The 55,901-nt window shown below is 69.3% G+C and carries 54 protein-coding genes, 2 tRNA genes and 3 pseudogenes (2 of these 59 only partly in view); 25 read left to right on the top strand and 34 right to left on the bottom strand.

The features are described from left to right. The 3 genes in view from L0U85_RS07570 to L0U85_RS07560 are tightly spaced (at most 13 nt apart) and all read right to left on the bottom strand, a layout consistent with a single transcriptional unit that may run on beyond the window. Positions 1-1,935 carry the 5' portion of an FtsK/SpoIIIE domain-containing protein gene (locus tag L0U85_RS07570; protein WP_241377144.1) on the bottom strand. Its footprint begins 675 nt before the window's first position, so only the first 1,935 of its 2,610 coding nucleotides appear in the window; the start codon lies at positions 1,933-1,935; the stop codon falls past the left edge of the window. After that, the gene (locus tag L0U85_RS07565; protein WP_241377143.1) at positions 1,932-2,717 is read right to left on the bottom strand and encodes a hypothetical protein; all 786 of its coding nucleotides are present in this window, start codon (positions 2,715-2,717) and stop codon (positions 1,932-1,934) included. Before L0U85_RS07565 ends, L0U85_RS07570 begins: the two co-directional genes overlap by 4 nt. 13 nt (positions 2,718-2,730) lie before the next feature. Continuing rightward, on the bottom strand, positions 2,731-2,997 hold the full coding sequence (locus L0U85_RS07560; protein ID WP_241377142.1) for a hypothetical protein: 267 nt from the start codon (positions 2,995-2,997) through the stop codon (positions 2,731-2,733). A 237-nt stretch (positions 2,998-3,234) separates the two neighbouring features. Between L0U85_RS07560 and L0U85_RS07555 the strand changes: the two genes are divergently transcribed. From L0U85_RS07555 to L0U85_RS07545, 3 genes are all read left to right on the top strand, one after another. Further along, positions 3,235-4,518: a PhoH family protein gene (locus tag L0U85_RS07555; protein ID WP_241377141.1), complete on the top strand. Its 1,284-nt coding sequence runs from the start codon at positions 3,235-3,237 to the stop codon at positions 4,516-4,518. A gap of 70 nt (positions 4,519-4,588) precedes the next feature. Then, entirely contained in the window at positions 4,589-5,278 is a 690-nt protein-coding gene (locus tag L0U85_RS07550; RefSeq protein WP_241377140.1) for a lytic transglycosylase domain-containing protein, read from the top strand. A gap of 51 nt (positions 5,279-5,329) precedes the next feature. Beyond that, positions 5,330-5,734: a DUF2784 domain-containing protein gene (locus L0U85_RS07545; protein WP_241377139.1), complete on the top strand. Its 405-nt coding sequence runs from the start codon at positions 5,330-5,332 to the stop codon at positions 5,732-5,734. Here L0U85_RS07545 and L0U85_RS07540 read toward each other — a convergent pair. Further along, positions 5,702-6,412, bottom strand: coding sequence for a DUF998 domain-containing protein (locus L0U85_RS07540; RefSeq protein ID WP_241377138.1), 711 nt, complete (start codon positions 6,410-6,412; stop codon positions 5,702-5,704). The genes L0U85_RS07545 and L0U85_RS07540 overlap by 33 nt on opposite strands. A gap of 232 nt (positions 6,413-6,644) precedes the next feature. Between L0U85_RS07540 and L0U85_RS21205 the strand changes: the two are divergent. The 5 genes and pseudogenes from L0U85_RS21205 to L0U85_RS07520 all read left to right on the top strand — a co-directional run. Continuing rightward, positions 6,645-6,797: pseudogene (locus tag L0U85_RS21205) on the top strand (DUF255 domain-containing protein); the annotation flags it as partial. Between the two features lie 60 nt (positions 6,798-6,857). Further along, positions 6,858-7,982 (top strand): hypothetical protein, encoded by a 1,125-nt coding sequence (locus tag L0U85_RS07535; protein WP_241377137.1) that lies wholly within the window; start codon positions 6,858-6,860, stop codon positions 7,980-7,982. A gap of 337 nt (positions 7,983-8,319) precedes the next feature. Beyond that, the gene (locus L0U85_RS07530) at positions 8,320-8,670 is read left to right on the top strand and encodes a hypothetical protein (protein ID WP_241377136.1); all 351 of its coding nucleotides are present in this window, start codon (positions 8,320-8,322) and stop codon (positions 8,668-8,670) included. 20 nt (positions 8,671-8,690) lie between these two features. Further along, the gene (locus L0U85_RS07525; protein ID WP_241377135.1) at positions 8,691-10,460 is read left to right on the top strand and encodes a thioredoxin domain-containing protein; all 1,770 of its coding nucleotides are present in this window, start codon (positions 8,691-8,693) and stop codon (positions 10,458-10,460) included. A gap of 254 nt (positions 10,461-10,714) precedes the next feature. Continuing rightward, complete coding sequence (locus L0U85_RS07520) at positions 10,715-11,158, top strand: universal stress protein (protein WP_241377134.1); 444 nt, start codon at positions 10,715-10,717, stop codon at positions 11,156-11,158. Positions 11,159-11,488: 330 nt separating this feature from the next. Here the strand turns inward: L0U85_RS07520 and L0U85_RS07515 are convergent, their stop codons facing one another. From L0U85_RS07515 to L0U85_RS07500, 4 genes are all read right to left on the bottom strand, one after another. Then, positions 11,489-12,508, bottom strand: a complete 1,020-nt coding sequence (locus L0U85_RS07515; protein ID WP_241377133.1) for a hemolysin family protein — start codon at positions 12,506-12,508, stop codon at positions 11,489-11,491. Beyond that, the gene (locus L0U85_RS07510) at positions 12,505-13,878 is read right to left on the bottom strand and encodes a hemolysin family protein (RefSeq protein ID WP_241377132.1); all 1,374 of its coding nucleotides are present in this window, start codon (positions 13,876-13,878) and stop codon (positions 12,505-12,507) included. The genes L0U85_RS07515 and L0U85_RS07510 overlap by 4 nt, the downstream gene beginning before the upstream one ends. A gap of 136 nt (positions 13,879-14,014) precedes the next feature. After that, positions 14,015-15,139, bottom strand: coding sequence for an LCP family protein (locus L0U85_RS07505; RefSeq protein ID WP_241377131.1), 1,125 nt, complete (start codon positions 15,137-15,139; stop codon positions 14,015-14,017). 153 nt (positions 15,140-15,292) lie between these two features. After that, positions 15,293-16,237 carry an EamA family transporter gene (locus tag L0U85_RS07500; protein ID WP_241377130.1) on the bottom strand — a complete coding sequence of 315 codons (945 nt, stop codon included), beginning with the start codon at positions 16,235-16,237 and terminating at the stop codon, positions 15,293-15,295. A gap of 71 nt (positions 16,238-16,308) precedes the next feature. Here L0U85_RS07500 and L0U85_RS07495 point away from each other — a divergent pair, with 71 nt between their 5' ends. Both L0U85_RS07495 and L0U85_RS07490 read left to right on the top strand, forming a co-directional pair. Then, positions 16,309-17,226: a LysR family transcriptional regulator gene (locus L0U85_RS07495; protein ID WP_241377129.1), complete on the top strand. Its 918-nt coding sequence runs from the start codon at positions 16,309-16,311 to the stop codon at positions 17,224-17,226. Between the two features lie 173 nt (positions 17,227-17,399). After that, positions 17,400-17,705: a hypothetical protein gene (locus tag L0U85_RS07490; protein ID WP_241377128.1), complete on the top strand. Its 306-nt coding sequence runs from the start codon at positions 17,400-17,402 to the stop codon at positions 17,703-17,705. A 96-nt stretch (positions 17,706-17,801) separates the two neighbouring features. Here the strand turns inward: L0U85_RS07490 and L0U85_RS07485 are convergent, their stop codons facing one another. The 6 genes from L0U85_RS07485 to L0U85_RS07460 form a co-directional block, all read right to left on the bottom strand. Beyond that, positions 17,802-18,449 (bottom strand): hypothetical protein, encoded by a 648-nt coding sequence (locus L0U85_RS07485; protein ID WP_241377127.1) that lies wholly within the window; start codon positions 18,447-18,449, stop codon positions 17,802-17,804. Between the two features lie 252 nt (positions 18,450-18,701). Then, positions 18,702-18,920 (bottom strand): hypothetical protein, encoded by a 219-nt coding sequence (locus L0U85_RS07480; RefSeq protein ID WP_241377126.1) that lies wholly within the window; start codon positions 18,918-18,920, stop codon positions 18,702-18,704. A 156-nt stretch (positions 18,921-19,076) separates the two neighbouring features. Beyond that, positions 19,077-19,149 (bottom strand) — tRNA-Ala (locus L0U85_RS07475). Between the two features lie 79 nt (positions 19,150-19,228). Next, positions 19,229-20,779, bottom strand: a complete 1,551-nt coding sequence (locus L0U85_RS07470; protein ID WP_241377125.1) for a phospholipid carrier-dependent glycosyltransferase — start codon at positions 20,777-20,779, stop codon at positions 19,229-19,231. A 10-nt stretch (positions 20,780-20,789) separates the two neighbouring features. Continuing rightward, positions 20,790-22,952: a transglycosylase domain-containing protein gene (locus tag L0U85_RS07465; RefSeq protein ID WP_241377124.1), complete on the bottom strand. Its 2,163-nt coding sequence runs from the start codon at positions 22,950-22,952 to the stop codon at positions 20,790-20,792. 170 nt (positions 22,953-23,122) lie between these two features. Then, a complete protein-coding gene (locus L0U85_RS07460; protein ID WP_241377123.1) occupies positions 23,123-23,758 on the bottom strand; it encodes a hypothetical protein in 636 nt (211 codons plus the stop codon). Between the two features lie 114 nt (positions 23,759-23,872). Between L0U85_RS07460 and metG the strand changes: the two genes are divergently transcribed. Beyond that, entirely contained in the window at positions 23,873-25,672 is a 1,800-nt protein-coding gene (gene metG / locus L0U85_RS07455) for a methionine--tRNA ligase (protein WP_347177380.1), read from the top strand. A 66-nt stretch (positions 25,673-25,738) separates the two neighbouring features. Here the strand turns inward: metG and L0U85_RS07450 are convergent, their stop codons facing one another. Beyond that, positions 25,739-26,860 (bottom strand): hypothetical protein, encoded by a 1,122-nt coding sequence (locus tag L0U85_RS07450; RefSeq protein WP_241377121.1) that lies wholly within the window; start codon positions 26,858-26,860, stop codon positions 25,739-25,741. A 239-nt stretch (positions 26,861-27,099) separates the two neighbouring features. Here L0U85_RS07450 and L0U85_RS07445 point away from each other — a divergent pair, with 239 nt between their 5' ends. Beyond that, positions 27,100-27,933, top strand: coding sequence for a TatD family hydrolase (locus tag L0U85_RS07445; protein WP_241377149.1), 834 nt, complete (start codon positions 27,100-27,102; stop codon positions 27,931-27,933). A 384-nt stretch (positions 27,934-28,317) separates the two neighbouring features. Here the strand turns inward: L0U85_RS07445 and L0U85_RS07440 are convergent. Beyond that, positions 28,318-29,553, bottom strand: a pseudogene (locus L0U85_RS07440) (copper resistance protein CopC); the annotation flags it as partial. A gap of 65 nt (positions 29,554-29,618) precedes the next feature. Here L0U85_RS07440 and L0U85_RS07435 point away from each other — a divergent pair. Further along, on the top strand, positions 29,619-30,344 hold the full coding sequence (locus tag L0U85_RS07435) for a thioredoxin domain-containing protein (RefSeq protein WP_241377120.1): 726 nt from the start codon (positions 29,619-29,621) through the stop codon (positions 30,342-30,344). Between the two features lies 1 nt (position 30,345). On the opposite strand, the gene L0U85_RS07430 is transcribed toward L0U85_RS07435, so the two are convergent. From L0U85_RS07430 to L0U85_RS07415, 4 genes are read right to left on the bottom strand one after another with little or no spacing between them, the layout of a single operon-like run. Then, entirely contained in the window at positions 30,346-31,095 is a 750-nt protein-coding gene (locus L0U85_RS07430) for an ABC transporter ATP-binding protein (protein ID WP_241377119.1), read from the bottom strand. Further along, positions 31,092-31,853, bottom strand: coding sequence for a cobalt ECF transporter T component CbiQ (gene cbiQ / locus L0U85_RS07425; RefSeq protein WP_241377118.1), 762 nt, complete (start codon positions 31,851-31,853; stop codon positions 31,092-31,094). The genes L0U85_RS07430 and cbiQ overlap by 4 nt, the downstream gene beginning before the upstream one ends. Further along, positions 31,850-32,197: a PDGLE domain-containing protein gene (locus tag L0U85_RS07420; protein WP_241377117.1), complete on the bottom strand. Its 348-nt coding sequence runs from the start codon at positions 32,195-32,197 to the stop codon at positions 31,850-31,852. Before L0U85_RS07420 ends, cbiQ begins: the two co-directional genes overlap by 4 nt. Positions 32,198-32,200: 3 nt before the next feature. Continuing rightward, positions 32,201-32,902, bottom strand: coding sequence for an energy-coupling factor ABC transporter permease (locus L0U85_RS07415; RefSeq protein ID WP_241377116.1), 702 nt, complete (start codon positions 32,900-32,902; stop codon positions 32,201-32,203). A 201-nt stretch (positions 32,903-33,103) separates the two neighbouring features. Between L0U85_RS07415 and bcp the strand changes: the two genes are divergently transcribed. Further along, positions 33,104-33,574 carry a thioredoxin-dependent thiol peroxidase gene (bcp, locus tag L0U85_RS07410; protein ID WP_347177379.1) on the top strand — a complete coding sequence of 157 codons (471 nt, stop codon included), beginning with the start codon at positions 33,104-33,106 and terminating at the stop codon, positions 33,572-33,574. A 138-nt stretch (positions 33,575-33,712) separates the two neighbouring features. Continuing rightward, positions 33,713-34,933 (top strand): annotated as a pseudogene (locus L0U85_RS21200) (SpoIIE family protein phosphatase); the annotation flags it as partial. Positions 34,934-34,975: 42 nt separating this feature from the next. On the opposite strand, the gene L0U85_RS07400 reads toward L0U85_RS21200, so the two are convergent. Beyond that, entirely contained in the window at positions 34,976-35,989 is a 1,014-nt protein-coding gene (locus tag L0U85_RS07400) for an NADP-dependent oxidoreductase (protein ID WP_241377113.1), read from the bottom strand. 60 nt (positions 35,990-36,049) lie between these two features. Continuing rightward, positions 36,050-36,436: a DUF1304 domain-containing protein gene (locus tag L0U85_RS07395; protein ID WP_241377112.1), complete on the bottom strand. Its 387-nt coding sequence runs from the start codon at positions 36,434-36,436 to the stop codon at positions 36,050-36,052. Positions 36,437-36,550: 114 nt separating this feature from the next. Between L0U85_RS07395 and L0U85_RS07390 the strand changes: the two genes are divergently transcribed. Continuing rightward, positions 36,551-37,135: a TetR/AcrR family transcriptional regulator gene (locus tag L0U85_RS07390; RefSeq protein WP_241377111.1), complete on the top strand. Its 585-nt coding sequence runs from the start codon at positions 36,551-36,553 to the stop codon at positions 37,133-37,135. Positions 37,136-37,215: 80 nt separating this feature from the next. Here the strand turns inward: L0U85_RS07390 and L0U85_RS07385 are convergent, their stop codons facing one another. After that, complete coding sequence (locus L0U85_RS07385) at positions 37,216-39,267, bottom strand: beta-galactosidase (protein ID WP_241377110.1); 2,052 nt, start codon at positions 39,265-39,267, stop codon at positions 37,216-37,218. A 130-nt stretch (positions 39,268-39,397) separates the two neighbouring features. Here L0U85_RS07385 and L0U85_RS20575 point away from each other — a divergent pair, with 130 nt between their 5' ends. Then, positions 39,398-39,520, top strand: coding sequence for a hypothetical protein (locus tag L0U85_RS20575; protein ID WP_277605507.1), 123 nt, complete (start codon positions 39,398-39,400; stop codon positions 39,518-39,520). Positions 39,521-39,590: 70 nt separating this feature from the next. On the opposite strand, the gene L0U85_RS07380 is transcribed toward L0U85_RS20575, so the two are convergent. Next, entirely contained in the window at positions 39,591-40,055 is a 465-nt protein-coding gene (locus L0U85_RS07380) for a helix-turn-helix domain-containing protein (protein WP_241377109.1), read from the bottom strand. A 274-nt stretch (positions 40,056-40,329) separates the two neighbouring features. On the opposite strand from L0U85_RS07380, the gene L0U85_RS07375 reads away from it, so the two are divergent. After that, the gene (locus tag L0U85_RS07375) at positions 40,330-40,857 is read left to right on the top strand and encodes a hypothetical protein (RefSeq protein ID WP_241377108.1); all 528 of its coding nucleotides are present in this window, start codon (positions 40,330-40,332) and stop codon (positions 40,855-40,857) included. A 193-nt stretch (positions 40,858-41,050) separates the two neighbouring features. On the opposite strand, the gene L0U85_RS07370 is transcribed toward L0U85_RS07375, so the two are convergent. After that, a tRNA-Leu gene (locus L0U85_RS07370) sits at positions 41,051-41,132 on the bottom strand. A 128-nt stretch (positions 41,133-41,260) separates the two neighbouring features. Between L0U85_RS07370 and rph the strand changes: the two genes are divergently transcribed. The 3 genes from rph to L0U85_RS07355 all read left to right on the top strand — a co-directional run bounded on the left by rph (position 41,261) and on the right by L0U85_RS07355 (position 43,534). Continuing rightward, on the top strand, positions 41,261-41,986 hold the full coding sequence (rph, locus tag L0U85_RS07365; RefSeq protein ID WP_241377107.1) for a ribonuclease PH: 726 nt from the start codon (positions 41,261-41,263) through the stop codon (positions 41,984-41,986). 8 nt (positions 41,987-41,994) lie between these two features. Beyond that, on the top strand, positions 41,995-42,579 hold the full coding sequence (gene rdgB, locus L0U85_RS07360) for an RdgB/HAM1 family non-canonical purine NTP pyrophosphatase (protein ID WP_241377106.1): 585 nt from the start codon (positions 41,995-41,997) through the stop codon (positions 42,577-42,579). 100 nt (positions 42,580-42,679) lie between these two features. After that, entirely contained in the window at positions 42,680-43,534 is an 855-nt protein-coding gene (locus L0U85_RS07355; RefSeq protein WP_241377105.1) for an SDR family oxidoreductase, read from the top strand. 40 nt (positions 43,535-43,574) lie between these two features. On the opposite strand, the gene L0U85_RS07350 is transcribed toward L0U85_RS07355, so the two are convergent. After that, positions 43,575-44,033: a peroxiredoxin gene (locus L0U85_RS07350; protein ID WP_241377104.1), complete on the bottom strand. Its 459-nt coding sequence runs from the start codon at positions 44,031-44,033 to the stop codon at positions 43,575-43,577. A gap of 191 nt (positions 44,034-44,224) precedes the next feature. Between L0U85_RS07350 and L0U85_RS07345 the strand changes: the two genes are divergently transcribed. Further along, on the top strand, positions 44,225-45,355 hold the full coding sequence (locus L0U85_RS07345) for a lytic polysaccharide monooxygenase (protein ID WP_241377103.1): 1,131 nt from the start codon (positions 44,225-44,227) through the stop codon (positions 45,353-45,355). A 119-nt stretch (positions 45,356-45,474) separates the two neighbouring features. Next, positions 45,475-46,350 carry a CHAD domain-containing protein gene (locus tag L0U85_RS07340; RefSeq protein WP_241377102.1) on the top strand — a complete coding sequence of 292 codons (876 nt, stop codon included), beginning with the start codon at positions 45,475-45,477 and terminating at the stop codon, positions 46,348-46,350. A 55-nt stretch (positions 46,351-46,405) separates the two neighbouring features. Here L0U85_RS07340 and L0U85_RS07335 read toward each other — a convergent pair whose 3' ends face one another. From L0U85_RS07335 to L0U85_RS07325, 3 genes are read right to left on the bottom strand one after another with little or no spacing between them, the layout of a single operon-like run. Then, positions 46,406-48,049: a DUF885 domain-containing protein gene (locus L0U85_RS07335; RefSeq protein ID WP_241377101.1), complete on the bottom strand. Its 1,644-nt coding sequence runs from the start codon at positions 48,047-48,049 to the stop codon at positions 46,406-46,408. 21 nt (positions 48,050-48,070) lie between these two features. Continuing rightward, entirely contained in the window at positions 48,071-48,598 is a 528-nt protein-coding gene (locus tag L0U85_RS07330; protein ID WP_241377100.1) for an NADH-quinone oxidoreductase subunit J, read from the bottom strand. Then, on the bottom strand, positions 48,595-49,077 hold the full coding sequence (locus L0U85_RS07325; RefSeq protein WP_277605519.1) for a 4Fe-4S binding protein: 483 nt from the start codon (positions 49,075-49,077) through the stop codon (positions 48,595-48,597). Before L0U85_RS07325 ends, L0U85_RS07330 begins: the two co-directional genes overlap by 4 nt. 143 nt (positions 49,078-49,220) lie before the next feature. Between L0U85_RS07325 and L0U85_RS07320 the strand changes: the two genes are divergently transcribed. Both L0U85_RS07320 and L0U85_RS07315 read left to right on the top strand, forming a co-directional pair. Continuing rightward, on the top strand, positions 49,221-49,688 hold the full coding sequence (locus tag L0U85_RS07320) for a hypothetical protein (RefSeq protein ID WP_241377098.1): 468 nt from the start codon (positions 49,221-49,223) through the stop codon (positions 49,686-49,688). Between the two features lie 4 nt (positions 49,689-49,692). Then, positions 49,693-50,421: a class F sortase gene (locus L0U85_RS07315; RefSeq protein WP_241377097.1), complete on the top strand. Its 729-nt coding sequence runs from the start codon at positions 49,693-49,695 to the stop codon at positions 50,419-50,421. 193 nt (positions 50,422-50,614) lie between these two features. Here the strand turns inward: L0U85_RS07315 and L0U85_RS07310 are convergent, their stop codons facing one another. The 5 genes from L0U85_RS07310 to L0U85_RS07290 form a co-directional block, all read right to left on the bottom strand. Continuing rightward, positions 50,615-51,430, bottom strand: a complete 816-nt coding sequence (locus tag L0U85_RS07310) for a sugar phosphate isomerase/epimerase family protein (protein WP_241377096.1) — start codon at positions 51,428-51,430, stop codon at positions 50,615-50,617. Then, positions 51,427-52,518: a dihydrodipicolinate synthase family protein gene (locus L0U85_RS07305; RefSeq protein ID WP_241377095.1), complete on the bottom strand. Its 1,092-nt coding sequence runs from the start codon at positions 52,516-52,518 to the stop codon at positions 51,427-51,429. The genes L0U85_RS07310 and L0U85_RS07305 overlap by 4 nt, the downstream gene beginning before the upstream one ends. Next, the gene (locus L0U85_RS07300; RefSeq protein ID WP_241377094.1) at positions 52,515-53,669 is read right to left on the bottom strand and encodes a Gfo/Idh/MocA family oxidoreductase; all 1,155 of its coding nucleotides are present in this window, start codon (positions 53,667-53,669) and stop codon (positions 52,515-52,517) included. The genes L0U85_RS07305 and L0U85_RS07300 overlap by 4 nt, the downstream gene beginning before the upstream one ends. A gap of 175 nt (positions 53,670-53,844) precedes the next feature. Next, positions 53,845-54,207: a hypothetical protein gene (locus L0U85_RS07295; protein ID WP_241377093.1), complete on the bottom strand. Its 363-nt coding sequence runs from the start codon at positions 54,205-54,207 to the stop codon at positions 53,845-53,847. Continuing rightward, on the bottom strand, positions 54,208-55,901 hold the 3' portion of the coding sequence (locus tag L0U85_RS07290; RefSeq protein WP_241377092.1) for an SseB family protein. 535 nt of this gene lie beyond the right edge of the window; the window shows 1,694 of its 2,229 coding nt (coding positions 536-2,229); its start codon lies off the right edge, out of view; the stop codon is at positions 54,208-54,210.

Genomic DNA, 55,901 nt, shown 5'->3' with positions numbered 1-55,901 from the left:
GATGGTCTGGCCGAGGATGGCCGTCTCGGGTGGTGGCGCGGTGCCGGTGAGGTCGGGGACGTGGCCGCCGTCGAACAGGGCGGGCGGGGTGTTGCCCGCGGGTCTGGCTTCCCAGAGCCGCTTCTGGAGGGGTTCCCAGGCGCCGGCGTGGCCGGCGTTGGGGATGGCGACCGTCTTGTTGGCGGCGGGGACGCCTGATTCGTCGTTGACGATGGCGTGGAAGCGGGGGACGGTGTCGGCGGCGTGGTTGTTCTCGGCGAGGACGCGGCGGGCTTTGGGCAGGGCGATGCGGAGGGTGAACTGGGCGACGAGGCTCGGGCGGCCCCAGAGCGCTTCGATGCCGGCGATGTCCTGTGAGGCGAGGACGAGGTGGATGCCTTGGCTGCGGCCGCGTCTGGCGAGGTCGTCGAGGAGGCCGACGGCTTCGTCGGTGACGGAGTCGCGGGCTTCGAGGAGGACTTGGAATTCGTCGACGACGGCGACGATGCGGGGCCAGTGGCCGTCGGGGTCGGCTTCGCGGAGCTCTTCGAGTTTGGTGGCTTCGTGGGCTTTGGCGGCTTCGGCGCGGCGGCGCAGTTCGTCTTTGAGGTGGCGCAGGAGCGCGAGGCCGAACTCGCGGTCGTCGTTGATGTTGACGCCGACGAGGCGGACGTGCGGGAGCCAGGTGGGGTCGCGGCGGCCGGAGGCGAATCGGGCGAAGGAGACGCCTTCTTTGAAGTCGAGGAGGTATAGCGCGAGTTCGTCGGGGTGGTAGTTGGAGGCGAGGCCGGCCATCCAGGCGTAGAGGAGGTTGGTCTTGCCTGATCCGGAGGGCCCGCCGACGAGGGCGTGGGGCGGGTTGTCGCCGAGGGTGACGCGGGCGGGGCGGCCGTCGGGGCTTTCGCCGAGGGCGATGTCGAGGCCGGTGGCGGAGCGGGTCGCCCACAGCCGCGTGGGGAGCAGGTCGAGCAGGCGTGCGGGTTCGCGTCCGGCGCTGTGTTTCTCGGCGATGGCCTTCGCCGCTTCGGTGACGGTCCGGGTCGGCGGTTCGGGGTCGAGCCGGATGGGGGCGCCGGGCAGGTGGGAGTACTCGGTGGCGGTGAGCAGCGGGAGGCCGTCGGTGCGGTCGCCGACGATGACGAGGTGGACGCCGGCGCCGATGCCGGTGCGCCGCAGGCGGGCGAGTTGGGCCTGTTCGTGGGCGGGCCAGGCGGCGATGTCGGAGTTGAGGAGGACGAGGAGCCGCCAGGGTTCGGGGCGGCGGCCGGTGGCGGCGGCGAGTTCGGCGAGGGTGGCGTGTTCGCCGGCGAGGACGTCGGCGTTGACTCGCCTGACGTCTTCGACGAGCGTGTCGAGTGCGTCGCGCAGCCCGGAGGGGCCGATGAAGGACAGCAGTCCGGCCTTGCCGAGCGGCGCGAACGGCGCGAGCGCGCCCCCGAGATGCTCGGGGTCGTAGACGTGGAGTCGGACCGATCCGGCGGGTACCGAGCCGACTGCGCGCAGCAGGAGGCCTTGGAGTGCGGCGGCCGCGCCGGTGTCGATGCACAGGTGGGCGCGGTCGAGGAGGCCTGCGAGCGCGGGCAGGACGGTTTCGTCGTCGATGGCGCCGACGCGCAACAGCGGCGCTGGGCCTTTCGCGAGGGCGGGGCCGGGGGCCCAGCCCTCCCAGGGGGCTCCGGCGGCGGCCGGGGCGGCGAGTGCCGCGGCACGCTGGGCCGCGTCGATGCCTGAGCGCACCGTGTTCTCTTTGCGGGCCTGGAGCGTGGCGGTCATGCGCCGGTGGATGCCGGTGAGTTTGGACTGCTTGCGCGCTGCGGCCTTGACGGCTTCGTCGGCTTCGGCGCTGGAGCGCTCGGCGGCGGCCGCGGTGCGTTCGGCGAGGAGGCGGGCTTCGCCGCACGCGGTGCCCAACTCGTCGGCCAGCGCGGCCACGAGTCGTCTGCGCCAGCTGCTCATGTTCGGGCCTTCCGCTCGGTCTTCGCCAGTCGGTGGAGTGCGGCGACGAGGGCGGGGCCGACGGCCGCGGTGGCTGCGGCGTCGCCGGTCTCGTCGCCGTGGTGTTTCGGCGGGCCGAGGGTGCAGGCGGAGGCGATCGCGGTCTCGATGTGGGCGGCCTCCAGGCCGGGGACGAGGGAACGGACCCTGTCGGCGGTGCGGTCGCGCAGGGTGGGGACGTCGCGGGCGGTGGGGTTGCGGCCGAGGTGTTCGGCGGCGAGGGTGCGCACGAGGGGCCAGGCGAGGCCGGGGAGTTTAACGCCGGTCTCGGGCCCGGCGTCGCGCAGGCGTTCGTGGTAGGTCACGGCGGAGCCGTCTGCGGCGGCGCGGAGGAGCTCGTTGAACAGTCTTGTGGGCGAGGTGGTGTCGTTTGCTGCGGTCCCGGAGCGGCGGCACAGTTCGTTGACGCGGTCGGTCCACCACCGGCGGGGGTCGACGGGGGCGGCCCTGGCCGGTGCGGCGGCGGGGGCGGCGGTGGGGGCTGCGGGTGCGGCGCCGGCGCCGATGGCGTCGAGGTAGTCGTCGACGGCGGTGGAGGCCTCGGCGAGACGGGTGCGGGCGGAGCCGAGGTGTTCGCGGGCGGCGAGGAGTCGGCGGGCTCCGACTTCGGTGTTGGACTCGCGGGAGGCGTCCTTGATTTCGGCGAGGGAGCTTTCGAGGTGCGCGTCGGCGGTGTCGATGCCGGGCCCGGGGAGGTCGGCGGCGAGGGCGCGGAGCCGGCTCGCGAGGGCGGCGACGTCCACAGGGGTCTCCGTTCTAGAGGGTCGAGGCGTAGGCTTCGGCCTGCTCGGCGGCGGCGAAGGTGGCGGCGAGGGACTGTTCGAGTTCGGCGGCGGCCTGTGCGAGGGCGGCCTGGGCGGTGGCGACGGCGTCGTGGCCCGACCCGGCGGTGACGGCGGTGAGGCTTCCCTGGGCGGCTTCGATGTTCTGGATGGCGGCGGTGATGGCGGCCTGGCCGTCGCGGACCTGCTGGAGGGCGGCGGCGATGGCCGACTTGAGTTCGGCGACGCTCACGGTGGACACGATGTTCATTCTCACCGAGAATCTCTCCACCGATAGTCATCTGCTCGCAACCCGGCGTGTCCGCTCTGTCGGATTCCCGACGCTTCAGTGACGTGCAGTTACTGTTTCAACGCATTCAACGGTGGCGAAGTGACGCACCTCCCAGCTAGGGTGTGAGTACCAACGGGGATGGGCCCATTACGGCTCGCAAGCTTCACCGAGGCTTGTCCCCCACACATCGACACCCGGGAGGCGACCGTGCTGACACAGCGCACCTACGTCCTCGACACCTCGGTTCTGCTATCGGATCCTGGAGCGTTCTCACGGTTCGACGAACATCATGTGGTCATCCCGCTCGTGGTCATCAGCGAGCTGGAGGCGAAGCGGCATCATCCCGAACTCGGCTGGTTCGCCCGCGAGTGCCTCCGACGCCTCGACGAGCTCCGCATCAGACACGGTCGTCTCGACGAGCCGATCACGATCGGTGAGGCGGGCGGCACGCTCCGGGTCGAGCTCAACCATGTCGACACCTCCGGTCTCCCGGCCGGATTCGCGGTCGACGCCAACGACTCCCGCATCCTCGCCGTCGCCCACGGCCTCGGCGAGGAGGGCGAGAAGACGGTGCTCATAACGAAGGACATGCCGCTGCGGGTCAAGGCCGCCGCGGTCGGCGTCACGGCCGAGGAGTACCGCCACGGCCAGGCCGTCGATCCGACCTGGTCGGGCATGAGCGAGCTCGCGCTGTCCGACGAGGACATGCAGGGGCTGTACGACGGCCGGCTCGTCGACCTTCCGCCCGAATCCGACCTGCCCTGCCACACCGGGCTCGTCCTCGGCGGCAACAACGGCTCCGCGCTCGGCCGCGTCACCGCGGACAAGCGGATCCGGCTCGTCCGCAACCGGGACGCCTTCGGCATCCACGGCCGCTCGGCCGAGCAGCGTGTCGCGCTCGACCTGCTGCTCGACCCCGAGATCGGGATCGTCTCGCTCGGCGGCAAGGCCGGCACCGGCAAGTCGGCGCTGGCGCTGTGCGCCGGGCTCGAACAGGTGCTGGAGCGCGAGACGCACAAGAAGGTCATCGTGTTCCGGCCCCTGTACGCGGTCGGCGGCCAGCAGCTGGGCTACCTGCCCGGATCCGAGGGCGAGAAGATGAGCCCGTGGGGCCAGGCCGTGTTCGACACGCTCGGGGCGGTCACCACCGACGTGGTGATCTCCGAGATCCTCGAACGTGACATGCTCGAAGTCCTGCCGCTCACGCACATCCGGGGACGGAGCCTGCACGACGCGTTCGTCATCGTCGACGAGGCGCAGTCGCTCGAACGCGGCGTGCTGCTGACCGTGCTCTCGCGGATCGGGCAGGGCTCCAAGGTCGTGCTCACCCACGATGTGGCCCAACGGGACAACCTCAGAGTGGGCCGACACGACGGTGTCGCGTCGGTCATTGACGTCCTCAAAGGACACCCACTCTTCGCTCATGTGACACTAACACGCAGTGAGCGTTCGGAAATCGCGGAAATGGTGACCAACCTGCTCGAGGGTTAGCCGATCATCTCTGGCATGCTGTGTCGCGGGCGTGTGTCCACACGCGCGCCCGCGACACAGGAGCTGAGAGATGATCCCACTGCTGACCCGGTACGGTTCGAAACTCGCTGCCGTACTCGTCCTCGCGTTGGGGGCGGTCATCGCCGTCAACGCCGTCACCGATGATCCAGCCGAACAAGACGCACAGCACCCCAGCCAGGCCGCCGCAGAGCAGCAGGCCGAAGCCGAAGCGGCATACGAAGAAGTGCGGTTCCAGCACGTCAACTACATCGCCGAGACCGCCGGCGCCGACGTCACCGTCAAGGCCGAGGCCGTCGCCGACTACGCGATCGCCAAGGCCAGCGGCCTCGACGACGCCGAGGAGCAGGCGAAGAAAGCGGCCGAGGAGGCCGCCGCCGCCGAACAGGCCGCGCAGAACGCCAACCCCACCTCAGTGGACATCCCGGACAGCTGCGACGAATTCTCCGGCAACCGGGCGACCGGCTGCGCCATCACCCTCGAAAAGGGCTTCGACCTCGAGCAGTTCGCCTGCCTCGAAAAGCTCTGGACGAAGGAGTCCGGCTGGAACCACCTCGCCAAGAACTCGATCGGCGCCTACGGCATCCCCCAGGCCTACCCCGGCTCGAAGATGGGCAGCGAAGGCAGCGACTGGGAGACCAACCCGGTCACCCAGATCAACTGGGGCCTCGGCTACATCTCCGGCAGGTACTCGAACCCGTGCGAGGCCTGGAACCACTCGGTCAACAACAACTGGTACTGATCGCGCCCGCCTGGAACAATTGAATGAGAGCCTCTTCCAGGGGGGTGAAGCATGATCTTCCGGGTGCTGGCCGACATCACGATGACGGTGCACTTCCTGTTCCTCGCGTACGTCGCGCTGGGCGGATTCCTCGCCTGGCGCTGGCCCCGCACGTGGTTCGCCCACGCCGCGGCAGCCATCTACGGCCTGGTGATCGAGGTCTTCAACTTCGTCTGCGTGCTGACACCGCTGGAGGACCACTGGCGGCGGCGGGCCGGCCAGGAGGGCCTGGAGCCGACCGGGTTCATCGACACCTACATCGAAGGCGTCGTCTACCCCGAAGAGCACACCCTCCTGATCCAGTGGCTCGTCGGCGTGGTCGTCGTCCTGTCCTGGCTCGGCCTGCTCATCCGTTTGCGCAGGCGCCGCGCCCAGGCGGCGCGGTCACGCCGCGAGCACCCGCTCCCGGACGACTGAACGCGCCGGGGCCGCCACGGCCTCGGCCGAGTCCCGGCGCAGCCACCCGCCGAGGAAGGCCAGCGCCACCAGCTCCGAGCCGACCGTCATCCGCTGGTTGAAACCGGCGGCGTCGGCCCACCACGGCGCCTCGGCGCCCACGAAGTCCAGCCCGTACGGCAGGGACGTGACGAACAGCGAGACGATCGCGACCCAACTGCACGCGGCGACGGCCCGCGCGACCAGCTCCGGGCAGCGCTCCGTGCGCCTCGACCAGCGGCTGAACGCCAGCCCGAGCCCCGCCATGGTGCAGAACGCGGCGAACGCCGCGTAGCGGTGGACGAAGTGGACCGGCGAGTACTCGCTCGCCGTCGGCGGATCGGTCGGGAACAGCGCCACCAGGGCGATGCACCCGCTCCAGACGAACAGCAGCGCGCTCAGCCAGCGCGGCGCCCCGCTCGCGCGGGCGGCGAGGGCGAACGCCGAGGCGCCGAGCGCGAACAACCCCAGCGAGACCGGCAGCAGCCAGCCCAGCGGGGTGTACAGGTGGATGCTGATGACGTCGAAGGCCGGGTTGAGACCGGAGGTGGCGTGCAGGAGGACCATGGCCGCCAGGCCCGAGGCGAGCGCGGTGAATCCGACTGCGGTCGAGGCCTTGAGGAGTGTATCCCTGTGGCGAAGGGGCGCAGGTGAAATCATTCCTCAATGCTCGTCGGGAATGCCCGCCGCCGCAGTGACGCGAGCAGCCCATTCGCGGGCCCTGCCAGCCCCCGCGCGGAGGTACAGCCAGCCCTACCGGGCGGGTCCTGCGGGCCTCCGGGCTCCCAGCTCGCGGAGCCCGCCCGTGCATGCCCGGATCTATGAACGCCCTGGTCGAGGACCTGTCGGACAGCTATTGGATGTCTGACTCAAGCTGTGGGAGGCTGGTGACATGAATCGTCTCGCAGGTGCTCTATCGCCTTACCTCCGGCAGCACGCTGACAACCCTGTGGACTGGTGGCAGTGGGGTCCTGATGCCCTTGCAGAGGCCGCGCGACGGGACGTTCCCATCCTGTGCAGCATCGGCTACTCCACCTGCCACTGGTAGTCGAAACCGCTGTCTTGCTTCCCAGGGAATCCTGATCCGCAATATATACTGATCCGCATGACGCGGATCAAGGTGAAAAGTGAGACATCCCTGCTCAACGAGTTTGAGCAGGAGCTCCGCATGATGCTTCCGGCGGGCTGGCAGATAGAAGCGAAGGGGCGCGAGATACGTCCCGTTGGCCGCCGCTCGTTCATGCGCGCCGATCTAGTCCTCACCGTTGAGGCACTCGATGGCGCAAAGGGCGCCTTCCTCGTCGAAGCGAAGAGCCAGCGGGCGTCCCGCGACATTCATTCGGCAGCGGCACAACTCGATTCGCTCGCAGAAGCGTTGAAGGACGCATACCCGCACCCGATAGCACGAGTCCTGGTGTCGGACTACCTGTCTCCGCGTGCCCGCGACATGCTGCTTGAAAGGAATATCGGCTGGTATGACGCCACTGGCAACATACGGCTCGAACTCGGTGCCCCGGCGGTTTTCATCAGCAAGAGCGGCGCTGAGCGAGATCCCCATCCGCGCACAGCGGACCGACGGCTCAAATCGCTCAAGGGACCTGGGGCTGCCAGGGTCGTCAGAGCGCTGCTCGACAACCCTCCCGATACCCGGGTTAGGCCGCTGGCTGAACATGCGGGCGTCGGCACCGCAACCAGTGCGCGGGTGCTCCAATACCTCGCACAGGAGCAACTCGTCGAGCGCGACGAACATGCAGCCGTACAGCGGGTTCGTAAACGGTCACTGGCGTACGCGTGGGCGCGAGACTACGGCCTGACCACGACTAACCACACGATCACTGTGCTCGCGCCACGTGGGATCGACTGGGTCGTCGAACAACTCGCCGAGCGGCACTTGCCTCATGTGCTGACCGGCTCTGCTGCGCTCCGCCAATACCTCGCCGAAGGCGCTTCGGCGGTGACTCCGCTTTCGCTGCTAGCGGTCTACTCGGAGGAGGTACCGGTGCTCCAACGGGAGCTACGGCTCCGGAGCACCGAACGAGGTGCCAACGTCCTTCTGCTGGAACCGTTCGATCAGGCTGTGCTCCAAAGAGCTCAGGAGGTCGACGGGCACCGGTATTCGGCGCCGAGCCAGACCGTCGTCGACCTTCTGACGAGCCCGGGTCGAGGATCCGAGGAGGCCGAACAGCTCATCGAAGTGCTGGCAGAGAACGACGAGGAGTGGACGCTATGAGCCCGCAAAAGGAATACGTGCTCGCCCGGCGGGTGCTGCTGGACGGGCTGGAGGCGCTTCGGTCTCACCTCGATGCGCTGGTCCTGGTAGGGGCTCAGGCCGTTTACCTCCATACCGGCGAGACGGACTTCTCAGTGGCACCCACCACCACCGATGCTGACATCGCGCTCGACACGAACCGGCTCGGAGACCAGCCGCTCCTGGGTGAGGCGCTCCGCGGGGCTGGGTTCATCGCTGGCCGAAACCCCGGCACCTGGTACAGCCCTGCGCGGGTGCAACTGGATCTCATGGTTCCAGAGCTCCTCGCCGCCGCTGCTGGCGTCGGTTCACCATTCGGGTGGCGGGACCGACCGCGTTGCTGGTCGCAAAGCTCATCAAGATTGGCGAACGGCTCGACTCCCCGGCGCGGCTCGCGACCAAGGACGGGCTTGACGTGCTGCGAATCCTGCAGACCACGGAGCCTGAGACTATGGCGAGGATACTGCGAAGTTTGGAAGCCGACCCGCTCTCAGCGCAAGTGACCCGCACTTCTCTGGATCTCCTTCGGTCCGAAGGGACCAGTCATACAGGCGCACTGGCGGTGCTGTCGGCGCAAGCGGTCGGTGTCCTAGCGGATCCCGAATCCACTGCGGCTTCACTGGCGTTCCTGGTGCAAGACCTGCTAGACAGCTATGAGACGCTTGGCTGAACCTGTGGGAGGCTGGGGACATGAACCGTCTCGCCGGAGCCCTGTCGCCTTACCTCCGCCAGCACGCTGCCAATCCCGTCGACTGGTGGCAGTGGGGTCCTGATGCCCTTGCAGAGGCCGCGCGACGGGACGTTCCCATCCTGTGCAGCATCGGCTACTCCACCTGCCACTGGTGCCACGTCATGGCGCACGAGTCGTTCGAGGACGCCACGGTCGCGGCGTCGATGAACGACCGGTTCGTGCCCGTCAAGGTCGACCGGGAGGAGCGCCCCGACCTCGACGCCGTGTACATGCAGGCGACCATGGCGATCACCGGACAGGGCGGCTGGCCGATGACCGTGTTCGCCTTCCCCGACGGCACCCCGTTCTTCGCCGGCACCTACTTCCCCAAGTCGCATTTCCTGCGTCTGCTGGACGCGGTCCACACCGCCTGGACCGACCAGCGCGAGGAGCTGCGCCACCAGGGCGCCGCGATCGTCCAGGCCAGCGCCCGGACCGGCCCGGCCTTCGCCGACATCACCGCGTCCTGCCCGCTGGACGGCCCGTGCCCGCCCGCGCCGCCGATCCGCACCGAGATGCTCGACCGGGCCGCTGCGGCACTGCTGGCCTCGGCCGACAGGGCCCACGGCGGTTTCGGGAGCGCCCCGAAGTTCCCGAGCGTCCCGTCGCTGCGGTTCCTGTGCGACTACTACGTGCGCACCGGTGACGAGAAGGCGCTCGACCACGTGCGGCTCACCGCCGAGCAGATGGCGCGCGGCGGCATCTACGACCAACTCGCGGGAGGCTTCGCCCGGTACAGCGTCGACGAGGCCTGGGCGGTGCCGCACTTCGAGAAGATGCTGTACGACAACGCCGAGCTGCTGTGGCTGTACTCGCGCCTCTACGGCGAGGGGACGCTGTTCGCGCGGGTCGCCGACGAGACGGCCTGGTTCCTCCTCGAGCACTTCTCGACCTCGGAGGGCGGCTTCGCGGCCGCGTTCGACGCCGACACGGACGGCGTGGAGGGCCTGACGTACGTGTGGACCTACCAGGACCTGACCGAGGTGCTCGGCGTCGACGACGCCGCCTGGGCGGCCGAGGCCTTCGGCGTCGACCCGGACCGGCCGAACTTCGAGCACGGCGCGAACGTGCTGCTCCTCCCCCGCGACCCGTCCGACGACGCCCGTCTCGCGGCGGTGCGCCGCCGGTTGCTGGCCGCGAGGCGGGAGCGCCCCCAGCCGGGCCGCGACGACAAGGTCGTGGCGGCCTGGAACGGCTTGGCGATCGCGGCGCTGGCGGAGTACGCCTCGCGGACCGGTCACCGCGACTCGCTCGTGGCCGCCGAGGCGGCGGCCGAGACGCTCGCGCGCGTCCACATAGGTGAGGACGGGCGCCTGGCGCGGGCTTCGCTCGGCGGGGTGGCCGCCGAGGCGCCGGGCGTGCTGGAGGACTATGCGGCGGTGGCGCTGGGGTTCTTGCGACTGGGCGGCGAATGGACCGATCGGGCCGCGGGGCTGCTGGGGCAGATCCGGGAGCATTTCACCGACGGCTTGGGCGGGTTCTTCGACACGGCGGCTGACGCGGAGGCACTGGTGACGCGCCCGGCCGACGTCCACGACGGCCCGACCGCCTCCGGTTGGGCGCTCGCCGCGGCGGCGCTGCTGGAGGCCTCGCAGGTGACCGGCGACGAGACCTATAAGGACGACGCGTGGCGAGCGATCGCGAGGTCCGAGCCAGCGATGGACGCGAATCCGCGGTTCACGTCGGGACTCCACGCGGCGGCGGAGGCGCTGGTGCGGGCCCAGAGGTGAGTCGCGCGGCAAGCGAAAGCAGGTGGCCCTCGCCGGACCCCCTCCTCGGCGACGCTCGAGCCGTGGATCGACGCCGCGAAGTGTGTCCCGGAGGGACGACAATGCGGTCGCCCGAACGCGTTTGGGTGAATTGCAGGTCTGCCTGCGCCGCGTCCCCGTCCTCACCCGAGCGGCAACCGAGGGCCGTTGGTCCCTCCCCGCGCACCGCGCGAATGCGAGAGGCTTGACGGAGAACGAGGGAGAAGGGAACGGCAATGACGAACGAAGCACGCCGCACCGGACGCATCGTGGTCGGCATCGACGGCTCACCGTCGTCGGTCCGGGCGCTGAGGTGGGCCATCGGCCAAGCGAAGGCGACCGGCGCGACGGTGGAGGTGGTCTACGCATGGGAGGTCCCGCCCACTTACGGCACGGTCGTGGCGGTCTGGCCCAGCGACGCGCTCGAAGCCAACGCCCGGGAGTTGTTGGGCGAGGTCATGAACCAGGTCGAGGCCGAGGCGGCCGATGTCGAGTTGGAGCGCTACGTCGAGGAGGGCCACGCGGCCGCCGTACTGCTGCGCCACTCCGAGGACGCCGACCTTCTCGTGGTGGGCAACCGAGGGCACGGCGGCTTCGCCGGGGCCCTGCTGGGCTCGGTCAGCCAGCACTGCATCCACCACGCGACCTGCCCGGTCGTCGTGATCCCGGGCAAGGACTGACCGACACGGCGTCAAGTCGCCCGTCACCGATGCAGGGTGGGGCCCGGCCGGCGGGGACGGCACCGTCCCAGCCGGCCGGGCTCGAGGTCGACTGGAGGAGAGTGCGGCAGGAGGCGGCGTCCTCGTCGGTGAGCTCGATCTCCGGGGAGGCGTCGGCCAGGCAGTGAGGCTTCACGCCTGTGGTCCACCGAGCCGGGCAAGGCCTCCCACGAAGCGATCAGGCCGCTCTCGTCCCGGTCGGCGCCCGAGCGCAGCGCCTCCGCCCCGTCGTCCTGGCCAGGTTCGGACTCAGAGCCGGGGGCAGACCTGTCGAGCGCCGGCTGAGACGGTTCAGAGCGCGGTGCGCTCGCCGGTGAGGCGGGTGACGACGTCGCCGAGCATCGCCGCTCCCAGGGCCCGGTCGTCCGCGTCGGTCACGAGCGCGACGTGCGTGAGGCCGTTCTGCATGGCCGCCAGCGCCTCGTCGACTCCGGTGTCGCGGGCCAGCCGGATCAGCGGACGGACCTCGTGAGTCGGCAGCGTCCGCTCGGCCGGGTGGTCGAGCAGGTCCTTGACGTGCACGTAGCCGGTGATCCGGCCGCCTTCGTCGGTGACCGGGAGGCGGGAATGGCCGGTGTCGACGCACAGCTGCAGGAGCTCGCCGACGGTCGATTCGAGTCGAGCGGTGACCAGGTCGCCTTCGGGCACCATGATGGTCTCGACCTCGTCGGCGCCGATCGCCAGCGCCCCGGTCAGGAGGGTGTGAGCCTCGTCGTCGAGCAGGCCCTCACGTTCGGATTCGGCGATGAACCCGGCGACCTCCTCGGCGGTGAACGCCGAGGCGACCTCCTCCTTGGGCTCCACCTTCATCAGCCGCAACGTGTGGTTGGCGATCCAGTTGACGACCACCAGGAGCGGCTTGAGCACCGTGACGATGACGTACAGCGGCGGCCCGAGGATGAGGGCGGCCCGTTCTGGACCGGCGATGGCGATGTTCTTGGGGACCATCTCGCCGAGGGTCATGTGGAAGAAGATGACGATCGTCAGCGCGATGACCAGCGCGATCGGGTGCAGCAGGCCACTGGGGATTCCGAGGGTCTCCAGCAGCGGCTCCAAGGCGTGGGCGATCGCCGGCTCGGCGACCGCGCCCAGGCCCAGCGAGCACATGGTGATGCCGAGCTGAGCGCCGGCCATCATCAGCGAGACGCGTTCGAGCGCGCGAAGCGTCATGCGCGCGCCTTTGCCTCCAGCGGCGGCGCGCGGTTCGATCTGCGTGCGCCGCGCCGCGATCAGGGCGAACTCGGCGCCGACGAAGAAGGCGTTGCCCAGCAGCAGTGCGATGCTCGCGGCCATGCCGGCCCAGTCGCTCACGACCGGTCTCCTTCCGAAGTGGGGACGGTCGACTCGGCGGTCAGGCGGACGCGGGCGACGCGGCGGCCGTCGACGGCGGCGACGGTCAGGCGTGCGCGGACCGGGGTCGGCAGGCCGTCCTCGTCGAGTCGGGCGGTGTCGGTCGCCTCTATGTCGACGGCATCGCCGACACTGGCGAAGCGGCCGAGGTCCTCGGTGATGAGTCCGCCGATCGTGTCGGTGTGCTCGGCTTCGGGCAGGTTGACGCCGGTGGTGTCGCCGACCTCGTCGGGCCGCATCAGCCCCGGCAGGCTCCATGAGCCGTCGGCGAGCCGGCGAGGCCTGCCGGTCGGCCGGTCCTGTTCGTCGTCTATCTCGCCCAGGACCTCCTCGGCGAGGTCTTCGAGAGTGAGGATGCCGTCGGTGCCGCCGTACTCGTCGACTACGACGGCCAACTGGAGCCCGCCTCTGACCTCGACGAGCACGTCGTCGAGGGTCATCGTGGAGGGAACGGCGGCGATGCGGTCCATGAGCGCGGCTGCGGTCACCTCGCTTTGGCGTTCGGCGGGGACGGCGAGCGCGGCCTTGAAGTGGACGGCCCCGACGATGTCGTCGACCGAGGCGTCTTGGACCGGGAAGCGGGCGTGGCCCGTGCGGACGACCAGGTCGAGGATGTCCGCGGCACTGGAAGCGGCGTCGACGAAGCGGACGCGGGGACGCGGCGTCATCACGTCCGCGGCGGTGAGCCGGTCGAACTCGGCGGCCTGGGTCAGGCGTGTCGCGGCGCCCTGATCGAGCAGGCCTTCGGCGGCCGAGCGGTTCGCCAGCGCCGCCAGTTCCTGCGCGGAGCGGGCAGATGCCAGTTCCTCGCGCGGTTCGATCCCGAGGGCGCGCACCATGGCGTTGGAGGCGCCGTTGAGGACGACGATCAACGGCCGCGTCGCGGCGGTGAAGAGCCTTTGCGCTCCCGCGACCGCGCGTGCGATGCGCACCGGCTCGCTGATGGCCCAGTTCTTGGGGATGAGTTCGCCGAAGACCATCTGGGCGACCGTGGCGATGATGAACGCCGCGGTCAGGGCGATGGCGAGGCTCGTCGCCTCGGGCAGGCCCACGGCCTCGATCGGGACGGCCAGCAGCGTCGCGATCGACGGCTCGGCGATGAAGCCGACGACCAGGCTGGTGATGGTGATGCCCAACTGCGCGCCCGACAGTTGAGTGGAGAGCGACTTCAGCGCCTTCCTGACCGATTCGGCGCGTCGGTCACCGGATTCGGCGGCCCGTGCGATCGTGGGGCGGTCGACGGTGACGAGCGCGAACTCGGCGGCGACGAACAAGGCGTTCAGTGAGATGAGTACGACGGTCAACAAGACCAGCAGCCATGCCGCTATCACCGCAGGGTTCCCCCCTGGAACGGGGACAGCGGGCCGGGTCTATGCACGTCGGGGTCCATACCAATGGAATTTACCGGATCGACCCCGCTGTCGGCCAGGCGGTTGCGGCCGGGTGCACATCCGTTGCAAAGCGGTTTCAGCCCACGGCCTGTTCGGTGGGGCTCGCCTCGGAGTCGGCGGGTTCGGTGGCACAGGCCGGCTTGTTGTCGCTGTTGATGTACTCGGGGTACTGACATTCCCACTCGTCGATGGTGTCGTCGCTGATCGCCTCCCACAGCTCGTCCGCCGCGACCGCGTAGTCGGACCACTCGGGGATGGTCACGTACGAGATGCCGTTGATGGTCTCGGTCGTGGACGGGGTCCGGATGGCCGTCATATCGGCCGGGTCGACATCGCGCATGGCCACGATCAGGTCGGTCAGCCGCATGCCGCCGAGGTCGACGGTCAGCTTGTCGCCGAATCCGTTGAGCAGGTCGACTGCCTTGGCGGGGTCCTTGTGGTAGCCGAGTTCCTTGGACCGCTTCAGGATGCCCATGATCGCCTGTTGCTGCATCTTCTGGCGGCCGTAGTCGCCGCCGCGGCCCTCGGACCAGTCGGAGTCCCAGCTCCAGCCGTAGCGCTGGCGGACCAGGTCGAGGGCGTCCTTCCTGTTGTAGTCGGCGCAGCCTTCGGGGTAGGTCTTCTTCTCGCCGTGGATCGAGGTGATCTCGTGCCAGGGGCACAGCTCGATGGTGCCGAGCTCGTCGACCAGGTCGATGAAGCCCTCGAAATTGGCGATCATGGCGCCGTCCCACTGGATGCCGGTGAGGTTGGTGATCGTGGTGGCGCTGTTGGCGAAGCCGTCCGCGCGGGTCTCGCCGCCGCCGGAGAACGCCTCGGTCAGTTTCGTGGAGCAGGCCGGGTCGCACGATTCGATGTCGACCAGCAAGTCGCGCGGGAGCGAGATGATGCTGACGTCGTCGAGCTCGGCGTTGATGTGGACGATGATGGTCGAGTCCGAGCGGCGGCCCTCGCCCTGCTCGTCGACGCCGAGCACCAGGAAGTTCAGGGGCCCTTCGACTTCGGGATCGGCTTCGGCGGCTTCGGCTCGTTCGGGAAGCAGTTCCTCGGTCTGGACGGCGTTGTTGACCAGGTTCAGGCTCACCTGCACCGCGACCGCTCCGCCCCCGGCGACCACCATGACCATCGCGCCGCTGATCACCATCGCCTTCGCCCACCAAGGCGATCGGGTCTTGGCCGCGTGTCGGATCGGTTCGCTCACTCGTCACCTCGGTCTCAAACGCTTTCCGAACAGTACACGCGTTACGCGGTGTGAAAGGTTGCAGTCGAATTAGTGGATGGGCGGCTCAGATCAGGTCCCGGAGCCCCAGTGGGTCCTCGACGGCGAATGGCCCGAGCCATACTGCGCCGCGCATCACACCCGGAGCGCGACCTCGACCTCGCCCGGCTGAGCGGCGGGGTCTCGTTGGACGGCTTTGCCCGGCAGGGCCTTCGAGCGCCTGCGGAGACTTGCGAGCAGGACCCCGCCGACTACCAGGGCCCCGCCGAGGACTTCGGGGAGCGTCACGGTCTCGCCCAGGATCAGCCATGCCGCGGTCATGCCGGTGATCGGCACCAGCATCGAGAACGGCGCCACGACGCCCGCAGGGTGGCGGGACATGAGCCAGGTCCACAGCCCCGAACCGAGGATCGTACCGATCACGACGGTGTAGAGCAGGCCGAACACGGCACCGACCGCGCCCGGTTCGTCGAACCCGGTCAGTGAATCGACGATGCGCGAGGGGCCCTCCACCGACATCGCCAGCGCCAGCATCGGCAGCGGCGGGACCACGGACATCCACAGCGTCAGGTGCAGAGGATTGGCCGCCCTCGCCCGCCGGTTGCAGATATTGCCGACAGCCCATCCGAGGGCTCCGGCGAGCGTCAGCAGGAACGGGAGGACGCTGGCGTGTTCGGCGCGCTGCCAGCCGACCACCGCGAGACCTCCGACCGCGACCAGGATGCCGAGCAACCGTGGGCCGGTCACGCGCTCGCGCAGGAACGTGGCGCCCAGCAGCATGGTGAACGGGCCGGACGCCTGGAGGACCAGCGACGCCAGACCGGCGGGCATCCCGGCGGCCATGCCCCAGTACAGGAACAGGAACTGCAGCGTTCCGAAGCCGAGTCCGTAGCCGATCAGCCAGCGCAGCGGTACGTCGGGACGCTTGACCAGCAGTACCGTCGGGATGGCGATCAGTGCGAAGCGGATCGCGACGAGGAACATCGGAGGGAAGTGCTGGAGCGAGGCGTCGATGGCGATGAAGTTGCATCCCCACATGACGGCGACGGCCATCGCGAGCAGTACGTGACGAACGGGCATGCGTACATCATGAGCGCCACGACTGTAAAGAACAAATGAAAAATACTAACTGTATTCTGTAGTATTGCTACATGGATGTTCGCCACCTGGAATTGCTTCGCGAATTGGCGCTGCGCGGCAGCGTCACCGAGGTCGCCCGCGCCACACACCGGACCCCGTCCGCGGTCTCGCAGCAACTCAAGGTCGCTCAGCGCGAGTTCGGCATGGCGCTAGCGGAGCCTTCAGGCCGCGGCCTGCGCCTGACCGAGGGCGGCCGAGTGCTGGCCGAGGGCGGTGAGACGGTCGCCACCGCGGTCGAACAGGCGAGGGCCCAATGGGACGCGTTCCGCGGCGAACCGACCGGCACCGTCACCGTCGCGGCCCTCCCCAGCGCCGCGACCTTTCTGCTCGCGAATGCGATGCGTGAGCTCGACGGGAGCGCGATCGAGTTGCGGTGCAGTGACATCGACATAGCCGAGGTGGAGTACGCCGCGCTCGCGGCCGACAATGACATCGTGATCGCGCACAGCTTCACCGGCGTGCGCCCGGCGGGTGCGGCCGCGCTGACCGTCGTGCCGCTGACGCGCGAACCGCTCGATGTCGCCATGGCCGTGGACCATCCACTCGCCGCACAGGAGACCGTCCGCACCGAAGACCTGGTCGAGTGCGAGTGGATCGGCGTGCCCAAGGGCTACCCCTTCGACTCCGTACTCGAATCGGTCGAACGGGCGACCGGAGCCTCCTTGCGGGTGTCCCAACGGCTTCGCGACAACCGGCTGGTCGAGTCGCTGGTGGTCGGGACCCGCCGGATCGCCGTTCTGCCCCGGTTCACCACACCGACCGGCACCGGTCTCGTCCTGCGCGAGATCGCCGACATTCCCGCGAGGCGGCACATCACCGCGATTCTTCGCCCGGACCGGGCCGAGCGGCTGGCGGTCAACCGGGTCCTGGACGCCTTCCGGCGAGTAGCCGCCGATGTGGAACGGCGCCACCGCACCCGCTTTCAGTAAGTGGCGGGAAGGGCGGCCGGGGATGATCCAAGACGGCGCAGCGATCGTTTCAGGGCCTCGACAGCGGCCTTCAAGGTGACGCAGGCGAAATGCGTCGATGACGATCCGGGGCGATGGCAGCAAAGAAGCGGCCATCAACATGATGACCGCTCTCTTACTCAGTATCCGATTCTGTGGAGGTACTGAACGCTTATCCGAACACGTTTACGCTGGTCAAAGCGTTGCGATCCGACCTGGCGAACCATGCGAAACCCGACGCAAACAGCCAGGAACGCACCGAAGGTGTCAAATTTCCTGTTCGGACGACACCGCGCCCGCTCCGCAAACGACTGGCCCCCAAGGACCGCCAACGACTCATCACAGACTACCTCGCCGGAGCTCTCCAGAAAGACCTAGCCGCGCGATACGACATCGGACTCTCCAGTGTCAAGACCATCCTCCGCGAGGCCGGCGCCAGGAAGTACACGGCCAGCACCTAACTCACCCTGCTCGCTTCCAAGTTCGGTCACGCGTCCTCTGCGGTGGCGCTCGCTTCTGCGGGTTCGGCGTGCTTGCCACAGGGGTGTGGCGGAGCCTTATGCGCCGCCGGCGGCGTCGAAGTCGATCAGGCCGTACTCGCCGTCGTAGACCCCGCCGGGGAGCTCGGTGGTCTCGACGAACGTCAGGTTGTTGTCGTTCGCGGGGTCGTAGCCGTAGAGCCGGCTGAACCCGTTGAAGTCGACAGCGGGGATGTCCTGCGCGTAGTAAACTCCCGCGTCGTCGTCGGTGGGAGTCCGGTTCACGAAGATGTAGTCGATCGGGCTGGTCAGGGTGTAGGTCTTGCCCGCCGCCACGTCGTAGGGGACGAAGCACTTGAAGCCGTAGATGTAGCCGCTCGGGCCGAAGGTGCGGCAGTTATCGTACCGGTCGAGCGCAAGGGCGTGGTTGGTCTCCTCCCACGTCCCGGACTCGAGGGCCTGCTGGCTCATGGTGTCAGTGAAGGTGAGTACCACGCCGGCAGGGTCGGCGACGGGGGACTCGTGGTCGACCCGGAATTGCGGTTGCACCGGGACTTCCTCGAAGAAGCCGCCAGCCGGCAGCTCCTGGGAGAGGAACGAGAAGCTCGAATCGGGGGTGCTCACGGCACTCTCCTGGGCGAACGAGGGAGCGCCGGCCCCGACCATGAGTGCGGCCATCGCGCCGACGGTGGCCAGGCGCAGTCCGTGCTTGCTGACGTTCGACATGGGTCTCCTTTTGCGAGGGTTGTGGGATGCACTCTGCCCCAACGGTTTCGTCGCCGGGACTGAACACGTTCAATTTCTGATTGCAGAATACACCTACAATTGAACTTGTTCAAAAATGATGTAGGCCACACATCGGGCCCGACCATAAACAAAGGCCCTTTGTGGTCTCCCCAGACGCCCTTACGCAGGTCACCAGCCCGCGTAAGTTGCCTCTGACCATGCCGTTCCCGGCGCACCGGCCGCGCCGTCACGCTACGGGCTGCTCATCAACCGCCGATCCATGGGGCCTCTCCTTCCCCGGCGCTGATCCGCTGCACACAACAAAAGTGCACGCTGCATCCCGCCGTCCGAGCCGGTGCATGCTTCCAACTGCTGCGCAAGGAAGTCGAGCAGCACGTTGGCGATCCCATCGACACTAAGCGGGTCCCGCGCCTCGCTGGAGACGCGGATGTCGTAACGCTTCCTGGCCAAAGCGATCCTCCCTCACAGCGCCGTCGTTCCGATCTGGCCTGGAGGGTAACGCCCCATCTGCGATGACTAGACCTCTGATATGCGAGAACGCCTCTGATGGGCAAGAAAATAGGGACCTTCAACATGAAGATCCCTAATGTTCTATATGTCCGTTTGTGGAGCTTAGGGGATTCGAACCCCTGACCTTCTCATTGCGAACGAGACGCGCTACCAACTGCGCCAAAGCCCCGAGCGCCGACAACTGTAGCACAGGGACGCAGGACCTCTGCGGGCCCGGAGTGTGGCCCCGGTCTCGCGTCCGGGAGCGGTCAGATCCAGGAACGCAGCCACATACGGGAGCGCCATTCCTGGTATTCGAGGGGCTCGCCGGTGTAGATCGGCCAGAAGTAGGCGAAGCACAGCACGACGACGGCGATGAACGCCCCCGCGATGAGCGCGCCGGTCAGCCGCCGCTCAGGGGAACCGCCCACAGGGCCGCCGGGGCGGTAGCGCCCGATGATCATGCCCAGGCACCAGGTGACCGCGCCGATGAAGAAGGGGACGGCGGGGGCGGTGTAGAAGAAGAACATCGTCCGCTCCGGGTAGAAGAACCACGGCGCGATCCCGGCCCCGATGCCGACCAGCAGGAACCAGGCCCGCCAGTCGCGCTTGTACAGCGCCCACACCAGGAGCGCTGCCGTGGCGGGAACGAACGCCCACCACAGCAGCGGCGTCCCCAGCAGCAGGATCTCCCCCGCGCACCGCTCGGCCCCGCACGGCACGTCGGAACTCCAGAAGAAGACCACGGGCCGCAGATTGAACAGCCATTCGAACGGCGTGGACTGGTAGGTGTGCTCCTTGGACAGGCTCGAGTGGAAGTCGTAGACGCTCAGGTGGTACTGGAACCAGTTGACGAGCTCGCCGATCACCGGCGGCTCGGGGCGCCCTTGGTCCGCCAGCCAGTGCCGGTAGGAGCCGTTGTCGTTCGCGAACCAGCCGATCCACGTCGCCAGGTAGACCCCGATCGCGAGAAAGCCGAACCACAGGTTCTGCGCGAACTCGTAGATGACGGTGTCCGTCAGCGGCTTGCGGGCTCCCGCGTCGACGCGCAGCCGCCAGTCCCAGACGATGAACAGCACGATGCACGCGAGGATGTACCACAGCGCGCTCCACTTGGTGGACATGGCGAGGCCGAGCAGGACCGCCGTGGCGATACGCCACCACGGAATGCCGAGCTTCGGCCTGCGCCGGACGGGGTCGAGGCCGCGTTCGATCGCCGCAAACCAGCCACCGCGTCTCCAGTCGCGGTCGCGAACCAGGCAGTACATGGCGGCGAGGACGAGCGTCGCGAGGAAGATGTCGAGCAGCGAGGCGCGCGAGAGCACGAAGTGGCTGCCCTCCACTGCGAGGAGGAGGCCGGCGGTGCCGCCGAGCAGTGTCGAGCCGGTGAGGCGCCGCATGAGCCGCACGAGGATCGCGACGCCGATGACGCCGGCGGCGACGGCGCTGATGCGCCACCCGAACTCGTCGAAGCCGAAGCTGCCCTGACCGGCGGCGATGATCCACTTCCCGAACGGCGGGTGAGCCACGTAGGCCGAACCGTCGTTGCCCGCGTTCCATTCGACGCCGTGCATGAGCATCGAATGGGCGTCCTGGGCGTAGTAGACCTCGTCGAAGATCAGGCCCTTGGGGTGGACCAGCCCGATCAGCCGCAGTACCGCGGCGAGCGCGGTTACGCCGAGGGTGACGATCAGGGCGCGGCGGCGGTCGCCCGGCAGGCGGCTCTCCATTCGGGCCCGGACTCTGGGGAGCGGCCCTACGGGCAGAGTCGGCCGCCAGGAGGCGGGCGGCTCCGGGGGCCGGACTGAGTTGGCGCTCACCGGGGTGAGTCTAGGGCACGTAACGTACCCGTAAGTTCACCAGTTCGGACGGTGGTATGAAGTCGCCCTCTCCGTTGAGCTCCCACTGGGCCGCGAGGATGTCGCCGACCGCGTTGGCGGGCTTGCCCAGATTGGAGCGGCCGACGAAGTTGTTCGGGCCGTCGGGATCGGCGACGAACGCCGAGGCGGCGGCGTTCGGCGTGAAGCCGACGAACCAGTTCGTGGAGTTCTCGTCGGTCGTGCCGGTCTTGCCGGCGACCGGGCCCTTGACCGTCTCTCCGACCCCCTCGGCCGTGCCCCACGTGCACTTGCCGGTGGCGGCGCCGTAGCCGGTGGGGCAGCGGGCGGCGTCGACGGCGGCGCGGGCCACCTCGGGTTCGACGGCCTGCTTGCAGGCGGTCTCGAACGCGATCGTGCTTCCGGTGCTGGTGACCGCGGAGGTCACCGGGATCGGTTCGCAGAAGAGGCCGTCAGCGGGGAGCGCGGCGTAGGCGGCGGCCATCTCCATCGGCGTGTTCTGGGTGACGCCGAGGGTGAACGGCCCGAACGTCTCGGCCCGGTCACCGCTGGTGAGGCTGAGGTCCTGGGCGTTGTGGTACTCCAGGCCGAGGCGCTTGGACATCTCGATGGCCTTGTCGGCGCCGACCCTTTCCACCAGTTGAACGAAATAGGTGTTCACCGATTCGCCGAAACCGGTCCACATGTTGTAGTTGCCGACCTCGGACTTGGCAGCGTTCCTGGGACACCAGTAGTTCCCGCAGGAGGCTTCGCCGTCGCCGACGACGTACTTGGACGTGTACTGGTACGGCGAGGAGATCGTCGTCGACAGCGGCATCCCCGCTTCGAGGGCGGCGAGCATGGTGAACATCTTGAACGACGAGCCGGCCTGGTACCCGGGCGAGGACGCACTCCCGGTCAGCAGCGGGTTGGTCGTGTTCGGGTAGGTGCCCTTGCCGTCGCCGGAGGTGTTGGGGCCGTTGTCGGAGATGTCGTTGGAGTAGGTGCGGTTGACGGCCATGACCTGGACAGCGCCCGTCCCCGCCTCGACCACGACCGAGCCGAGCGCGAACTCCGAACCGGTCTTCAACTGCTTCTCGACCGCGTCCTCGGCGGCCTCCTGCAACTCGACGTCGAGCGTCGAGACGATCTCGTACCCGCCGCGGTAGAGCCGCGCCTTGCGCTCGTCGGCCGAGTCGCCGAAGTCCTCCTGCTGCTCCCACCACTGCTCGAAGTAGTCGACGAAGAAGCCGTACTTCGAGTCGATGGCGCCACCGGAGGTGTTGTTGGCCTCCTGCGGGTTCAGGTTCAGCTCCTCGGCCTTGGCCTCCTCGCCCTCAGCGGCCGTGAGGAAGCCGACCTGGACCATCCGGTTGATCACATGGTTTCGGCGGGCGGTCGCCGCCTCGGAGGAACCGGCGATGGGGTCGTAGGCGCTCGGCGACTGCACCAGGCCCACGAGCATCGCCGACTCCGCGACCGTGAGCTCGGCGGGAACCTTCCCGTAGTAGACCTGCGCGGCCGCGCCGATCCCGTACGCCCCATGGCCGAAGTAGACGGTGTTGAGGTAGTTGGTGAGGATGTCCTCCTTCGGCATCTCCTCCTCCAGTGCCAGCGCGTAGCCAATCTCCTGGACCTTGCGGTCGAGGGTCACCTCCGACGCGGCGGCGACCTCCTCGGGGCTGGTCGCGGTGTAGGACAGCACCTGGCGCACGTACTGCATGGTGATGGTGGAGGCGCCCTCGGAGGTGTCGCCGGAGGAGATGTTGGTGACCAGGGCGCGCATGACGCCTTCGGGGTCGACGCCGTTGTGCTCGTAGAAGTTCGAGTCCTCGGTGGCGACGAGCGCCTCTTTCACCGAGTCGGGGATCTGGTCGTACTCGAGCTGCACGCGGTACTGGTCGCCGAAGGTCGAGATGACGGTCTCGCCGTCGTTGGCGTACAACGTCGACGATTCGGGGGCCGGCGGCAGGACGAGGTCGTCGGGGAGTTCGAGGACGGACTCGGATCCGACCTTGGCGGCACCGCCGAACGCGCTTGCGAGCGGCAGGAACGTCAAGGCGACGACGAGACCGAACGCGACGGCCACCGGCACGAGCGCGAACATGGCGCGCCGCTGCACGATGGTGATGGGTCCGAACCAGGTCTGCGCCACCGGTTTCGAAGATGCACTCACGCTGTCTCCCGAGGAGCCCTACAAGCAGGGAAGTACGGTCAATTCACTTGGGCGCGCCGTCTGGCGGCATGGAGGCGATGAACCGAGGGCGGGTCTCACTCTACGTCGGGCCAGGCGTGGGGATCGGGGGCAGGCCCTGGACGGTGGGCGCGGTTACAGGGGGCGGTCTCTCACCACGCGAACGCCATCGCGGCGGCCCAGACCCCGCCCGTGGCGGCCCAGCACAGGCCGATCGCGGCGCCGCGGCCCTCGTAGAGGCGGGCGGCGCCGCTGGCGGCGACGAGCGCGAACCCGCTGCACATGTACAGGACCGCGGCGGGCGCCCAGCGCAGCACAAGCCCGGCGCCGCCGCCGACATAGGCGCTGGAGGTGTCGGGGCCGGTGGCGCGGGCGGCGAGTTCGGCGCCCACGTCGGCTTCGGTGACGGCGCCGGTCAGGCGCAGTTCCTTGGACCACGAGCCGGTCTCGAACAGTCCCGTGCAGCCGGGCGCGAAGCCGCCGGCGCAGGAGGTGACGGTGACGGTCCCTGACTGGCTGTGGCCCATGGTCATCCACAGGGCGGGGGCGCCGACCCAGGCGAAGAACATGAGCAGGCAGGCGCAGACGAGGGTGCCGGTGAGCGCCGGGGCGAGGCGCTTGGGCTCGCGGCGGCGGACGGGCCCGGGTCTGGCGCGGCGCCGCTCGGTGTCGGCGGCCCGTTCCCACACCGCGCGGATCGCCTCCATGCCTTCGGTCTGGGAGCCGACGGGGCTCCGCTGGGCGGCGAGGTGGGCCCCCGGTTCGGCCGCGCGGTGTGTTCTGGACATACGGGTATTGCATCACCGAAACCGCGCTCGCAGGCGGAATCGCGGAAGACTCGCCGTGTCGGTGGACGCGGCCGGGCCCCCGAGCTGTGAGGCCGCCGCCCAGGGGCCTCTATCATGGGGCGCATGACTCACGTATTGACCGCGCTGGCCTGGCCTTATGCCAACGGCCCCCGCCACATCGGACATGTAGCAGGTTTCGGGGTTCCCGCCGACGTCTTCGCCCGCTACATGCGCATGCGCGGTCACGAGGTGCTCATGGTGTCGGGCACCGACGAGCACGGGACGCCGATCCTGGTGCAGGCCGACCAGGAGGGCCTCAAGCCCGGTGAGGCCGCGGCGAAGTACAACCGGGTCATCGTGGAGGACCTCGACGCGCTGGGCCTGTCGTACGACCTGTTCACGCGCACGACGACCGGCAACCATTACAAGACCGTCCAGGAGCTGTTCACGACGCTCTACGACAACGGCTACATCCTGCAGAAGAAGACGCTCGGGGCGATCAGCCCGTCGACGGGCCGGACGCTGCCGGACCGCTACATCGAGGGCACGTGCCCGCACTGCGGCTTCACCTCGGCGAGGGGCGACCAGTGCGACGACTGCGGCCGCCAGCTCGACCCGACCGACCTGGTCGACCCGAAGTCGCGGATCAACGGGGAGACTCCGAAGTTCGTGGAGGAGGACCACTTCTTCCTCGACCTGCCGGCGTTCGCCGACGCGTTGAACGCGTGGCTGGACACGCGGACGGGTTGGCGCACGAACGTCGTCCGGTTCACCAAGAACCTGCTTGACGACCTCCGACCGCGCCCGATCTCGCGGGACCTGGACTGGGGCGTGCCGATCCCGCTCGAAGGCTGGGCGGACCGGCCCGACAAGCGCCTGTACGTGTGGTTCGACGCGGTCATCGGCTACCTGTCGGCCTCGGTCGAGTGGGCGAGGCGACTCGGCGAGCCCGAGAAGTGGAAGCAGTGGTGGTCGAACCCGGACGCGGTCTCGTACTACTTCATGGGCAAGGACAACATCGTCTTCCACTCCGAGATCTGGCCGGCGATGCTGCTGGGCAACAACGGCGAGGGCGCTGCCGGCGGCGAGCCGGGCTCGCTCGGGAGGCTCGACCTGCCGACGGAGGTGGTCTCCTCGGAGTTCCTGACGATGGAGGGCAAGCAGTTCTCCTCGTCGCGGCGAGTGGTCATCTATGTGCGCGACTTCCTGGAGCGGTACTCGGCCGACGCGCTGCGCTACTACATCTGCGCGGCGGGCCCGGAGAACCAGGACTCGGACTTCACGTGGGCGGAGTTCCTGCGCCGCAACAACGACGAGCTGGTGGCGGGCTGGGGCAACCTGGTGAACCGCTCGGTCGCGATGGCCGCGAAGAACTTCGGGGCGATCCCCGAGGCCGGTGAGCTGGAGGAGGTCGACGCGGAGCTGCTCGCGGCGACGCGGGAGGCGTTCGACACCGTCGGGGACCTCATCGGCGCGAACAAGGTGCGCGCGGCGATCGGCGAGGCGATGAAGACGGTAGCGGCGGCAAACAAGTACCTGGCGGACACGGCGCCGTGGAAGCTCAAGGAGGACCCGAAGCGGCAGGGCACCGTCCTGCACACGGTCCTCCAGGCCGTGAACGACCTGAAGACGATCATGAGCCCGTTCCTGCCGCACTCGTCGCAGCAGGTGTACGAGCTGCTCGGCGGCGAGGGCGTGTTCGCGCCGATGCCGCGCATCGAGGAGGTCACCGACCTCGACGAGGGCGGGGCGACCGACGGCACGTACCCGATCCTGACCGGCGACTACTCGGACGTCCCGAGGTGGGAGTCGGTGCCGGTCCGAGCGGGCACGCCGCTGGAGAAGCCCGTACCGATCTTCACCAAGCTCGATCCGTCGATCGTGGATGAGGAGATCGAGCGGCTGAACGCTTAGACGCCGAACGCGAACGGTCTCGTGCCTGCGCTGGCACGAGACCGTTTCAAGTTGCGACCCGCGTGGTCACTCGGGATTGGTGATCTCGGCGCGGGCGACCCATTTCTCGTAGACGCCGCGCCTGACGGCCTCGGCGCCGGTGCGCGACAGCGCGTCCGGGCTCGGCCTGGAGAGGCGGAAACGGCCCCACTCCTCGTCGGCGTCGACCAGCGAGCCGGACTCGCCCTTCCAGACGACCCTCGTCGCCTCCCGGAGGATCCTGCGCACCGTCCGGGGTCTGCCGATCTCGACGCCCGGGACGTCGACGCTCCGGTCCGCGGTCGACGGCGTCCACTGCTGGCCCGAGTAGACGAACAGCTCGCTCTCGACCCCGTCGGTCGCGTGGGCGACCAGCTTCGCCCCTTCGGGCAGCGGCAGGTCGACCAGGTCCGCGGTGACGTACTCGGGCAGCAGGTGCCCCCCGGTCAGCGCGAATCCCGTGCCCAGCACCGGCATGCCGCGCCGGTCGGAGGACGGCATGGAGGACAGTCCTTCGTAGTCGGGGGCGACCGGCGCGTGGTAGTCGGCCGGGTCGGCCACAGGCCAGCGCAGCGCGAAGACCCACCGGTCCCCCACCTCGGTCTCTCCTCCGAGGATGCTGCGCGATGCCGGGGTGCGCAGGTAGGCGACGTCCCTCCTTCGGTAGCAGAACCCGCCGGGGACGGCCGCGGTCTCCAACAGTCGCGCGACCTGGGAGGCGGTCATCGGACGCTCCATGAGCTCGCCCTCGACCAGCGGCGACGACTGCCGCACCCGGTTGAGCAGCACTCGCGCGGCCGGGTCGAGATGCGGGGTCTGGGACAGGCGGCGCACGTACTCCAGGTCGAGGCCGGGCGCCAGCGGCACCATCATGGACCGGTCGTCGCCGACGCTGACCGGCACGCCGTCGCGCAGCACCTCGTTGGCGTGCACGAACCAGCGGTGCGGATAGTCGGTGCCGGGGCGTGGGTTGGGGATGAAGTCGGGGCGCGGGAGCGCCGAGAACAGTTCCCACGCGGCCCCGTCCTCGAACGGCGCGGCCGGGTACTTCTCGCCGTGCCACTCGACGGTCACGAGCCGGATCTGCTGGGGTGGTTCGGCGGCGGCTGCCGGACGGCGCTGCTGAAGTGCCGCGGCTCGGTTTCGACGGGACGCGAGGTCACGTGTCATGGGCGGCTCGATTCGACGCTGGAAACGGGGAGGAGACTGGTCGGGCAGGGTGTGACGCAGCCCGTATACGACTGCTCGCCAACATAGGCTCTTGCCGTCAGATTCATATGTCAGAAAAGTGAATTTGATATTACGTCGAAGGCATATCGGGCGTCTAGCTGGGGCGAGGCCCGGGTGCGGACGTTTCGGGCGGGGCGCCGTGGCATCGTTGAGGCGTGTACAGAACCGATCCGGCACCCATGCCCGAACCGCTCCCGGCCCCGATCGCCGACAGCCACACCCACCTCGACATCGTCGGCTCCGGCTACCCCGCCGACGAGGCGGTCACCCCCGAGCCCGGCGGTGAGGAGGTCCGCGAGATCATCGACCAGGCCGCCGCGGTCGGGGTCGCGAACCTCGTCCAGGTCGGCACCGACGTCGCCTCCTCCCGGTGGGCCGCCGCCCTCGCCGAGACCGACGGGCGGGTCCTGGCCGCCGCCGCGCTCCACCCCAACGAGGCCCCGCTCCTGGCCGACCTGGACGGCGCGCTCGCAGCGATCGACGAGATCGCCGGGCAAAGCCGCGTCGCGGCGCTAGGCGAGACCGGGCTGGACTACTTCCGCACCGACGAGAGCGGCCGCGACGCGCAGCAGGCTTCCTTCCGCGCCCACATCGAGATCGCGAAGCGCCGCGGCAAGGCACTGGTCATCCACGACCGCGACGCCCATGCCGACGTCCTGTCCATCCTGGACGAGGAGGGCGCGCCGGACCGAGTGGTCCTGCACTGCTTCTCGGGAGACTTCGCGTTCGCCAACGAGTGCGCCCGGCGCGGCTTCCACATGAGCTTCGCGGGGAACGTGACGTTCAAGAACGCCGAGGCGCTGCGCGGGGCCGTCGCCGTCGCCCCCGCAGAGCTCGTCCTGGTCGAGACCGACGCGCCGTTCATGGCGCCGATGCCGGTCCGCGGCCACCGCAACCACCCGGCCCTGACGAACTACACCGCGCGTTTCCTCGCCGCCCACCTCGACCGCGATCTGGAGAAGTGGTGCGCCCAACTCGCCGAGAACACCCGGGCGGCCTTCGGCGAGTGGTAACGACACGTCGACGACCGCCTCGGCCGTCTCGGCGCGCCCTTCGGCGTCGGTGAGGGTGACCGTGAAGACGTACCGGCCCGTCTCGGGCAGGCTTATCTCGCCGCCGAGGATCCCGGTGCGCAGCTCGATGAGCCGCAGCGTGTCCGGCTCGGCGCCCTCGAGTCCCCAGGCGGCCTCCCATTCGACGGCCTCGAACGGGTCGCCGTCGAGCTCCCAGACGAGGATCCGCACCGAGTTCGGTCCCGGACGGCCCGGTTCGAGCACCACTTGGCCCGAGTACAGGTCGGTGGTGACGAGCCCGGCGACTTCGCTGGACTCGATCGTGTTCGTCCCGGTCTCCAGCAGCGCGGTCTTCGCCGGGACGGCCTGCACGAGCACGACCACGGCTGCGAGGACCGCCGCGGCGAGACCGACCTCGGCGCCGGCGAGGCGCCGCAGCGCCTTGCGGCCCTCCGCGCCGCGCAGCAACGCCTTGCGGGTGCCGAGTCCGACGGCGACGATGGCGATGAGGATGCCGGCCTTGAGGGCGACGAGGCGCCCGTACGCGGTGTCGGTGAGCGCCTCGATCGAGTCGATGTGGAGCAGGGCCCCGGCGAGCCCGGCGACTACGAGGCTCGCCATGAGCCACGGCACGAGCGCGACCCAGAGCCGGCGCGTGCGATCGGGCACCTCGCCGTCGCGTCTGATCGCGAGGACGAGCAGGGTCGCGACGCCGCCGGCCCAGGTGAGCGCTGCGGCGGTGTGGATGCCGTCGACGGTGAAGGCGACGGGGACGGGCTCGGTGGCCATGGGGTGCCCGGCGAGCGGCCAGGTGGCCGCGAGCGCGAGACCGACGGCGGCGAGCCCGGCGAGCACGGGCCTGCCTGGTTGGTCGGTGGTGACGAGCAGGCGCAGCAGCGGCAGCGCCAGGAGCACCGTGAGCAGGCGCAGCAGCGCGGCGAGGCCGATGCTCGATTCGGTTGCCGCCTGCAGTGCGATCGCGTCCAGTCCGGACAGGGTCGTGCCGGACTCGTAGGCGGCCTGGAGGACGATGCCGGCGACGGCGCAGACGGCGACGGTGCTGAGGCCGACGGCGACCAGGCGGGCGCCGAAGTGGCGCGGCCGGGCCCCTGCGGCGAGCAGGACCCCGGCGCCGAGGGCGAGTGCGAGCCCGGCGTAGCCGGCGCCGCGGTCGGCGTACAGGAGCCCTTGGACGAGCGGGTCGGTCTCGGCGGCGAGCGCTGCGGCGCTGGGCGGTTCGGTCTCAGTGCCGACGGAGAACGTGAACGTGCCGGAGACGGGGTGGCCGTCGTCGGAGACGACGCGGTAGCCGACGAGGTAGGTGCCCTGCTGGTCGGCGTCGAGGCCGATGACGACGACGGCGGGGTCGTCCGACTCGGCGATGCCGGTGTCGGATCGGTCACCATCGGGAGCCACGACTCCGGTGGCCGCGTCTACAGGGGTGACTGGCTCGTTGAACTCGACGACGACTTCGGCCGGTGGGGTGTCGAGGACGGCGTCAGAGGCGGGGTCGGTCCCAGTGGCGAGGGCGTGCGCGTTGGCCGGCGAGGCCCAGAGCGCGACGGCAGCGACCGCTGCGAGGAACAGCCAGGCGAGGCGAACAGGGTGCAGGCGTGACATCGCCGCTGAGACTACTCGAATCCGCCTCGCGATCGACCGACGGTTTGAGAGAGGCACTGGAAGGCATGGGAAAGTCGGATCGCAAGCAGGCCGCTGAGGCACTGCGGAGGCGGCAGGCGGCGGAGGCCAGGCGCAAGAGGATCGTGTTCGGGGTCGCGATCGGCGGAGCGATCGTCCTCATCGGAGGCCTCCTGGGCATCGGCATCTGGTTGAACCGAGAGCCGGAGTACGAGGTCAACGACCCGGGGGCGGCCACCTCCGACGACTACGCGGTGCAGGTCGGGTCGGGGCCCACCCAGGTCGACATCTACATCGACTACCTGTGCCCGGCGTGCAACCAGTTCGAGTCGGCCTACGCCGAGGACATCCAGTCGTGGACGGACGAGGACGAGGTGACCGTCTTCTACCACCCGATCGCGATCCTCGACCGGCTCAGCCAGGGCACCGAGTACTCCACCAGGGCCGCCGCGGCGGCCGTGTGCGCAGCTGACGTCGGCGAGCAGGAGTACCTGGACTACACCCTGGCGCTGTACGAGAACCAGCCGGCCGAGAACACGCCGGGCCTGACGGACGCGGAGCTGAAGGAGATCGGCTCGGACACGGGGCTCGGCGCCGACTGGGAGCAGTGCGTCGACGACGCGACCTACAAGGGCTGGGTGCAGGCCGGAACCGAGTCGGCCACCGGCGACCAGGGCGTCTCGGGCACGCCGACGGCGAAGGTCAACGGCGAGGTCGTCGAGCCCGCGAACTTCTCGGTGAACGTCGAGGCGGCGATCGCGAACGCCTCTTGATTCACGGCCTGGAGGCCAGCGCGGCCTCCAGCGAGAATCCGAACGGCAGTTCGAGCCGGTGCCGCTCCAGCAGGGCGGCATCGGCGAGGATCTCGGCGGTCGGCGCGTCGGCGACGATGCGGCCGGCGTCGAGGACGACGGCCCGTTCGCACAGCTGCAGCGCGTACGGCAGGTCGTGGGTGACCAGGAGCAGCGTCGGGGCGGTGGCGCGCAGGATCGATGCGAGTTCGCGCCGGCTGGCGGGGTCGAGGTTCGCGCTCGGCTCGTCGAGGACGACGATCTCGGGACGCATGGCTAGGACTCCTGCGAGGGCCGCGCGCCGCTGCTGCCCGACCGAGAGGTGGTGCGGGGGCCGGCCGGCGAGGTCGGTGAGTCCGACGTCGGCGAGCGCGGCCTCCACGCGGGCGTCGAGCTCGGGCCCTTTGAGGCCGAGGTTGGCCGGGCCGAAGCCGACGTCGGCGGCGACGGTGGGCATGAACAACTGGTCGTCGGGGCTTTGGAAGACGATGCCGACCCGGCGCCTGATCTCGGGGAGGGTCTGCTTGGCGACTTCGAGATCGCCGACGGCGACGGAGCCTTCGGTGGCGTCGAGGAGCCCGACGAGGTGGAGCATGAGTGTGGTCTTCCCGGCCCCGTTGGGGCCCAGGACGGCGACGCGTTCACCGGCTCGGACGTCGAGGTCGACGCCGTCGAGGGCGCGGTGCCCGTCGGGGTAGACGTGCCGCAGCCCGGTCACCTGCAACGCGGTCATGCGCCGACCGCCGTCCAGAGGGCGACGCTCGCGGCGATCGCGGGCGCGGCCATGGCGGCGCCCCATTGGGCGACGCTCGCGCCGGCGGGGCTGACGTCGAGTGGGAGCCGCCCGGTGTAGCCGCGGGCGGCCATGGCCTGCCAGACGCGTTCGCCGCGTTCGAAGGACCGGATGAACACCACGCCGAGGCCGCGGGCGAGCGCACCGGCCTGCCACAGGAACCTCGGGTCGTCGCATCGGGCGAGGCGGGCGCGGCGCATCTGGGCGAGCTCGGCGACGGTCAGGTGCGCGTAGCGGATGGCGAACGCGGTGATCTGGAGGAGGATCTCGGGGCAGCGCAGCCGCGAGAGCCCGGCGAGGAGGTCGGCGACGGGGGTGGTGGCGGCCAGCAGCAGTGCGGCCCACACGCCGAGGGTGGCCTTGGCGATGAGGTTCCATCCGGCCCATAGGCCTTCGACCGAGAGTTCAAGGAATCCCCACTGGAGGGTCTCGCCGCCGGACAGGAAGGGGAAGGCGAACGCCAGCAGCAGGAAGGGCGTCTCGACCAGGCTTCTGGAGGCGATCCAGCCGGCCGGGACGCGCGCGAGGGCGAACAGGGACGCCAGGAGCAGTGCGTAGACCCCGAAGGCCCACATCGCTTCGCGCGGGGTGGCTACGACCGCGAACGTCAGCGCCACGAGTGCCACGAGTTTCGTCTGCGGGGCGAGGCGGTGCAGCGGCGAGGTTCCGGGCCGGTAAAGGCCTTCGGCGGCACTCACGCTTCCCCGTTTCTCGGACCCGGCCCGCGCGCGAGGAGCCGGAACAGGCCGGTGGCTATGCCGAGTACGAGGAGGACGCCGACGATTCCGGCGAGCGAGCCGCCGAGGGTCTCTGAGCCCACGAACGACATGCCGTAGTCGGCGAGGGGCCCGCCGATCTCGTGCTCGCCGGCCTTCTGGGCGGTGCAGGCGCCGCCGGAGATCTCGCCGTCGGCACCGGTCTCGCAGCCGTCGAGCATGACTGATTCGAGCCCGTCGGGTGAGGAGGAGGCGAACAGTGCGACACCGCCGGCCAGGACGAGGGCGACCAGCGCGCCGATGAGTACGAACCTTGAGGTCTTCATGGGCTAGGCGATCTCCTTGACGGCGGCGGGTTCGGCGATCCGGGCGCCTTTGAGGGCGTAGACGAGGTCGGGGCGGGCGAGGGCCACTGCGACGACGGCCGCGGCGGTGATGACGCCTTCGCCGATTCCGATGAGGACGTGGACGGATCCGATGGCGGCGGCCACGGCGCCGAAGGACTGACCGATCGGCTCGCCGCCGATCCAGAACTCGACGAGGAAACCGGCCGCGGCGGCGACGACGCTGACCACGGAGGCGGCGAACACGGCGACCGTGAGTCCGACGCGGGTGCGCCCGAGGAGTTTGAGGGCCAAGGCGATCACTCCGTAGGCGGCGAAGGTCGAGATGACGGCCATGTTGACGACGTTCAGGCCCAGGGCCGAGACGCCGCCGTCGGCGAACAGCAGCGCCTGCACGCCGATCACGACGGTCACGCACAGCACCCCCAGCCCCGGTCCGAGCAACGCGGCGGCGAGCGCCCCGCCGAGCAGGTGCCCCGAGACGCCGGCTGCGACGGGGAAGTTGAGCATCTGGGCGGCGAAGATGAACGCCGTGGCGAGCCCGGCCAGCGGGACGAGCCGTTCGTCGAGGCCGCGCCGGGCCGCCGCGACGCACGCGCCGACGGCCAGCGCGGCGGCGAGGCCGAACGCCAGCGAGGTCGGGATGCCGATGATCCCGTTGGGGATGTGCAGGGCGAGGTCGGGCATTGACGTGGCCGCCTTTCAACCGGGGTGGCCGTCGGCGCCGTGCTGGTTGCAGGACGCCGACAGGTGGAATCAACAACCCGCCTTTGGGCTATTGCAATAATCTTGCAATAATGAGGTGCGTCTCGTCAAGGCGGGGCCGTGCAGGTTTCGTCGAGCGAGCTCCCAGGCGATTGTCAGGTACGGACGGTAGTCTTCCGTGCTGTGAATGTACGACTTCAGCCTGGTGACGCAGCACCTGATTTCACGCTTGCCACCGACACCGGTGACATGGTGACCCTGTCTAGCCTCCGGGGCCGCAAGGTGGTCCTCTACGCGTATCCGCGCGCGATGACCCCCGGCTGCACGAAGGAGGCCTGCGACTTCCGCGACAGCCTCGCGAGTCTGCAGGCCGCCGGCTACGCGGTGCTGGGGATCAGCCCGGACGAGACCGAGGGCCTCGCGAAGTTCGTCGAGCGCGACGGCCTGACCTTCCCGCTGCTGTCCGACCCCGAGCACAAGGTGCTCGAGGAGTACGGGGCGTACGGCGAGAAGAAGAACTACGGCCGGACCGTGCAGGGCGTGATCCGCTCGACGTTCGTCATCGACGAGGACGGCGAGATCGAGTTGGCGCAGTACAACGTGAAGGCCACCGGCCACGTCGCCCGCCTGAAGAAGCAGCTCGGCCTGGACTAGCGGCCGCCGCCGCGACGCGCCCGGATCGCCGCCGACGGTGCATTCTCGTCCTGCCGCTTCGCCTCCGCATGCGGGTGTAGCGTGACCCTTGAAGGGTGTGTTCGCGAGGTCGCGCACAGGGCGCAGAGGCGGTCGGAGATGGCGGACCTGGATTACGCCGCGTTGTTCGAGGCGGCTCCGAGCCCGTTTCTGGTGCTGGGTCCGGACCTGGTGATCGCAGGGGTGAACCAGGCCTATCTGAACTCTACCGGCCGCACGAGGGAGGATCTGCTCGGGCGGCACCTCTTCGACGCTTTCCCGGAGAATGCGGCCGACCCCGAGGCCGACGGGGTACGGAACCTGAACGCGTCGCTGCACCGGGTCCTGCTCTTTCGGGAGCCCGACACGATGGCCCTGCAGAAGTACGACATCCCCGTCATGGGCAGGCCCGGGGTGTTCGAGGAGCGCTGGTGGTCGCCTATCAACACGCCGATCGTCGGCCCGGACGGCACGGTCGAATGGATCATCCACCGAGTGGAGAACGTGACCGAGTTCGTCCGATCCCACAGCTCCGGCGACAGGTCTCCCGAGCGTGCGGCATTGCAGGCCGAGCTCTACGCGCGGGCCCGCGAGCTGCAACACGTCAACGAGGAGCTGCGGCTGGCCCACACGCGCGAGCGCCAGGTGGCCCTCACCTTGCAGGAGGCCATGCTCCAGTCACCGGACCTGGGCCACCACGACAACGTCGCGGTGCGCTATCTGCCCGCCACCGGGTCACTGAACGTGTGCGGCGACTGGTACGACTTGGTCGACCTGCCGGGCGGCCGCTTCGCGGTGGCGGTCGGCGACGTGGTCGGCCACGGCCTGGAGGCGGCCGCGGTGATGGGCATGCTGCGCAGCGCGCTGAGCGCCGCGATCCGCGCCCTGGAGCGGCCAGGGCACGCGCTGGAGGTCCTGGGCCTGTACGCCCGATCGGTCGAGGGCGCGTCGAACACCACGGCCGTCAAGGCGATGGTGGATCCTCCCAGCCACCTGATCATCTACAGCAGTTCAGGGCACCCGCCCCCGTTCCTGGTGCATCCGGAAGGAGGCTGGGAACAGCTGGACAAGGCCGTCGACCCGCCGCTCGGCGCCCGCCCCCAGAACGTTCCGTGCTCCCAGGCCGGGCAGTCCTATTCCAACGGCGACACGCTCGTGCTCTATACCGACGGGCTGATCGAGCGTCGAGGGGAGGACATCGACGCGGGGCTGAACCGTCTGGGCGAGGCGTTGAGCCGTCACAGCACCCACAGCCCCGAACGCCTGGCCGATGAAGTCCTGGCCGACCTCGGAGTGGCGGGCGGCGCGCGCGACGACATCGCCCTGATCATCGTCCGACTGTTACCTGTCCCCATATTCCCTGACCCGCGGGCCGCGTCCCGTCTATGCGGTGCGGACGACCATCTTGCCGGTGTTCGCCCCGCGCATCATGTCGAGGAAGGCGTCGACGGCGTGGTCGATGCCGTCGACGACGGTCTCGTCGTAGGCGATCCTCCCGGCGGTGAACCACTCGGTCATGCGCTGGTTGAACTCAGGTGCGAGGTGGAGGTACCCGCCGAGGGTGAAGCCCTGAAGGCGGAGACTCCGGGTGATGACGTTGACGAGGTTGTCCGGCCCGGGAGTCTTCTCGGTGGCGTTGTAGACGGCGATCGCGCCGCACAGGGCGATGCGGCCCCCCTCGTTCATGACGTCGAGCGCGGCCTCGAGGTGGTCGCCGCCGACGTTGTCGAAGAAGATGTCCACCCCGTCGGGGGCGAGCGTCGGGAGCTGCTCGCGCACCGGCGCGTCCTTGTAGTCGAAGGCCGCGTCGTAGCCGTACTTGTCGGTCAGGAGCGCCACCTTCTCCGGTGAACCGGCCGAGCCGATGACGCGTTCTGCGCCGAGCAGCTTCGCGATCTGGCCCGCGGCGGTCCCGACGGCTCCGGCGGCGCCGGAGACGAAGACCGTCTCACCGCCCTGCACGCCGGCTATCGCGGTGAGGCCCACGTAGCCGGTCAGTCCGGTCATGCCGAGAATCCCCAGATACAGCGACAGCGGCACGCCGGGCAGTTCCGGCACGGCGCGGAAGGCCGAGGCGTCTTCCTGGACGAGGTCGCGCCAGCCGTGCTGGTGCAGCACGACGCTGCCGACCGGCAGCTCATCGGAAGCGGATTCGACCACCCGTCCTACGGCTCCGCCGGTCATCGTCTCGCCGAGCGCGTACGGTGCGACGTAGCTGCTGGCGTCGTTCATCCGCCCGCGCATGTACGGGTCGACCGAGATGAATTCGTTGGCGACCCGCACCTGGCCCGGTTCGAGCTCGCCGTAGGCGACCTTCTCGATCCGGAAGTCCTCGTGGGCAGGCCAACCGTGCGGGCGGCGGACGAGCTGGACCTGCGTGCTGACTGCTTGCGACATGCTGACGATGCTCCTTCGGGCCTCGTGGGCCCCGTTGACGCGAATGGACGGCTGTGCGGCCTAGAGCGCCAGGCCGATGGCGAGCGCGATCACGCCCAGCAGCGGGATCAGCCCCTGTTTGAGGGCCGCACCGCGCCTAGTCGGGTCGGACAGGCCGAGGACGATCGCCGCGGCGGCCATCGAGCCGGCGCCGGCGAACACGAGCGCCGCCCCCACCGCGGTCTGGCCCGCGGCGGTGCACCCGATGCCGGCGGCGGCGACGATCGCGAGGAACAGGTTGTAGAAGCCCTGGTTGAATGCCAGGCCCTGGGTCGCCTCGGCTTCGGCGGCGGTCAGGCGGAACGTCGAGAGCGCCCGCTCGCTCGTCCAGGCGAACGACTCCAGATAGAAGATGAAGACATGCACGAGCGCCGCCACCCCGACGAGCACTAGACCTGCGATGACCATGGAAACCTCTTCCCTGTCGGGCGGGGATCGGCTCCCGCGGCACCGACCTTATTGAAATGATCGTTCCAAAACTATATACTGGAACGATCGTTTTTCAAAATGGGGGGCTCGGACATGGGGCGAGTGCAGACGTTCGACACCGCTGAGGCCGTCCGCGCCGCCCGCGCGGTGTTCTGGGCGCACGGGTACGAGGACGCCTCGATCCCCGCACTGGAGGCGGCCACGGGGCTGCGCCGGTCGAGCATCTACCACGCCTTCGGCAGCAAGAGAGGCCTGTTCGACGCGGCCGTGGGGAGCTACCTCGACGAGGTCGTCCGCCCGCGTCTGCGGCCCCTCACGGCCGAGCGGGTCGAGCCCGACGCGATCCTCGACTATCTGCGCGGCCTGCGCGGTGCGCTGGAGCGGGCGGGCTCCTTCGCGTCCGAGAACGGGTGCCTGCTCGTCAACACCGCGGGCGCGCCCATCGCCCACGACCAGACCGTGCGCAAGACCGTCGCCGACTACCGCGCCGAGCTGCACCACGCCATCGCCGTCGGCCTCCGCGCCCACCTCCCCGACCTCCCGGACGACCGGCGGGACAGGCTCGCAGACGCCTGCACCGGCCTCGTCGTCTCGGCCTTCGCCCTGACCCGGGTGGACAACGCCGGCGCCCTGCGCAGCCTCGACGCGGCCCTCGATCTGATCGCCGCCGCCGATTAGCCGAGGTGTCGGTCCGGTTCAGCGAGTGATGCTCACGCGGAACGTTCCGCTGGGAGCGACCTCGCTGGTGAAGCTCGCGCTCAGGCCTCGCCGCCGTCCTTGCGGGGCCGCTCCAGGATCGCGGTCCCGTACGGACCGAGCTCCAGCGGCTCGCCGTCGAGGTCGACGACCGCCCCCGTCGGGTTGAAGTTGAGCACGAACACGTGGTCGGTGACGCCGTCGCTGCGGACCTGCGCGGTCACGCCCGCGGGCAGGTCGGCGTCGAGCGCCCGCTCGACGCCGGACTCGTCGATCAACTTTCGGTAGAAGTCGTCGAGGAAGTCCGCGCCGGTGCGGGCGGCGATGAAGTACGCCTTGCCTTCGCCGCGGCGGTTCACGGTGACCGCGGGGCGGCCGGCGTAGAAGTCGGCGCCGTAGGCGCCGAGGACCTCTGCGCCCTCGGCATGGATCAGCTCGCAAAGCTCGAACGCCTCGTACTCCTTGCCGTCCCACACGATCGCGTTCCGGTCGTCCTCGTAGAGGGCGTCGATCTCCTCGGCCCAGACGCCGAGCGTGTCCCGGAGCGGCCCGGGGAAGCCGCCGAGGAACGTGCGATCGTTCTCGTCGACATAGCCGGAGGCGTAGGTGGCGACGAAGGTGCCGCCGCGCTCGACGAACGCGTTCACGGCCTCGGCAACGCCGGGCCGCAGCATGTAGAGCATCGGGGCGACCAGGACCTTGTACTGGTCCAGCTCGCCCGGCGCGGCGATGAGCGAGCCGTCGACGACGTCGACGGGCACGCCCTGCTCCCAGAACGCCCGGTAGTGGTCGACCACCGTGCGCGGGTATCCGGTCTTCGACTGGAGCAGGCCCTTCATGTCGTCCAGGGCCCAGCGGTTGTGCCAGTCGTAGACCAGGGCGACGTCCGCGGGAGTCGTGGTGCCCACGACCGCGTCGAGCCCGGCGAGGCGCTCGCCGACGTCGGCCACATCGCGGAAGACCCGCGTGTTCTCGGAGCCCTCGTGGTCCACGATCGCGCCGTGGAACTTCTCGGAACCGCCGCGGCCCTTGCGGAACTGGAAGTACTGCACGGAGTCCGCGCCGTGGGCGACGGCCTGAATCGACTGGAGCGCATGGACGCCGGGCCGGTGGAGCTTGGCGACCGGCCGCCAGTTGGTGGCCGACGGGGAGGATTCCATGAGCATGAACGGCTTGCCTTTGAGGCTGCGCGTCAGGTCGTGGTTGAAAGAGGCCTCGGCGCCGGTGCGCGCGTCCCGCTCCGTGCCGCTCCACTGCGGGTATGAGTCCCACGAGACCACGTCGAGCACCTGGGCGAGCCGGTAGTAGTCGATGCCAGGGTAGGTGCCCATGAGGTTGGTCGTGCAGGGCAGTTCGGGAGTGATCTCCTTGAGCGGCGCGGCCTCGTGGAGGTAGAAGTCGACGAACTGCTCGGTGGTGAACCGCATCCAGTCCAGGCGCAGGCCGTGGATGTCCTGTTCGCCGCGGCCCTGGGCGCTCGGGGACTCGATGTGGGACCAGTCGCCGTAGGTCTTGGCCCAGAAGGCCGTCCACCAGGCTTCGTTCAGTGCGTCGAGCGAGCCGTACTTGTCCTGGAGGAACGCGCGGAACCGCTCCTGGCACAGGTCGCAGTGGCATTCGCCGCCGTACTCGTTGGAGAGGTGCCAGACGCCGAGGGCCGGGTGCTCACGATAGCGCTCGGCCAGCGCCGTATTGATCGACAAGGTCTTCTCGCGGTACACCGGGGAGGTAAGGCAGTGGTTGTGGCGCCCGCCGTGGCGGTTCCTGGTGCGGTCGCCGTTCACGCGCAGGACCTCGGGGTACCGGTGACTCATCCAGCCGGGGCGTGCGCCGGTGGGAGTGGCGAGCACGGCGGTGATGTCGTTCTCGGCCATGAGGTCCATGATCTCGTCGAGCCATCCGAACTCGTATCGGCCTTCTTCGGGCTCGAGCGCGGCCCAGGCGAAGATGCCGACCGACAAAGTGTTGACCCCGGCGAGCCGGGCGAGGCGCATGTCTTCCTTCCAGACGGTGCCCTTCCACTTGATCCACTGGTCGGGGTTGTAGTCCCCGCCGTGCAGGAGGTGAGGGACGCCCTTGACGATGGGCGCATGGCGGACGATTCTCCGGCTCACGAGGATTACTTCCTTAGGTCGACAGCACTGACTTTACCGATAAACATCCTAGGTTGATGCGGCCGTTTGTCAAGTCCGGATCCGTCCCGCCCCGTCCCAGAACCCGAGCGCCTCGCTCCCAGCCGAACCGATGACCCTGAGAACCGATTTCGAACTCTCAGCCGACGCGGTGACCTGCTTCCTCAGCGACATGCTCATCATCGACAACGGACAACCACAAGACGGAGAAATCACCTTCGAACAGGACTGGTGACCGAAGCACCGAACCCGGCAGGAGTTCCTGCCGGGTTCGGATAAGAATCATCTGAACCCGTAACCCCAGGTCACGGCCCTGGTTTCGTGGCTTTCTGACGAGTCGCCTCAGCGGCGACGCGCTCAATGCGCACCATGAGCGCAGCGGACGGCGCGACCTTGCCGGTGGCGTAGGTCGACAGGCGCGAGACCGAGGTCCCGATGTGCGAGGCGAATTCGGCGCGTGTCAGACCCGAGTCGGCGATGGCCCGTCTGATCTTGCCGGCCACGGCTTGGCGTTCGGCGCGTTCGGCCCTGGTTCTGGCGCTCTGCAGCACTCGCTCCATCAGGTTGGCGACGCCGTAAGGGCGGCTGTAGCTCAAGACATGCTCGACCTGGCGGGCAGTCTTGCCCCAGGGATCGCGGTCGATCACCTCGATCAGCCGCCGCCAGTCCCGCAGCGAGCCCCGCTCCATCGCGGTCTGGACCGCCTCGACCGGCCACCGCTCCACCGGGTCGTCCGGTGAGACGTTCAGGTTGCGAAACCGCAGTGCCATCTACTCATCTCCTCTCGCGATCTGCTCGGCCAGCGCCCCACAGGCGGCGACCACGTTCGTCCAATCGATCCATCGTTCACTCAGGTTGCGATAGGCGCCAAGCTCTTTGGTGACGGCGAAGTCCGCCGGACGCGGTTCCGGCCGCAGGCGGTGAAAACCCGCCCTCACAACAAGAAACCCGGCAGCCGCCTGCCGGGCCCTGATAAGAAACCACCTACCTGAACCCTTCGCCCCAGCTCACAGCGCTGTTGAACCGGCTCGGTACGGTGATCAGATGACCCTCGGTGCGGCTTCCGACAACGGCCCTTATCCCAGCCTGACGTCGCAAATTCAGCTCGAGCTATTCGCCGACTACCACCAGATTCACCTGCTGGACGAAAACACCGAGGCAGATTTCGGCGATCTTTGGACTGCAACAGCCATGCAGAACTCAGTCGCCGTCGGAGCTGATGCTCTCGCCATCGGTACAGAGGTCAACGTGACCGTGGCCGTCACCGTCGAACTCCATACCCGAGCACCCGGACTCGACGCCGATCAGTTCGACAACGTGGTAGAGGCCAGCGTCAAAGCAGCGTCAGGCAGACTCGTGGTTCTCGGCTGCACCGACTACTTTCCCGAAGCGCACCGCATACCAGTCGAACCGGGATGGGTCCGCGTCCGCACCTCTCGCTGGAACTTGCGAAAGGCCGCCCAAGCGGCGCACCTTTCGGACGACAACGGGGAAACCATGGAGAGGCTCCGGATACAAGTCTGGCCCGGCCCCCGCCGCCAACTGGCCGTCATAAAGAGGTGGAAGGGCTGACCCGACCGCGGAATCGAGTCCACTCCGATGGCGAGATCACCGAAGCCGACATGGACTGGGTGGCCACCCACCATCACGGCCACGCCCTCAACGACCTCATAACTGACGCGGGATGTCGGTGACGTCTGACGTCACCGACATCCCGCGTCAGTTACCTCCGCGGCCCAACACGAGGTTCGGCTAAGAAAATCAGTGCACGAGGGGGGACTCGAACCCCCACGCCCGAAGGCACAGGAACCTAAATCCTGCGCGTCTGCCAGTTCCGCCACTCGTGCGAAGCCGAGTGGCGGAACAGTGAAGTACAGTCGCCACTCGCGCGTGCGCCCTGGAGAGCGGCGGTGCCTGCCGCTCAGGGCAGCAACCAGTGTGTCACACGCCTGTTCGTTCCCGTAGGCTGGTGGAGATGACTCGACCCGACAAGCGCGCGACCGACGAGCTGCGCCCCGTGAACTTCACCCGCTCCTGGACCGACCACCCCGAGGGCTCCGTCCTCGTCGAGTTCGGCCGCACCCGCGTGCTGTGCACCGCCTCGGTCACTCCCGGGGTGCCGCGCTGGCGCCGCGGCAGCGGCGAAGGCTGGGTCACCGCGGAGTACTCGATGCTGCCGCGTTCGACCCATTCGCGGTCGGACCGGGAGTCCATCCGCGGCAAGATCGGCGGGCGCACGCACGAGATCTCGCGCCTCATCGGCCGCTCGCTACGCGCCTGCGTCGATTTCAAGGCGTTGGGCGAGAACACGATCACCCTCGACTGCGACGTCCTCCAGGCCGACGGCGGCACGCGCACCGCCTCGGTCACCGGTGCCTACATCGCGCTGCACGACGCGGTCGGCTGGCTGCGGGAGCAGAAGCTCGCGCGCAAGCCCGAGAAGATCCTCACCACCTCGGTCGCGGCCATCAGCGTCGGCATCGTGAACGGCGTCCCGGTCCTGGACCTGCCTTACGAGGAGGACGTGGCCGCGTCGGTCGACATGAACGTCGTCTGCACCGGCGAGGGCGACTTCGTCGAGGTGCAGGGCACCGGCGAGGAGGCCGTCTTCAGCCGCACCGAGCTCGACCAGCTCCTCGACCTGGCCGTCAAGGGCTGCAAGGAGCTCGCCACCCTCCAGGCCCGCACGCTCCTGTCGTAGGCGCTGCCGTGAAGATCCTCCTGGCCACCCGCAACGCGGGCAAGATCGACGAGCTTCGCCAGATCCTCGCCGAGGCCGCGCCGTCGGTCGAACTGGTCGGCCTCGACGCGGTCGACGACTTCCCCGAGACGGCCGAGACCGAGCTGACGTTCGCCGGAAACGCCCTGCTCAAGGCCCGCGACGGTGTCGAGCACACCGGGCTGGCCACGATCGCCGACGACTCGGGACTCGCCGTCGACGCCCTGAACGGCATGCCCGGTGTGCTCTCGGCGCGCTGGGCCGGCCGCGCGAAGGACGACGAGTCGAACAATGCCCTGCTGCTCGACCAGCTCGCCGATCTCGACGACGAACGGCGCGGCGCGAAGTTCGTGTGCGCCGCGGCCCTGGTCCGGCCCGACGGCCGGGAGGTCGTGGTCCACGGCGAGATGCCCGGCCGCATCGCCCGCGAGCCGCGCGGGCGCGGCGGCTTCGGCTACGACCCGCTGTTCGTCCCCGACGGCCTCGACGTCACCAGCGCCGAGCTCAGCCCCGACCAGAAGAACGCGATCTCACACCGCGGCAAGGCGTTTCGGGAGCTCGCGACCAGAATCTGACACGCGCGCCGAGCCGCACGCCGCGTACTTCCCTCTTGCCCTGACAGGCCCCGCCGTCTGTGTTTCGATGGGCGATGGGCACGCTTGAGGGGAGTGCAACATGATCGCTGTCACCGGCGCGACGGGCAATCTCGGCCGTCTCGTCATCGAACATCTGCTGGAGCGTGGCGTCCCGGCCGGAGAGATCGCGGCGCTGGTAAGGGACCCGGACCGAGCGTCCGATCTCACGAAGCGGGGCGTCGAGGTGCGCCACGCCGACTACGACAGGCCCAATACGCTCCAACCGGCGCTCGCCGGGGTCGAGAAGCTGCTGCTGGTCTCGAGTTCCGAGGTCGGGCGGCGCCTGCCCCAGCACCAGGCGGTCATCGACGCCGCGAAGTACGCCGACGTGGGTCTGCTGCTGTACACGAGCATGCTGCACGCCGACACCTCGCAGGTCGCGCTCGCCACCGAGCACATCGGGACCGAGCGGTACCTCCACGAGGCCGGCGTCCCGTTCCTGATCCTGCGCAACGGCTGGTACATGGAGAACTACACGCAGAACCTCGACCAGGTCATCGAGTCGGGGACGCTGTACGGCGCGGCCGGGAAGGGCCGGGTGGCAGCGGCGACCCGCAACGACTACGCCGAGGCGGCGGCGGTGCTGCTGACCGAGGACCACGGCGTGGACCGGGTCTTCGAACTGTGCGGGGACGAGCCGTTCACCTACGAGGAGCTGGCCGCGACGATCGGGAAGGTCGCGGGGACCGACGTGGTCTACCAGAACATGGACCCCGACGCCTATGCGCAGGCGCTGGTGCAGTCGGGCGTGCAACTGCCGGCGGCGACGATGGCGGCCGACGCCGACGAGGGCGTCGCCCGCGGGGACCTCGATTCGAACTCGACGGATCTGGTCGACCTGCTGCGCCGCCCTACGATGTCGCTGCAGGACGTGGTGCGCGGCGCGATCATGTAGTCGGAACGGACGGGGCCGGCCCTCAAGGGCGTCGGCCCCGTTAGGCGTTCTTGCGCTCGCGCAGCACCGCGAGGGCGTGGTCGGCGTGGGCGTTCATCTTCACTTCGCTCTTGGCCACCCCGATGACCTTGCGGTCGGTGTCGATGACGAAGGTCTTGCGCTTGGACGGCAGGGCGCTGATCTTGCGCTTGACGCCGAACTCGGCTGCGACCTCCCCCTCGGTGTCGGACAGGAGCGGGTACCCCAGCGAGTGCTTGGAGGCGAACTCGGCCTGCTTCGAGACGTCGTCGGTGGAGATGCCGACGGGGCTGGCGCCGAGCTCGCCCAGTTCGCCGGCGAGGTCGCGAAAGTGGCAGGCCTCGGCGGTGCATCCGGCGGTCATGGCCATGGGGTAGAAGAACAGAACGACGGGCCCGTCGTTCAGCAGGTCCGTGAGCTTGCGCTCCGCGCCGGTCTCGTCGGGGAGGGTGAAGTCAGGTGCGATGTCGCCGATGTCCATGGAAGCCAGTGTATCCACGCGAGCGCAGATTGCCGCCCGCGACGATTGCACAAAGCCCCTATATATCGATATAGTCGAATATCGAAATACCTTTCGCAATCTGTCTTGAAGGCGAACCACCAGAACAACGACTAGGCGCAGGCCCGCAAGGGCCGGTTGGGAGCGCTCCATGTACGACAGAGGAGTACCTCATGTCCACAGCCACAGCCGTGGGCCTGCGAAGCAGGCGCCGCAGGCTCGTCGCCATCCTGGCGCTCATCATCGCCGCCGCAGTTGCCGCGACCCTGTCGACGGTGTTCACCCAGGCGAAGTCCGAGGCGCACGGCGCGACGGTCTTCCCCGGCTCGCGCCAGTATTTCTGCTACTTCGACGCGCTCACCGAGAACGGATCGCTCGATCCTTACAACGAAGCCTGCCAATCCGCGTTCGACCAGGTCGGCGCGACGCCGTTCTACAACTGGTTCGGCAACCTGGACGCCAACGGCGCCGGGCAGACGGTCGGGTACATCCCCGACGGCCGCCTCTGCGACGGCGGCGGCAACGGCCCGTACGACTTCGAGCCGTTCAACGACCCGGGCGACTGGCCCCGCACCCACGTCACCGCCGGAGACACCGTCGAATGGCGCTACAACAACTGGGCGCACCACCCGGGCAGGTTCGACCTGTACATCACCAAGGACGGCTGGAACCCGGACGAGCCGCTCGCCTGGGACGACCTGGAGCAGTTCACGACGATCCAGGACCCGCCGCAGTCCGGCGGATCCGGCGCCGACGAGAACTACTACTACGCGCCCCTGACGCTGCCGCAGAAGTCCGGCTACCACATCGTGTTCACCCACTGGGTGCGCTCGGACTCGAACGAGAACTTCTACGCCTGCTCGGACGTCGTCTTCGACGGCGGCGACGGCGAGATCACCGGGATCAGGCCCGGCGCGGACCTGCCGGGCAACGACGGCGGCGTCACCGAGCCGACCGAGACGCCCACCGACGACGAGCCGACGACCGGCGGCCCCACCGACGGGGACTGCACCGCAGTCGCCGACGTCAGCAGCTGGGACTCGGGCGCGACCGTCCAGGTCACCGTCACCAACACCGGCGACGCCAACATGGGGAGCTGGATGGTGCACTGGCTGTGGCCGCCCGACTCGGGCATCGAGATCACCCAGGCGTGGAACACCGAGATATCCACAATGGGCGATATGCAGATGGCCTCGCCGTCTGGCTGGAACGCCAGCATCGCCTCGGGCGAGTCGGTGAACTTCGGGTTCAACGTCTCCGGCGCGCTGTCGTCGATGCCCGAACTCGACTGCATGCCTGATTGAGCTCGGATAGCGAATAGTCATCAAGTTCGGCTCCTCCCCCGCGGAGCACTGCGATACTGATCCAGACGACGCAGCGCTCCACGACGTTCGCCAGCGGCGCCGTGAGAGGGGGAGGAGCCATGTCAGCAGCCACCGCCGCGGCTCGGACCGAGACCATGACGGCGTCCACACGGGCCGGAGTCGTCGTCCGCGCCTACGTCAGCGAACAGGTCGAAATCCTCAACCGGGCCATCGCCCGGACCCAGCGCCACGAGCCCGGCTCGGTCGCCCTCACCCGAGCGACCATCCACCGCATCCGGTCCGCGCTGCGCGGCTACCGGCCCCTGTTCACCCAGACCCCGCGAGGAGGCCCCCAGCTCGACCAGCTCCTCGCCGCCCTCAAGCACACCGAAGACCTCGAAGCGCTGCGCGTCCACTTCGCCGACCGGTTCGACCAGCTCGACTTGACCGTCGCCGAGCAGCCACGCTGGTACACCGCGCTGGAGGCCGAACAAGAAGCCTCCTACCGGCATATCGAGCGGACCAGCACCCAGGCCTGGGTCGCCGCGCTGCTCGCCCAGATGCGGAGCTTCGCCGACCACGCGCACTACACCCGTGAAGGCGACAAACCGGCGTCGTCACTCATGGGCGTGCTGACGCACGCGAAGACCCACCTGCTGGACACCTACGCGAAGATCGGCCACGCCACCGACCTGACCGTCGCTCGCGACGAGACGCGCGCCGCGGCCCGAGACGCCCGCTTCCTCGCCGAAGCGGTGCGCCCGGCGCTCGGCAGGGCCGCCGCCGACATGATCACCCAGGTGGCGCACATGGAGCGCCTGCTCGCCGAGCTCCGGCTCGCGGTGATCGCCCGCAACTGGCTGCTGCGCCTACCCGGCGCCGACCGGGCCGACCAACTCACCGGCAGCCTGGCGGACCTGGAGAAGGAGCAGCTGCGCCAGCTCGGCGACGACATCGACCTGGCCGTGGCGGCGCTGATCGACCTTTGGCTATGACCTTCACCTGACGACGCCGACCCGCCCGGACGGCCCCGGGCATCGGCTCCTCTGCCTATCCGCGCAGGACCGCGGCCAGGTTGTCGAGCCCGATCGGCCCGAGGCCCAACGCCTTCGTGTGCCACGCCTTGAGGTCGAAGCCGGACCCCGCTGCGGCCTCGGCCTCGGCGCGGGCGGCCATCCAGGCGCGCTCGCCGAGCTTGTAGCAGATCGCCTGCGCCGGCCAGCCGGCGTAGCGGACGATCTCGGGGTGGGACCGGTGCACGGGGATCCCACCGCGGTCCCGCAGCACCGCGAGGGCCACGTCGAAGTCCCACCGCTCCCCGTGCCGCTTCGCCTCGGTGTCGGGCAGCGGCAGGTCCATGTGCCAGCCGATGTCGATGACGACGCGGGCCGCCCGCATCGCCGACCCCTTGAGCATGCCGAGGCGCGTCGCAGGATCGGCGTGCCAGCCGAGGTCGTCGGCGAGCCGCTCGGCGTACAGCGCCCAGCCCTCGGAGTGCCCCGACAGGGAACCGTAGAGCTTCGCGAAGCGGCTGAGGCCGTCGCCGGCGATCTTCGTCTGCCCTATCTGCAGATGGTGCCCGGGGACGCCCTCGTGGAAGACGGTGGTGAGCTCACGCCACACCGCGAAGTGCTCCCGATCGGCCACCGGCCACCAGGTACGGCCCGCTCGGCTGAGGTCCTCGCTCGGACCGGTGTAGTACGGCGAGCCGGCCGAGGAGCCGTGGACGAGCTCGACGTCGAGGTGCATCAGACGCGGGTCTATGTCGAAGTGGACGCCGTCGAGCGCCTCCAGGGCGCTGAGGTGCCGCTCGGTGAGCCAGCCGAGGTACGAGGCGTGGTCGGTGATCGGAGCGTCGGCGTCGAGGTGGGCGGCGACCTCGTCGAGACTCGCGCCGGGAAGGATCTTCGCGGCCTCGGCGGCCATCTCGTCCTCGATGCGGTGCAGCTCCTCCCAACCCCATTCGTAGGCGTCGCGCGGGTCGAGCTTCGCGCCGAGCGTGCTGCGGGCGTGGAGTAGGTAGCGCTCCTCGCCTACGCCGTCGCCCGGCTCGGCGTGCGGCGCGTAGCACTCCTCCAGGTATTCGGCCGTGGCGGCGAACGCCGCGTAGGCCGCCTCGGACGCCTCGGCGAGGTCGCGCGCCTGCGGGCCCTCGCCGTAGGCGTTCACGTGCTTGTCGAAGACTCTGGCTTCGGCGTTGCGCCGGGCCTGCCTGGCGCCCTCGACGACCTGTCGGATCGCGACGGTCTGCCCGGCCGCGATCCCCGCGTTCATCGTCTGGCGCCACGTCGCGAGCATCTCGGGGATCGCGCGGATGCGGGCTACGACGGTGCGCCACCGGTTCTCGGTGCCGCGCGGCGCGAGGTCCACATACGAGCACAGGAACTGGATGAGGCCGTAGGGGACGCGCAGGGCGCGGCGCCACTCCCCTGCGTCGAACAGCTCCAGCTGCGTCTCCAGCCGCTCGGCCATGTGCAGTCGGGCGAGCTCGTCGGCCGGACCGGTCGACTGCAGCGTCTTGAGGCGGGCGAGCGTGTCGCGCGCCAGCTTCGCCCGCTCGGCCTCGGCGTCGGGACCGAGATCGGAGGCGACGCCGAAGTCCCCCTTGATGCCGATCGAACCGGCCGCCATGGGGTGCAGCCGAGCGAATGAGGTGATGTACTCGTCGGCCAGGGCGAATATCGGTGAGGTCATGGCCGGTAGCTTACCGCTCGGCTAGTCGGCCTCTGTTGCACGATTGTTGCGCGCGGCGTCTCTCGTGGAGACCGCGATCGCACCGACCAGGGCCGCGAGGAGCAGCAGCGACAGCACCTCGAACGGCAGGACCCAGTTCGCGAAGATCTCCTCTCCGACGGCCGAGGCGTCCCCCGCGGCGCGGCCCGACAGGCTCACCCTCGTCCACCCGAACGATCCGACGAGCACGGCGGCCAAGCCGAGGCCGACGCCCCCGGCGAGGAACGCGCCGGGCAGCCGACTCCGGTCCAGTTCGTCCGAGGCGTCGGTGGGAGCCTTGGTGAGCATCGTCGCGAACAGCAGCAGCACCACGATCGCGCCGACGTAGATGAGCACGAGCACCCACGCGAGGAACTCCGCCGTCAGGACCAGCGCGGCCCCCGCGATCCCCGCGAAGGCCACGGCGAGCCACAGCCCGGCCCGGACGATCCGGCGGGTCGTGACGACCGCCAGCGCCGCACCGAGCGCGAGCAGCCCGAACGCCAGCAGGAGCACGTCGGCGAGGGTCATCGGCCCTGCGCTTCCCGAGCGGGGGTCGATTCGGGAAGTGCTGAGGCGGGGACGCCTTCCATCCACTCCCCCAGGTGCTCCTTGTCGTGGAGCAGGTCGCGGATGTCGCCCTCGGCGTAGTCGAAGTCGCTCGCCCAGAACAGCGCGTCGAAGGGGCAGACGTCGACGCAGATGCCGCAGTACATGCACAGGGAGAAGTCGATGTCGAACCGGTCGAGGACATTGACCTGGCGCGGTCGGGCCGCGCCCTCGGCCTCGACGGTCTCCTTGTGCGAGTCGATGTAGATGCACCAGTCGGGGCACTCGCGGGCGCACAGCATGCAGGAGGTGCAGTTCGGTTCGAGGAGCGCGATGACGCCGCGGGTGCGTTCGGGCAGTTCGGGCTCGTGCTCGGGGTACTGGCGGGTGACGGCGCGTCGCGTGGCGGTGCGCGCGGTGGCGGCGAGACCGCTGACAAGGCCGCTCCCGGGAACCTTCATGCCTTCATCGTCGCAGATGACGGCGATGTTCTCCACCCTGACAACCGGATTGAATTTTCCTCGAATCGAGTTCGGGTCGCCGGAGCGGCGATTAGCGTGGTCGAGAGGCGATATCGGCGCCGAGACGACCGGGGAGGACGCCCATGTTGCAGGCCGTCAGGAGACTCACCGCGGCGGTGACGCTGGGAGCGGGTCTGGCGCTCGCGGCGGCGACCGGAGCGAACGCCGCCGTCACGGTGACCTTGACACCGGTGACGGCGACCGCCGGCACGACGGTGACGGTCGTAGCCGCGAGCTGCTCGGAGAATGCCACCGCGACGGTGAAGGACACCGCCCTGAAGGTGGACATGCCGGTCGCGGACGGTCAGGCGCAGGGCTCGTTCGTGGTGCCGAACGAGTGGAGGGCGGGGATGTACACGATCGCAGTGCGGTGCGGGGACGATACGGCCTCAGGGAAGCTGACCGTGGCGGACGGCACGGGCGCGAAGACCGGATCGGGCTCGACGGCGTCGGACCCGGCGGCCGCGCTCGCGCTGACCGGCGCGGCGGCGGCCGCGGTGGCCGTCGCGGGGCTGTGGTTGCTTAAGCGCCGCAGCAGGATCGACGTCTAGTCCGATGGTTCGGCCGGCAGGCGCGCACAGGTCGGAGTCGGCGCTCCGGCCTCTGGCGGCGGTGGGGCTGGCGATGCTGATGGCGGGCGGGCTGGGTCTGATGCTCGGAGGGTTGACGCCGGTGCCGACGATCAGGCTGCCGGGCTGGTCGGCGCATTCGGCGGGCGACGTGGGCTTCACGGTGGATCCGGACGGCGGCGGGTGGCTCGACCGCTCGGAGCCGACGAGGGTGGATGCGGAGGCGGTCGGCATGCACGCTCCGCTCGTCGATCTGGGAATGAGCCGCGGTGGTGAGTTCGAGGTGCCGCCGCTGGGGCGGCCGCACGTGGCGGGCTGGTTCGAGCACGGGGCGACGCCGGGTGAGTTCGGTCCGACGGTGCTGCTGGGGCACCTGGACACCGAGGCAAGCGGCCCGGCGGTGTTCTACGCGCTGCGGTTCCTGGCCGAGGGCGACCGGGTCGAGCTCGCCCGCGAGGACGGCATCGTGGTGTCCTACGAGGTGACGAGGACCGAGGCCTACTCGAAGAACGCTCTTCCCTACGAGGAGGTCTTCGGGATCGAGCCCGAACCTGCGCTGCGGCTGATCACCTGCGGCGGCCGGTTCGACCGCGAATCGGGCGACTACGCGGAGAACGTCGTCGTGTACGCGACCTATGCGGGCCATCGGGACGCGACGGCGGAGGACCGGTCGCGCCCGCTCAACGACCGCGACGACTTCGGTCTGCACCGGTGAGCGGGAACTGTCGCAGGCGCGGCGCCGGCGTTCGCCATCGGGACGGTCACGACGGTGGCGCTCGGCTTCTTGACCGCGTCGTTCACGAACAGCGCCGAGGCCGCGCGGCTTCCGTGCCGCTGCTCGTTCTCCGAAAGCACGGCCGCGGTCGGGTCCCGGATTCAGTCATCCGGGACCCGACCGCGGCCTCGTCTCAGCTGAGGACCCGGGCGAATGCCGCGCGGGTCTCCTCGAAGACTTCGGGGCCCGGCCGGGCCCAGAGGTCGTCGTTGAACAGCTCGACCTCGATCGGGCCGGTGAAGCCGGTCGCGTCGACGGCATCGGCGTAGCGGCGCATCTCGATGCAGCCGTCGCCGAGCTGTCCGCGGCCGGTGAGCACACCGGCGGGGAGCGGGGTGATCCAGTCGGCGAGCTGGAAGGAGGCGATGCGGCCTTCGGCTCCGGCGCGGGCGATGTCGTTCCAGACGTTCGGGTCCCACCAGATGTGGTAGGTGTCCACCACGACGCCGACGGCCTCGGCCGGATGGGGCGCGGCCAGGTCGAGGGCCTGCCCGAGCGTCGCGACGACGCAGCGGTCGGAGGTGAACATCGGGTGGAGCGGCTCGATCGCGAGCGTCACGCCCCGCTCGGCGGCGTAAGGGGCGAGCGCGGCGAGCGCCTCGGCCACGCCCTCGCGGGCGCTGTCGAGAGTGCCGCCTTCGAGGATCGGACCCGAGACGAGGACGAGGGCGGGGGCGCCGAGTTCGGCGGTCTCGTCGACGGCCCGCTTGTTCTCCTCGATCGCCGCCGGGGTGGGGTCGGTGAAGAAGCCGCCCCGACACAGGCTCGTGACCTGGACTCCGGCGTCGCGGACCTGCTTGGCCGTCGCCGCCAGACCCTGCTCTTGGACCGGTTCCCGCCACAGGCCGATGCCCGAGCCGGTACGGGCGCACGCTTCGATCGCCTCGCTCTGGTCCCAGAACTTCGCGGTGGCGTGGTTGAACGAGAAGCGTTCGAGGAACGAGCTCATCGCGCCGCCACTGAGGGTTGGCCGGCCACTTTCAGCAGGGCGTTGAAGCGCTCCTCGGCCGTCTTCGGGTCCGGGAACAGGCCCGCCTCGCCGGCCAGCTCGTAGATCTCCTTGAAGTGGGCGACCGAGCGGGCCGCTTCCAGGCCTCCGACCATTTTGAAGTGCTTCTGGTGGCCGCAGAGCCAGGCCAGGAAGACCACTCCGGTCTTGTAGTTGAAGGTCGGCTTCTCGAAGACCTTTCGGGCCAATGGCACGGTCGGGTCGAGGATGGCTCGGAAGCCTTCGGTGTCGCCCTCGTCCAGGCGCTGGACCGCCTTCGCGGCCAAAGGCGCCAGGGGGTCGAAGATGCCCAGGAGCGCGTCGGAGTGGCCCTGGTCGTCGCCGGCGATGAGCTGCGGGTAGTTGAAGTCGTCGCCGGTGTAGCACCGCACGCCTTCGGGGAGCCTGCGGCGCACCGCGATCTCCTTGTCGGCGTCCAGCAGGCTCATCTTGATGCCGTCCACCTTCGAGGCGTTCTCGGTGACGATCTCGACGAACACGTCCGCGGCCTCTTCCAGGTCGCTCGATCCCCAGTAGCCTTCGAGCGTCGGGTCGAACATCGGGCCGAGCCAGTGGAGGATCGCCTTGCCGCTGACCTCGCCGAGGAGTTCGCCGTAGAGGCTCTTGTAGTCGTCCGGGCTCTTGGCGGTCGCGGCCATGGCCCTGGAGCACATCAGGATCGTTCCGGCTCCGGCGTCCTCCACCACCGCGAGCTGGTCGAGGTAGGTCGACCGGATCTCGTCAAGGGTGGTCGGGGCCGCCGGGAGCTGGTCGGTGCCCACGCCGCAGGCCAGGAGGTCGTCCGGGCCGGCGGCCTCGGCCGAGCGGCGGATGAGCTCCTTCGTCGCCTCCCAGTCCAGGCCCATGCCGCGCTGGGCGGTGTCCATCGCGTCGGCGACGCCGAGGCCCAGGTCCCACAGGTGGCGCCGGAAGGCGATCGTCGCGTCCCAGTCGACCGTCGCGGGTCGGCCGGGGCCGTTGTCGGCCAGCGGGTCGGCGACCACGTGGGCCGCCGAGTAGATCACGCGGGAGTGGAACTTGCGGCTCACAGCTGGAGCTCCTCGAGCTCGATACGGCGGCCTTCGAGCGCCGAGCGGTAGCCGGCCTCGGCCAGCTGCACGCCCCGGGCGGCCGCGAGGAAGTCGTGGTGCCACGGCGCGTCGTCCACGACGTGGCGCAGGAACTCCTCCCACTGGAGCTTGAAGCCGTTGTCGAACTGCTCGTTGTCCGGCACGTCGTTCCACTGCTGGCGGAAGGCGATCGGCTGGTCGATGTCGGGGTTCCACACCGGCTTGGGGGTGTGGGCGCGGTGCTGGGCGCGGACCTTGCGCAGGCCTGCGATCGCGGATGCCTCGGTGCCGTCGACGTGGAACTCGACGAGCTCCTCGCGGTCGACCCTGGTGGCCCACGACGAGTTCATCTGGACGACCGTGCCGTCCTGGAGCTCGAAGATCGCGTAGGCGGCGTCGTCCGCCGTCGCGGCGTAGGGCTTGCCGTGCTCGTCGACGCGCTCGGGAATGTGGGTCGTCACGTGCGCGGTCACGGACTTGACCGGGGCCAGCGTGCCTTCGAAGACGTACGACCAGTGAGGGAACATGTCCAGGACCATGCCGCCGCCGTCTTCGGCGCGGTAGTTCCACGAGGGGCGCTGCGAGTCCTGCCAGTCGCCTTCGAAGACCCAGTAGCCGAACTCGCCGCGCACGGACAGGACCCGCCCGAAGAAGCCGGAGTCGACCAGCCTCTTGAGCTTGCGCAGGCCGGGCAGGTAGAGCTTGTCGGCGACGGCGCCGTTCTTGACGCCCGCGTCACGCGCGGCCCGGGCGAGGCCGAGCGCGTCTTCGAGGTTCGTCGCGATGGGCTTCTCGGTGTAGACGTGCTTGCCGGCCTTGATCGCGGCGTTCACGGCGGCGAGCCGGTGCTGGGTGGTCAAGGCGTCGAAGTAGATGTCGATGCCGTCGTCGGCGAGGACTTCGTCGAGGCTCGTGGTGTACCGGTCCAGGCCGTGGCGGTCGGCGATCTCGGCGAGCTTGTCGGCGCTGCGGCCGACCAGGGTGAGCTCGGGCCAGATGACCGATCCGTCAGCGCGTTCGACGCCGCCCTGCTCGCGGATGGCGAGCAACGAGCGCACGAGGTGCTGCCGGTATCCCATGCGCCCGGTCACGCCGTTGAGGGCTATGCCGACGGAAATCTTCTCTGTCATTGGGGTCTGCTCCTGACTATAACTGTGCCAATGTGCGGCTCCGCGAGCGTCCACCGCGATCGGCAAACGCTTTCTTATTTGACAGAAGCATACAGCAAAACTGCGCCCACATGAAAGCGGCCGCGCGACAGATTTCGAGAAGAACGACCGGACCGCATCCGACCGGCCCGGGTTCCTAGAGGTACTGCTCCGAGATCTCGCTGACCTCGCCGGAGGGCGCCCAGATCTGGTACACGCCGGTGTCGTACGGCTCCAGGCCGAGACTCCTCGCCACGTCGCTGTGCCCGCCGCGGTACTCGAGACGCAGCCAGTCGCCCGAGTCGCCGAGCACTATGAACGGCTCGCCACGCCAGGTGCAGACGGTGCGCACGTAGAAGAAGTCCTCGAGTTCGCTGACCGGCACGCCGCGCCGGTAGCGGCCCTCGGCGACCTGCACGAAGCCGTCCCCGCCGGTCGGCGAGTACAGACGCACGTGGACGCCGTCGGGGCTGGAGTCGTACTCGGCGCCTTTCCAGCGCGCGATATAGCCGTCCCTCATCTAGGCCCCCTTCCATTCACGGTGGTCGAGCACGGACGAGGCCTTGTCCTCGGGCGTGGGCCGCACCAGGTCGTAATGGCCGTCGGCAAGGTCGGGCCCGAACGCGTCGCCCAGCGCCGAAGACTCGTACCCGGCGCCGTCGTAGCCGCCGTAGCCGGGAGCTGCATCGGCCATCGGACCGCCGGGCCTCGGCTCGTCGCGGGCCTCGGAGGCCGGCGCCGGAGTCAGCGAGGCCTCGATGGCGGCCGCGCCGTCGACGAGCGTCCAATCGCGGGTGTCGGCGTCGAACACGGCCAGCTCGGTGACCTCGCCGCGGGAGTCGATGCGGAGGATCTGCGCGCCGTGCGGCAGGCGCACCGAGTCGACCTTGTGCTCGGGGATGCGGTCGTCGGGCGATTCGGACGGCGCCAGGCCGTCGCCGCGGAAGGGGCTCGGCTCGACGATCCAGCCGCCGTTGACCTCCGCACTCGAATCGTCGTTGCCGCCGAGCGCCGGCGGGTAGAGGTCGGTGCGGTAGCCGACCCAGCGCAGCACGTGGACGGTGTCGTCGGTGGGACTGAAGTCCTCCGAGGAGCGGATGAGTCCGAGCGCGAGGTACAGCTGCGCCGGGGTGCGCAGGTGCTCGACCGAGCCCGCGGGATGGACGAGGCCGCCGACGCGGTCGTAGCCGCGTTCGAGATAGAACGGCACCTGGTGGTGCGGGATGGTCTTCTGCCACAGGACCGGCTTGACGCGCTGGGAAGGGGCCTTGGCGCGGGCCTCGGCGGCCTGGCGGCGCTCCAACTCGGCGGCGAACGCCAGCAGCCCCTTCGCCTCGGCCCATTTGATCAGCGGCTCGATCTCGGGGCCGGACATGTTGGCGCCGACCTCGGTGCCGGGGTTGACGTACAGCGCGTACTCGACACCCGGCCAGTGCTGGATGAGCCAGCCGAAGGGCACCTCGGTGTGCGGGGTGTCCTCGCCGGCGCGGGCACGCATGCGGTCGACGGTCGTGTAGACGGTGATGCCGTGGATGCCGTCGACGATGTCGGAGGCCCACCGGAAGGCGGGGTCGCCCACACGCATGGTCACGGCGTCGGGGTCGCCGACCGGGAGGATCACGGTGCTGCACAGCAGGGTGTGCAGGAAGCCGGCGGTGTCGCCCTGCGCGGCCGATTCGGTCAGGCGCGGCTCGGCCTCGGCGCCGGAGAGCTCGACGGGCGCGGGCGCCTCCGGCTCTCCCGGCTGCGAGCCCGGCTCTGCTTGCGCGGCGGGCTTGCGGCCGAACGCGCTCGACATGGACGCGAACGAATCGGAGGTCGGAGCGCCGGTCTGCTGCGGCTCGGACTGGTACTGCGGCGGGGGCGCGACCGACTCGGGCTGAGACGGAGCCCGGTAAGGGTCGGGCTGCGATTGGTAGGGGTCCACCGGTGCGCGCTGCGGGAGCGAAGAGGGATCGGCCTGCTGCTCGCGGAGCCAGTCGGGGGCGTCGGGCCATCCGGTCTGCTCCTCGGGCCACTGGGACTGCTCGGGGAAGGCGGACGCGGGCGGCTGCGAGGTGAAGGTCTGCTCGCCGAAGGAACTCGGCTGGGGCGCGGGCGCCTCGGGCTCCATCGGGGGCGGCTGGCGCAGCGGCAGACCGGCGCCGGTCGTGCCGGCGACGGTGGAGCCCCCCGTGTCCTGGTTCGGAGAGCGCCGAGGCGCGGGCGGCACCT

It is taken from the genome of Glycomyces sp. L485 (assembly GCF_022548875.1).
In the GTDB taxonomy this organism is placed as follows: Bacteria; Actinomycetota; Actinomycetes; order Mycobacteriales; family Micromonosporaceae; genus Glycomyces.
This window is presented reverse-complemented; position numbering and strand designations above follow the sequence as displayed.

Coding starts and splice junctions, on each gene's coding strand:
- L0U85_RS07485 (WP_241377127.1), bottom strand. CDS start 18,449: ATGTCGAACGTCAGCAAGCACGGACTGCGCCTGGCCACCGTCGGCGCG.
- rph (WP_241377107.1), top strand. CDS start 41,261: ATGACTCGACCCGACAAGCGCGCGACCGACGAGCTGCGCCCCGTGAAC.
- L0U85_RS07395 (WP_241377112.1), bottom strand. CDS start 36,436: ATGGTCATCGCAGGTCTAGTGCTCGTCGGGGTGGCGGCGCTCGTGCAT.
- L0U85_RS07320 (WP_241377098.1), top strand. CDS start 49,221: ATGTTGCAGGCCGTCAGGAGACTCACCGCGGCGGTGACGCTGGGAGCG.
- L0U85_RS07330 (WP_241377100.1), bottom strand. CDS start 48,598: ATGACCCTCGCCGACGTGCTCCTGCTGGCGTTCGGGCTGCTCGCGCTC.
- L0U85_RS07350 (WP_241377104.1), bottom strand. CDS start 44,033: ATGGACATCGGCGACATCGCACCTGACTTCACCCTCCCCGACGAGACC.
- L0U85_RS07375 (WP_241377108.1), top strand. CDS start 40,330: ATGACCCTCGGTGCGGCTTCCGACAACGGCCCTTATCCCAGCCTGACG.
- L0U85_RS07400 (WP_241377113.1), bottom strand. CDS start 35,989: ATGTCGCAAGCAGTCAGCACGCAGGTCCAGCTCGTCCGCCGCCCGCAC.
- L0U85_RS07340 (WP_241377102.1), top strand. CDS start 45,475: ATGTCAGCAGCCACCGCCGCGGCTCGGACCGAGACCATGACGGCGTCC.
- L0U85_RS07355 (WP_241377105.1), top strand. CDS start 42,680: ATGATCGCTGTCACCGGCGCGACGGGCAATCTCGGCCGTCTCGTCATC.
- L0U85_RS07325 (WP_277605519.1), bottom strand. CDS start 49,077: ATGAAGGTTCCCGGGAGCGGCCTTGTCAGCGGTCTCGCCGCCACCGCG.
- L0U85_RS07315 (WP_241377097.1), top strand. CDS start 49,693: ATGGTTCGGCCGGCAGGCGCGCACAGGTCGGAGTCGGCGCTCCGGCCT.
- L0U85_RS07540 (WP_241377138.1), bottom strand. CDS start 6,412: ATGATTTCACCTGCGCCCCTTCGCCACAGGGATACACTCCTCAAGGCC.
- L0U85_RS07495 (WP_241377129.1), top strand. CDS start 16,309: ATGGATGTTCGCCACCTGGAATTGCTTCGCGAATTGGCGCTGCGCGGC.
- L0U85_RS07550 (WP_241377140.1), top strand. CDS start 4,589: ATGATCCCACTGCTGACCCGGTACGGTTCGAAACTCGCTGCCGTACTC.
- L0U85_RS07450 (WP_241377121.1), bottom strand. CDS start 26,860: ATGACACGTGACCTCGCGTCCCGTCGAAACCGAGCCGCGGCACTTCAG.
- metG (WP_347177380.1), top strand. CDS start 23,873: ATGGGGCGCATGACTCACGTATTGACCGCGCTGGCCTGGCCTTATGCC.
- L0U85_RS07525 (WP_241377135.1), top strand. CDS start 8,691: ATGAACCGTCTCGCCGGAGCCCTGTCGCCTTACCTCCGCCAGCACGCT.
- L0U85_RS07390 (WP_241377111.1), top strand. CDS start 36,551: ATGGGGCGAGTGCAGACGTTCGACACCGCTGAGGCCGTCCGCGCCGCC.
- L0U85_RS20575 (WP_277605507.1), top strand. CDS start 39,398: ATGACCCTGAGAACCGATTTCGAACTCTCAGCCGACGCGGTGACCTGC.
- L0U85_RS07335 (WP_241377101.1), bottom strand. CDS start 48,049: ATGACCTCACCGATATTCGCCCTGGCCGACGAGTACATCACCTCATTC.
- L0U85_RS07535 (WP_241377137.1), top strand. CDS start 6,858: ATGACGCGGATCAAGGTGAAAAGTGAGACATCCCTGCTCAACGAGTTT.
- L0U85_RS07295 (WP_241377093.1), bottom strand. CDS start 54,207: ATGAGGGACGGCTATATCGCGCGCTGGAAAGGCGCCGAGTACGACTCC.
- L0U85_RS07300 (WP_241377094.1), bottom strand. CDS start 53,669: ATGACAGAGAAGATTTCCGTCGGCATAGCCCTCAACGGCGTGACCGGG.
- L0U85_RS07420 (WP_241377117.1), bottom strand. CDS start 32,197: ATGAAGACCTCAAGGTTCGTACTCATCGGCGCGCTGGTCGCCCTCGTC.
- L0U85_RS07445 (WP_241377149.1), top strand. CDS start 27,100: ATGCCCGAACCGCTCCCGGCCCCGATCGCCGACAGCCACACCCACCTC.
- L0U85_RS07435 (WP_241377120.1), top strand. CDS start 29,619: ATGGGAAAGTCGGATCGCAAGCAGGCCGCTGAGGCACTGCGGAGGCGG.
- L0U85_RS07545 (WP_241377139.1), top strand. CDS start 5,330: ATGATCTTCCGGGTGCTGGCCGACATCACGATGACGGTGCACTTCCTG.
- L0U85_RS07430 (WP_241377119.1), bottom strand. CDS start 31,095: ATGACCGCGTTGCAGGTGACCGGGCTGCGGCACGTCTACCCCGACGGG.
- L0U85_RS07520 (WP_241377134.1), top strand. CDS start 10,715: ATGACGAACGAAGCACGCCGCACCGGACGCATCGTGGTCGGCATCGAC.
- L0U85_RS07345 (WP_241377103.1), top strand. CDS start 44,225: ATGTCCACAGCCACAGCCGTGGGCCTGCGAAGCAGGCGCCGCAGGCTC.
- L0U85_RS07310 (WP_241377096.1), bottom strand. CDS start 51,430: ATGAGCTCGTTCCTCGAACGCTTCTCGTTCAACCACGCCACCGCGAAG.
- L0U85_RS07500 (WP_241377130.1), bottom strand. CDS start 16,237: ATGCCCGTTCGTCACGTACTGCTCGCGATGGCCGTCGCCGTCATGTGG.
- L0U85_RS07460 (WP_241377123.1), bottom strand. CDS start 23,758: ATGTCCAGAACACACCGCGCGGCCGAACCGGGGGCCCACCTCGCCGCC.
- L0U85_RS07415 (WP_241377116.1), bottom strand. CDS start 32,902: ATGCCCGACCTCGCCCTGCACATCCCCAACGGGATCATCGGCATCCCG.
- L0U85_RS07380 (WP_241377109.1), bottom strand. CDS start 40,055: ATGGCACTGCGGTTTCGCAACCTGAACGTCTCACCGGACGACCCGGTG.